Below are 57,671 nucleotides of genomic sequence, written 5' to 3' on the forward strand. Positions count from 1 at the left end.
CTCGTCGTCGAGCGGGAGCGGGAGCGGATCGCGTTCCGCTCGGCCTCGTACTGGGACCTGATCGGCACCTTCTCGACCGGACGCGCCGCCGCGGACGCCGCCAACCCGGAGAGCTTCGGGGCCCGGCTGTCGGCCGTCGACGGCAGGCGGATCGCGACCGGCCGCGACTTCGGCGCCGACGGTCAGCTGAAGACCGCCAACACGCTGCACCTCGACGAGCAGGCCGCCCGCGCGCTGGCCGCCGGCCTGGCGCAGACGTCGTTCGCGGTGCGGAGCGTCGAGTCGAAGCCGTACCGCCGCTCGCCGTACGCGCCGTTCCGCACCACCACGCTCCAGCAGGAGGCCAGTCGCAAGCTGGGCTTCGGCGCGAAGCGCACCATGCAGGTGGCGCAGAAGCTGTACGAGAACGGCTTCATCACCTACATGCGAACCGACTCCACGACGCTGTCGGAGACGGCCGTCACGGCGGCCCGCACGCAGGTCACGCAGCTCTACGGTGCCGACTACCTGCCCGACGCGCCGCGGGTCTACGCGAGCAAGGTCAAGAACGCGCAGGAGGCGCACGAGGCGATCCGCCCGTCGGGCGACCGCTTCCGCACCCCCGCCGAGACCGGCCTGGCGGGTGACGACTTCCGGCTGTACGAGCTGATCTGGATGCGCACCGTCGCTTCCCAGATGAAGGACGCCGTCGGTCAGTCGGTGACCGTCAAGGTCGGCGGCCGGTCGGCCGACGGCCGGGACGCCGAGTTCTCCGCCTCCGGCAAGATCATCACCTTCCACGGCTTCCTCAAGGCCTACGTCGAGGGCGCCGACGACCCGAACGCCGAGCTCGACGACCGCGAGCGCCGGCTGCCGCAGGTCTCCCAGGGCGACCCGCTGGCCGCCGAGCGGCTGAACCCGGAGGGCCACGCCACCAAGCCGCCGGCCCGTTACACCGAGGCGTCGCTCGTCAAGGAGCTGGAGGAGCGCGAGATCGGCCGCCCCTCCACCTACGCGTCGATCATCGACACGATCATCGCGCGCAAGTACGTCTTCAAGAAGGGCACGGCGCTCGTCCCGTCGTTCCTCTCCTTCGCGGTGGTCAACCTCCTGGAGAAGCACTTCGGCCGACTGGTCGACTACGACTTCACCGCCAAGATGGAGGACGACCTCGACCGGATCGCGGCCGGCCAGGCCGAGTCCGTGCCGTGGCTGAAGCGCTTCTACTTCGGTGCGGGCGAGGGCGCGGCCGTCGCCGGCAGCGCCGCCGAGGCCGGCAACGGCGACGGCGACCACCTCGGCGGCCTCAAGGAGCTCGTCACCGACCTCGGCGCGATCGATGCCCGCGAGATCAGCTCCTTCCCGCTCAGCGAGGACATCACGCTGCGCGTCGGCCGCTACGGCCCGTACGTCGAGAAGGCCTCGGTCGCCGAGGGAGAGCCGGGCCGGCGCGCCGACGTCCCCGACGACCTGCCGCCGGACGAGCTCACCGTCGAGCTGGCGGAGGAGCTCCTCGCCAAGCCCAGCGGCGAGATCGCCCTCGGCACCGACCCGGAGAGCGGCAACCCGCTGATCGCCAAGGACGGCCGCTACGGCCCGTACGTCACCGAGGTGCTCCCGGAGGGCACCCCGAAGACCGGCAAGAACGCGGTCAAGCCGCGCACGGCGTCGCTCTTCAAGACGATGACGATCGACACCGTCACCCTGGAGGACGCGCTGCGGCTCCTCTCGCTGCCCCGCGTCGTCGGCAACGACGCCGAGGGGGCCGAGATCACCGCGCAGAACGGCCGCTACGGCCCGTACCTCAAGCGCGGCACCGACTCGCGGTCGCTCACCAGCGAGGACCAGCTGCTCACCATCACCCTCGACGAGGCGCTGGCCATCTACGCCCAGCCCAAGCAGCGCGGCCGCGCCGCTGCCGCCGCCCCGCTCAAGGAGCTCGGCAACGACCCGGTCAGCGAGCGTCCCGTCGTCGTCAAGGACGGCCGCTTCGGGCCGTACGTGACCGACGGCGAGACCAACGCGACGCTCCGCAAGGACGACGAGGTCGAGACCATCACCCCGGAGCGCGGCTACGAGCTGCTCGCCGAGAAGCGCGCCCGCGGGCCGGTGAAGAAGACGGCCAAGAAGGCGCCCGCGAAGAAGGCGCCGGCCAAGACGGCCGCGGCCAAGAAGACGGTGGCGAAGAAGACGGTCGCCAAGAAGACGGCGACGGCCAAGACCGCCACCACCGCGACGGCGGCGAAGAAGACCACCGCGCGGAAGACCACCGCGGGCAGGACCGCCGCGTCCTCGCCCGAGGAGGGCTGAGACGGACACCCGTCGCGGGCCCGTTCCCCCCGGGGTGCGGGCCCGCGGTGCGTCACAACCCTGTCATGACGGGCTTCCGGAACCCCACTCGTCCCTTTGGGCGTAGCGCCCGACCGCTACGCTGACCGTATGACGAGTGAGGAGCAGCCCACCGGCACGAGCACCGCCCCGTCCGAGCGCCCGGAGGTGCCGCCGGCCGGGACACCGGGTGAGCGGGCCCGGACACTGCTCGGCCTGCGACCCTACCGACGGCTGTGGACGGCGCAACTCGTCGGCGGCACCGCGGACCGCCTGGCGCTGCTGGTGCTCGTCCCGCTGACGGTGGTCGCCGCAGTACTGGGCCGCCAGTTCGGCGAGGGCTACCGCGCCCTGGCCTTCGCCGTCGCCGCGGTCTTCGCGGCCCGGCTGCTCGCCACCGTGATCTTCGGCGCCGCGCTGCTCGGGCCCGTCCACGCCCTGGTCGGCGGCCGTCTCGACCGCCGCTGGACCATGATCGGCGCGGACGTGCTGCGCGCGGCGCTGATCGCCGCCGCCCCCTGGTGGACCACCTGGACCGCCGACGCGGCCACCTGGGCCCTCCTCGGCACGGTCTTCCTGGCCGGCGCCGCCGAGCGGGTCTGGACGGTGGCCAAGGCCGCGGCCGTCCCCGCGCTGCTGCCGGCCGCCGACCCCTACGCCCCCGCCGAGAAGCGCCGGCCGGCCCCCGCGAGCCTGGACGCCGTCCGCACCCTCGACGCCCGTACGGGCTGGGGCACGGTGCCCCTCGCCGCGACCGCCCTCGTCGCCTTCACCCTGGTCAACAACGTCGTCGCCGCCGTCGGCTCCGACTGGCTGCGCAGCCACCAGGTGACCACGGCCGCCGTCGGCTCCGGCCTGCTGTTCGCCGCCTCCGCGGTCCTCCTCTTCCTCCAGGAGCTCCCCGCCGGCACCGCGACCGCGCCGCACTCCCCGCTGCAGGGCCTGCGCGCGCCGGTCGACGCCACACCCGGCCCCGCGCTGACGAAGGGCCGCACCGGCTCCGCCCCGTACTTCACCTTCGCGGTGGCCGCCGCCTACGCCGCCATGGCCGGGGTGGCCTCCCTCGGCCTGCTCACGGCCGTCGAGCACCGGGCCGGCCCGATCGGCTACGGCACGATCGTCCTTGCCGCCGCACTCGCGCCCGCCGCGGGCATCCGGCTCACCCGGGCGACCCTGCCGGCCTTCCCGCGGCGCAGGCTCCTGGCCCTCGCCCTCCTCGTGCAGGGCGTGGCGCTGATCCTGGCCGGGCTCGTCCTGGACTTCGTCCTCGTGCTGCTGCTCACCGTGCTGGCCGGCCTCGCCGCCGGACTCACGATCTCGGTGGGCCGCGCCCTCCTCGCCCAGGAGGTCGAGGAGGCGCGGCTGCCCAAGGTCACCGAGCACCTGTACGCCGTGCTCCGGGCCGTGGTCGGCGCCGCCCTGATCGGGGTGCCGCTGATCGCCGCCGCGTACGGCGAGGTCGAGCTCGGCGAGGTCGGGCCCGGCAGCTTCACCTTCATCCACGGCGGTGCGGCGCTCGCCGTCTCCACCGCCGGCCTGCTGACCCTGGTGCTGGCCGCCGTCGTCCTGCTGCGCACGGACGACCGGCGGGGTGTCGCGCCGTTCGGCAAGGAGCTCTACCAGGCCCTCCGGGCCGGTGCGGAGCCCGCGCCGCACCGCACCGGCACCGGCTGGTTCATCGCCCTGGAGGGCGGCGACGGCGCCGGGAAGTCGACCCAGGCCCAGGCCCTCGCCGAGTGGATCCGCTCCAAGGGCCACGAGGTGGTGCTCACCCGCGAGCCCGGCGGCAGCCCCGTCGGCCAGCGGCTGCGGGGCCTCGTGCTCGACGTCGGCAACACCGGCCTGTCGCACCGCGCCGAGGCGCTGATCTACGCCGCCGACCGCGCCGAGCACGTCGAGAACGTCATCCGTCCCGCGCTGGCCCGCGGCGCCGTGGTGATCACCGACCGCTACATGGACTCCTCGATCGCCTACCAGGGCGCCGGCCGCGACCTCGCCGCCACCGAGATCGCCCGGATCTCCCGCTGGGCGACCGGCGGCCTCGTCCCCGACCTGACCGTTGTGCTGGACGTCGACCCGGCCGCGGCCCGCGAGCGCTTCACCGAGGCGCTCGACCGGCTGGAGTCCGAGCCCACCGAGTTCCACGTCCGGGTGCGTTCCGGATTCCTGGCGCTCGCCGCCGCCGATCCGGCCCGGTACCTCGTGGTCGACGCCGCCCGGCAGCCCGAGCAGGTCACCACGGCGATCCGCCACCGCCTCGACCGCGAGCTGCCGCTCTCCACGCAGGAGAGGACCGCCCAGGCCGAGCAGGAGCGCCTCGCCCGCGAGGCCGCCGAGCGCCGCGTCGCCGAGGAGGCCCGGAAGGCCGCCGAGGCCGCCGAGGCCGACCGCAAGCGGCAGGCGCTCCTGGAGGAGCTGCGCGCCGAGCAGGCCGAGAAGGACCGCCTCGCACGGCTGGAGGCCGAACGGGCCGCTGCCGAGGAGGCGCGGAAGGCCGCCGAGGAGGCGCGGCTCCGGGCCGAGGCCGAGGCTGCCCGCCGGGCCGAGGAGGAGGCCGCCCGCAGCCGGGCGGAGGAGGCCCGGCTGCGCGCCGAGGCCGTCGCGCGGGAGCGCCTGGAGGCGGAGAACGCCGCCCAGGCCGAGCTCCAGCGCCAGCGTGAACTCCAGCGGGCCGAGCAGCGGCGCCGGGCGGAGGAGGCGCTCCAGCGGGCGGAGGAGGCGCGGCTGCAGGCCGAGTCGGAGGCCGCCGCTGCCGCTGCTTCTGCCGCTTCTGCCGCCGCTGCGGCTGCGGCCCACGCACCGACCGCGGAGCTTCCGCAGGTGCCGGACGAGGAGACCACGCAGGAGATCTCCGCACGGGAGCGCCGGGAGGCCGTTCGCACGGCCGAGACCGCGGTGCTGCCGGCCGTGCCGGCCGTCGACGAGACCGCGGTGCTGCCGGCCGTGCCCGCCGTCGACGAGACGGCGGTGCTGCCGAAGGCGGAGCCCGCGCCCAGGAAGGCCGCGGCCCGGCCGGACGAGACGGCGGTGCTGCCCACCGTCGACGAGACCGCGGTGCTGCCGCCGGTCGCCCCCGCCCCGGGTGACCGGGTGCCGCCGCGCCTGTGGCGGGAGGAGCCGCCCGCGGACACCACCCGCGAGCTGACGCCCGTCGACCGGCCGCGCCCCGCCTGGGCGGAGGAGACGCCGATGGACGACCTGCCGAGCCTGACCGACAGCCTGCTCGGATCCCGCGACGAGTGGGCCAGCTGGGAGTCGGCCGAGGACGAGGGCGAGGGCGAGGCCGGCGCCGTGGACGATGCGCAGCGGGGTCAGCGCGGCTGGGGACGCAAGCGCCGACGCGACTGACGTACCCCGCCGGGCGCCTTGCGGCGCAGGGGTCGTTCGTCTGCTGACGGGAAGTCGCCCGACGGGCCGTCAGATCGGGTGGCGCATGCCGGAGCGATGGGCGGGCACCGTGGTCTGAGAGACTGCGGTGCCCGTCCGCCGTCCGCCAGCCTGCCCGAGGGAAGCCCGCACCCGTGACCGTCGTCGCCACCGCCCCGCCCGTCGCCGCCCCGCCGGCCGCCCGTGCCCCCGGTGGCCGGCTGCCGGTGCTGGACGGGCTGCGCTTCGTCGCGGTGCTGCTGGTCGTCGTCTACCACTACGTGGCGTTCGGCTCCGACTGGGGCCGGCCGCGCGGGGAGATATTCCCGGTGCTGTACCGGCCGGCCGCCTACGGCTGGATGGGCGTGCAGCTGTTCTTCCTGATCAGCGGCTTCGTCATCTGCCTGAGCTGCTGGGGCCGCTCCACGTCGGACTTCCTCAGCTCGCGCGTGGTGCGGCTGTTCCCCGCGTACTGGTTCGGGGTGCTCGCCACGACGGCGGTGGTCGCCGCCGTCCCCGGGGGCACCGAGCCGCGGGCGATGCGGGACGTCCTGACCAACCTCACGATGATGGAGTACCCGCTCGGGGCGCCGTACGTCGACGGCGTCTACTGGAGCCTCTGGGTCGAGGGCCGGTTCTACCTGATCTTCGCGGTGGTCGTCGCCCTCGGCCTGACCTACCACCGGGTGCTCGCCTTCTGCCTGCTGTGGGCGGCGGCCGGCGTGCTCGCCGAGGCGGCGCCGGGCGAGCAGCTGCTGCAGGTGCTGGCGATGCCCGAGTACTGCTGGTTCTTCATCGGCGGCCTGGCGTACTACCTGATGCGCCGCTTCGGCCCCAACCTGATGCTCTGGCTGCTGGTCGGGCTCACCTTCCTGGCGGGCTGCCGGGCCGTGCTGCCGACGTACCGCTTCGTCGCCGCGCAGGCCGGCTACCCGGTGCCGGAGTGGGGCCTGGTGGTCGTCCTCGCCGTGTTCTACCTGCTGATGGCGGGCGTCGCCCTCGACTGGTTCCGCGGCGTGAACTGGCGCTGGCTCACCACCGCCGGAGCCGTCACCTACCCGCTGTACCTCCTGCACGAGTACATCGGCTGGGAGATGATCACCCGCTTCGGACACCGGGTCGACCCCTGGCTGCTGGCGGGCGGCCTGCTCGTCGCCATGACCGGCGCCTCCTGGCTGGTCCACCGGTACGTGGAGCGGCCGGCCGCCCGGTGGATGAAGCCCCGGCTGGCGGCCTCGTTCGCCGAGGTCCGGCTGCACCTGCCGGCCCCGCGGAACGGCGCCGCCCCTGCCGGCGCCGTCCGCAACGGCGCAGACCGCAACAGTGCCGACCGCAACGGCGCCGACCGCAACGGCGCAGACCGGGGGAGCGTGAACCCCGACGACCGGGCCGGTGCGGGCCGCAGCCCCGATGGCCAGGGCGCCGCGGACCGGGGCGGACCCGTTCGCGAGCCGGTGTCCGGCCACGGTGTCGGCGTGGGGCGTTAGGCTCGACGACGGACCCGGCGCACGGCCCGGGCCCGGACGCGGGCCCGCACGGGCAGGGCAGGGAGTACGGCGTGAGCGTGTGGGACGACATGGTCGGCCAGGACCGCGTGGTCGAGCAGCTGTCCGCGGCCGCCCGCGCCGCCCACGCCATCGCCGCCGCAGGCCGCGAGGGAGCGGCCGCCCCCGGCGGCAACGCCTCGCTGATGACCCACGCCTGGCTGTTCACCGGCCCGCCCGGCGCCGGCCAGACCACCGCCGCCCGCTCCTTCGCCGCCGCCCTGCAGTGCACCAGCCCCGACCTGGCGATGGGCGGCACCCCCGGCTGCGGCTTCTGCGACGGCTGCCACACCGTGCTCTCCGGCAGCCACGCCGACGTGAAGTACGTCCGCACCGACGGCCTCTCCATCGGCGTCGGCGACATGCGCGCCCTGGTGCTGCGCGCCGCCAGCTACCCCACCGGCGGCCGCTGGTCGGTCATCCTCGTCGATGCCGCGCACCGGCTCACCGAATCCGCGGCCAACGCGCTGCTCAAGGGCGTCGAGGAGCCGTCGCCGCGCACCGTGTGGCTGCTCTGCGCGCCCTCCGTGCAGGACGTGCTGCCCACCATCCGCTCCCGCTGCCGGCTGCTGGTGCTGCGGACGCCCTCCGCCGAGGCCGTCGCCGACATGCTGGTGCGCCGCGACGGCGTCGAACCCGCCGCCGCCCACCTCGCCGCCCTGGCCGGGCAGGGCGACATCGGGCGCGCCCGGCGCCTCGCCGTCGACGAGGAGGCCCGCACCCGCCGCGCCGACGTGCTGCGCATCCCGCTGGAGGTCGCCGACGTGGGCGGCTGCCTGGCCGCCGCCCAGCGGCTCGTCGACACGGCCAAGGCCGACGCCGATGCGCTCGCCGAGACCCAGGACGCCAAGGAGACCGACGACCTCAGGGCCGCCTACGGCGCCTCGGAGGGCACCCGCGCCCCGCGCGGCATGGCCGGTGCGGTCAAGGAACTCGAGAAGCGCCAGAAGAGCCGCGCCACCCGCACCCGCCGCGAGACCCTGAACGTCGCCCTGCTCGACCTCCTCGGCTTCTACCGCGACGTGCTCGCCCTGCAACTCGGCTCCGCCGGCCGCCTCGCCAACCAGGACCAGCGCCCCGCCCTCGAACGGATCGCCGCCGCCGGGCCCGCCGAGTCGACCCTGCGCCGCATCGAGGCCGTGCTGGCCTGCCGCGAGGCGCTGGACCGCAACGTCGACCCGCTGCTCGCCGTCGAGGCCATGACCCTCGCGCTCCGGGCCGGCTGACCCCGCGTCACCTCGCTCGTTCGAGTGAACGTCGGACCGCGCCCGCCCGGCCCGCGTCACCCCGCACGGCCCGTTGTGCACCCTGTGGACGGTCGGTCCGAACGCCGTGGTCCGGCGACCGTACTCCTCCCGAGGTGGTGCGCCCATGCCCCGTCCGCTCCTCGTCGTACCCCTGCTGACGGCCGCTGCGGCCGGGCTCTGGCTCGGCCGCTCCGCGCTCACCCGCTGGCGCGACGTGCGCTCCGCCCGCACCTACGAGCTCGCCGTGCCCCACCGGCCGGTCCTGGTCAGGGCGGGGGCCTCCGTGCTCTGCCTCGCCCTCGCCGCCGCCCTGGCCGCCGCCCTCGGAGCGGCGACCCTGCCGTACCGGCACGCGGTCGACCGGGTGCTCGGCGCCCGCCCCGCCGGGTCTGCCGTCGACACGGCGCCGCCGCCGTCCGCGCCCGCCACCGTCCCGCAGGCCGCACCCGAGACCTCGACCTCGCCCTCACCGACAGGCGCCCGGGCCCTGCCGCCCGTCGTCACCGCCTTCACCTCCATCGGCCACCCCGCCGACGGCGACCTCCTGGAGGCACAGGTGGCCGGCCCCGACGGCCGCCCGCGCACCGTCCGGGTCTGGCTGCCCGCGCAGTACCGCACCGACCGGCAGGCCAGGTTCCCCGTGATCGTGCTGCACTCCGGCACCCCCCGGAAGACCGCCGACGCCGAACTGCCCGACGTCTTCGACGGCGTGGCCTCCGCCGTCGCCCTCGGCCGGGCCCGCCCGTTCGTCGTGGTCGCCCCCGAGGCGCCCAGCGGCACCGAACGCCCCTGCGAGCTGGTCGCCGCCGCCCCGCAGGCCGTCGCCGACGACGGCGCGCTGCGCACCGCCGTCGAGGCCGCCTTCCGCACCCTGCCCGCAGGCCCCGGCGGCTGGGGCGTGCTCGGCATCGAGGCCGGCGCGCCGTGCGCCGCCGCCGCGGGCCTCGCCCGGCCCGACCTGTACGGTGCCGCCGCCGCCGTCTCCGGACGCTACGATGCGCCCACCCTCGCCGAGACCGGCGCCGAGGCGCCCGCCGACGCCACCACCCGCCTGCTGCTCGCCGCCGCCAAGGCCGACGGCGCCGGCGTCACCGCCGCCAAGGGCCTCCGGGCGGCCCTGCACGACGGCAAGGGCCCCGCGGCCCGGGCCGACGTCCGGATCTCCGACATCGTGCAGGACTACACGCACGAGCGGGAGCGACTGCGGCTCGTCCGGGTGGCCGTCCAGTACCTCGCCGAGAGCCTCGGCCCGGCTCCGGCCCCGGCCCCGGCCAAGGCCGGCTGAGGGCCGCCGGCGTTCCGCCGTTGCTGTTCCGCCGTCGCTGTTCCGCCGTCGGGCGGGTGTCGCCGGGCCGGTCACCGGGGCGGTGCCGGATACGCTGGGAACGCCCGAGCGATCACCGCCGGGCCCCGGACAGCCGCACCGCCACCGTGCACGACCGCCGTCCGTACCGTGCAGCACCGTGCAGCGTCCGAGGGAGACCCACACCATGCGAGCCACCCGGCGGACCCGCCCCACCACCGCCGTGCTGGCCGCCACCGCAGCGGCCGCCGTGCTCCTGGCGGGCTGCACCTCCGGCAGCTCCCCGGCACCGGGCCCGCAGGCCTCCACCCCCTCCGCGGACGGCACCCTCCCCGTCTCGAACGCCGCCCCGCTGGAGCCACTGCCCACCGGTGTCCCGGCCGCGCTCGCCCCGTACTACGCGCAGAAACTCGACTGGAAGACCTGCGACGGCGAGTTCCAGTGCGCCGAGTTCACGGTGCCGCTCGACTACGAGCACCCCGGCGACGGCGACATCACCCTGACCGCCGCCCGCCAGACCGCCACCCCCGGCGGCAAGCGGCTCGGCTCGCTGCTGCTCAACCCCGGCGGCCCCGGCGGATCCGCCGTCGACTACCTGGAGGGCGTGGCCCGCACCTACGACCCCCAGGTCCGCGCCGCCTACGACCTCGTGGGCCTCGACCCGCGCGGCGTCGGCCGCTCCACCCCCGTCCGCTGCCTGAGCGGCCCCCGCATGGACGCCTACGCCGCCGCCGACATCACCCCCGACGACCAGGCCGAGGTCGACGCGCTCGTCGCCGTCGACAAGGAGTTCGCGGCCGCCTGCAAGGACGGGTCCGGCGGGGTGCTCGCCCACGTCTCCACCGTCGAGGCCGCCCGCGACATGGACGTGCTCCGGGCCCTCCTCGGCGACGACCGGCTGCACTACCTCGGCAAGTCGTACGGCACGTTCCTCGGCGCCACCTACGCCGGCCTCTACCCGGACAAGGTCGGCCGCATGGTCCTCGACGGCGCGATGGACCCCTCGCTCGACGCCCGCGCCGGCAACCGCACCCAGGCCGGCGGCTTCGAGACCGCCTGGGCCGCCTTCGCCAAGGACTGCGCCGGCCGTGACGGCTGCCCCCTCGGCAGCACCGAGCAGGAGGTCGGCCGCCGCCTCACCGAGCTCTTCGCGTCGATCGACGCCAAGCCCCTCCCGACCGACTCCGGCCGTCCGCTCACCGAGGCGCAGGCCACCACCGGTGTCATCCAGGCGATGTACGCCGAATTCCTGTGGCCGCAGCTGCGCAGCGCCCTCACCGACGCCGTCGCCGGTGACGGCACCGCGCTCCTCGCCCTCTCCGACGAGTACTACGAGCGCGCCGCGGACGGCAGCTACCCGAACCTCATCGCCGCCAACATGGCCGTCAACTGCCTCGACCTGCCCGCGCCGTTCACCGGTCCCGAGGGCGCCCGCGCCGCCGAGCAGGACTTCGCCCAGGCCTCCCCGCACTTCGGCCGCGACATGGCCTGGATGGCGCTCTCCTGCACCTACTGGTCGCACCCGCCGACCGGCGAACCCCACACCGTCCCCGCGGCCGGCGCCGCCCCGATCGTCGTCGTCGGCACCACCCGCGACCCCGCCACCCCGTACGCCTGGGCGCAGTCGCTGGCCGCCCAGCTGGAGTCCGGCCGGCTGGTCACGTACGACGGCGACGGCCACACCGCGTACGGGCGGCGCAACACCTGCGTGGACGGCGCGGTCAACCGCTACCTCCTCGGCGGCGAAGCCCCGGAGGACGGGACGCACTGCGCCAAGTAATCCCCGTCGAAGGAGGACGCTGCTGGCGGCTAGCATGAGTCGCCCCCCGTGTCCGCCCGTCCCGACAGGAGCGCCCCCGTGCTCGGAGTCAACGACCTGGCGACGTACGTCCTCGGCGCCCTGCTGATCGTCGTGCTGCCCGGCCCGAACTCGCTCTACGTCCTCTCCGTCGCCGCCCGCAAGGGCGTCCGCACCGGCTACCGCGCCGCCGCCGGCGTCTTCGTCGGCGACTTCACCCTCATCAGCCTCACCTCGCTCGGCGCCTCCTCCCTGCTGGAGGCCAACCCCGCGGTCTTCGCCGTGGTGAAGTTCGGCGGCGCCGCGTACCTGCTGTGGATCGGCTTCGGCATGCTCCGGTCCGCCCGGCAGCTGTGGAGCGAACGCCGCGCGGCCGCCGGGCCCGCCGCCCCCGACACGGCAGCACCCCCCGAGAGCACCGAGCGGCCCTTCCGCCGGGCCCTCGTGATCAGCCTCCTCAACCCGAAGGCGATCCTCTTCCTGCTCTCCTTCTTCACCCAGTTCGTCGACCCGGCCTACGGGCAGCCGGTCTTCTCCTTCGCCCTCCTCGGCGGCATCCTGCAGTGCTTCAGCGTGCTGTACCTCTCCGTCCTGATCATGGCCGGTACGACGCTCGCCACGGCCTTCCGCCGCCGCAAGCGCCTCTCCGCAGGCCTCACCAGCAGCGTCGCCCTGCTCTTCGCCGGCTTCGCCGCCAAGCTCGCCGTCTCCTCCGCCTGACCCGCACCGGGCCGGTACGGAGCACCCCCGGAAACTGTGTAGACTTGCCCGCGTTGCCGATGCGATCCTCGACCTCACGGTCGGGCTCCACCCGGCAACGGTGCCGCCTTAGCTCAGCTGGCCAGAGCAACGCACTCGTAATGCGTAGGTCGCGGGTTCGAATCCCGCAGGCGGCTCTGCGAAACCCCAGGACTCACTCGCCGTGACCTGGGGTTTTGTGCTTCCCGGCGCGCGACGGACGTGGGCGGGTGCCGGTGGCGCGACCGCACCGGCTGGTCGGCGGAGACAGCCGTGAGGGGGCCGGCGGTGCCAGCCCCCTCCATGCTGTGCGGTGCGGGTCAGTCGCGGGTGCCGGCCATCTCGATGGCGCGGCCGCGGGTGGTGTTCCAGGCGGAGAGGACGGCGGCGACCACGGCGGTGGCGGCGCAGAGGGCGACGGCCTGCCAGGTGGAGCCCCACGGGACGATGACCGGGACGCCGTCGATCAGTTCGGTGAGCGACAGCCGCTGGGTGGCGATCACGGCGGCCCCGGCGACGGCGGCGAGGATGGTGCCGATGACGGTGGCGAGGAGTGCCTCGGCGGCGATGACGCGCAGGGTCTGGGCGCGGGTGGCGCCGGCGAGGTTGAGGGCGGCGAGTTCGCGGCGCCGGCCTGCCGCGGCCATCACCAGGGTGTTGGCGACGGAGATCAGCGAGTAGCCGACGGAGATGCCGAGGATGACCGTCGCGGCGGTCTTGGTGTCCTCCTTGAGCTTGGACGTGAGGGTGTCGAAGTAGACGGGCACGGGGGCGACGCGGACGGCCTGGTCCTTGAGGGCGGCGGCCACGCCGTCGGGGGTGGTGCCGGCGTCGAAGCGGAGCCAGGCCCGGGTGGGCAGGGCGCCGGACGCCCGGTCGGCGGAGAGGTAGGTGTCGTCGCCGGCCAGGCCGGTCTGGACGATCGCGGCGATCTTCAGCTTGGTGGAGGTGTTGTCGGGCATCCAGACGGTGAGGGTCTGGCCGAGCGTCAGGTCGTTGCCCTCGGCGGTCTTCCGGTCGATGACGATGAAGTCGTCGCCGAGGTGGTCCACCGAGCCTTCGAGCACCCGGGGCCTGAGCACGCCGGCGGAGCCGAGGGCGGTGGGGGCGACGGCCTGGCCGTTGAGCGAGTCGACGACCTTGCCGTCCTCGGTGCCGATGTAGACGTGGGCGGAGCCGACGACGTCGGCGCGGACGCCGGGCAGGGCGGCGAGTGCCGCGGTGGCGGACCGGTCGAGGGTCTTCCCGCCGGCGGGCAGCACCAGGTAGTCGGCCCTGGTCTGCTGGCGGACCTGGTCGACCTTGGTGTGGTCGCCGGCGGCCTGCATGCAGATCATGGCGGCGGTCAGGCCGACCGCGACCACGATCGGGGTGACGGTGGCGGCGGTGCGGCGGCGTCCGTTCAGGGTGTTCTGGCGGACGATCAGCGGGCCCGCGCCGAACCGGGACAGCGGCCAGGTGGCGATCCGGGCGACGGGCTGCAGCAGGACCGGGGCGAGCAGGGCGAGGCCGCCGACGTACAGCAGCGGGACCATGCCGTACTTGCGGGGGTTGACCGCGTACGTGGGGCTGTCGCCGGCGATGCTCCAGCCGGTGACGACGGCGCCGGCCAGCAGGCCGATGCCGAGGATCCAGCGGATCGGGGTCATGACCTTCGTCGAGGCCGCGGAGTCGCGGAGGGCGGTGACCGGGCGGACCCGGGAGGCGCGCAGGGCGACGGCGGCCGCGCCGAGCAGGGCGGAGCCGACACCCATGAGGAAGGCGATGACGAGCGGGATCGGGTTGAGGCCGATGTGGAACCAGCTCGGCGCGACGCCGTTGTCGACCATCCAGGTGTTGAGCCGCCCGGCGCCGACCGGGCCGAGGACGCAGCCGACGAGGGCGGCGGCCACGCCGATGAGGGTGGCCTCGGCGATCACCATCCGCCGGACCTGCTGCGGGGTGGCGCCGACGAGCCGGAGCAGGGCCAGCTCGCGGCTGCGCTGCTCGACCACGAAGGCGAAGGTCGCGATCACGATGAACACCGCGACGGAGACCGCGATGCCGCCGGTGGTGGCCGCCATCGACTGGGCGTTGATCAGGGCGTCCGCGCCGCCGGACGGGTCCGGGTCGGCCTGGCTGCGGTCGTCGCCGGACAGCACGAGCTGCCCGGTGCCGACGGCTGCCCGGACGGCGGCGGCGTCGCCCTGCACGGCGAGGGCGTTCACGGCGGGGGAGAGCCGGGCGGCCTCGGTGTCGGTGAAGAAGACGGCGTCCTCGAACCAGGTGGCCGGGGTGACGCCGCTGACGGTGTAGGGCCGGGGCCCGGCCGGGGTGGCGACGAGGACCTCGGTGCCCACCCGGTCGGCGGCGGCACCGGTCAGCACCACCTCGCCGTCGGCGGAGGGCGCCCGGCCCGCGGTCAGGGTGTACGGGGTCAGGGCGGCGGCCGACCAGCCGTGGCCGACGGCCTCGGACGGGCCGTCCTTCCACGGTGCGTCGAAGGTGCGGTCCTCGGTGACGGTGCCGGCGGTGGCGGCCCTGGCGACGGCCGCGGCGGGGACGGCGGCCGGCAGCTCCATCGGGTCGCCGCGCGGATCGGCGGGGACGACGACGGTGCGGGCCTGCGCGAACCGCTGCGGGCCTTCGTGGGGGGTGCCGATGGTGGCGGTCAGGGCGAGCGCCATCATCGCGATCATGCCGGTGCCCAGCGCCAGGGCGATGAAGGCACCGACGAAGCTGACCCAGCGGGTGCGGACGGTGGCGAGGGCGATGCTCAGCACGGTGCGCCCTCCGGCGTCTTCGCGGCCTGCTCGTCGCCGCCGGCCGCGTCGGCGTCGTCGGGCTCCAGGTGGGCCATCCGGCGGGCGACCGCGTCCACGGTGGGGTCGGTGATCCGGTCGACCACCCGGCCGTCGGCGAGGAAGACGACGCGGCCCGCGTAGGAGGCGGCGACCGGGTCGTGGGTGACCATGATGATGGTCTGCCCGTTCTCGGCGACGATCCGGCGCAGCAGGGCCAGCACGTCGCGGGAGGTCTTGGTGTCGAGGGCGCCGGTCGGCTCGTCGGCGAAGAGCACCTCGGGCCGGGTCACCAGGGCGCGGGCGATCGCCACGCGCTGCTGCTGGCCGCCGGAGAGCTCGCTGGGCAGGTGTCCGGCGCGTCCGGTGAGGTTGACGCCGGCCAGCACCTGGTCCACTTCGGCCGGATCGGGCCGCCGGCCGGCCAGCTTGAGCGGCAGTTCGACGTTCTGCCGCGCGGTGAGCGAGGGCAGCAGGTTGAAGGACTGGAAGATGAAGCCGATCCGGTCGCGGCGGAGCCGGGTGAGCGCGGTCTCGGACATCCGGGACGGGTCGGCCCCGGCCAGTGACACGTGGCCCGAGTCGACGCGGTCCAGGCCGGCCGCGCACTGCAGCAGGGTGGACTTGCCGGAGCCGGACGGCCCCATGATCGCGGTGAAGGTGCCCGCCGGGAAGTCCAGGGTGACGTCGTCGAGCGCGACGACCTGGCTGTCGCCGCTGCCGTAGCTCTTGCACGCCGCGGCCAGGCTGACGACGGCGGAGCCGGTCACCGGTGCGCCGGGTCCACTCTTCTTCTTGTCGAACACATTCCCGCCTTCGATAGAGGTGCGTCAGCCCGCTGGTCGGTCCGGGCCGGCGTACCCCGGACCAGGCCGACAGCACGCGGTCTTTACTTCTACGGCATGCCCCTATATCGCGCCGATAGATCCGGCCAGTTCGAACGGCCCCGGGCCGATGGGCGCTTGATAGCGGTCGTATAGCACGCCCCCCCAGGCTGAACGCTGTTCGAACCGGCTGCGAGACCGGTGGGCCGCCGAGGCGCCGCACTCGCTGGACAGGGGTGAGGAAGTGAGCCAACAGCGTTTCCCCGACGGGGCCGTGGACGTCTGGCTGGGGGTGCCGGAGGAGGCCGACGAGCGTGCCCTGGCCGTCCTGTCGGGTGCCGAGCGGAACCGCGTCCACCTGCTGCGGGGCCGGGCCGCCGCCTCGTACGCGGCCGCGCACGTCGGACTCCGCCGGATCCTGGCGGGCTATCTCGACGTCGAGGCCGACCAGTTGAAGCTCGGCCGCACGCTGTGCCCGGAGTGCGCGGACCCCGCGCACGGGCCGCCCGCCGTCGTGTGGCCCCCCACCGCGCTGACCTTCAACCTCTCGCGCGCGGACGGCTTCTGGCTGCTCGGCGTGGGCGAGGGCCGCCCGCTCGGCGTGGACCTGGAGGCCGAGCCGCGGATCGACCCCGAGCTGACCGCCCCGCTGGCCTTCACCGAACGGGAACTGGCGCACCTGCGCGCCCTGCCCGCCGCGGACCAGCGGGCCGTCTTCCTGCGGTGCTGGACGCGCAAGGAGGCGGTGGTGAAGGCGGTCGGCATCGGGCTGGCCGCCGACCTGTGCCGGATCGAGGTGCACCCGGACCGCCCCGGACCGGTGACCGTCCGGTACGGCGTGGACCCCGGACCCACCGCCTGGACGCTGCAGGAACCGGACTTCGGGCCGGACCTGCACGCCGCGCTCGCCCGGGTGGAGGGCTCCACCGGCCCCGTCCGCACCTTCCGCTACGGCGGCGACCCGCTGCCGGCGGCCGCCGAACGGGCCGCCGCCTCCGCCTGACAGGGCGGGTGCAGGCCGAATATGGCCCGCCCGGACAGGATTCCGAACGGGCCAGGAATTGCCGACGTCCCAACCCGCGAAGCGACTTCAGGAGATCCCGATGAGCGAGCAGAACACCGACACCCGCACCTTCCTCGTCGTCCTCAACGACGAGGAGCAGTACTCGATCTGGGCCGCCGGCCGGGAGATCCCGGCGGGCTGGCACGCGGAGGGCACCGAGGGCACCCGCGAGGAGTGCCTCGCCCACATCGACCAGGTGTGGACCGACATGCGCCCGCGCAGCCTGCGCGAGCGGATTGCCGCCAGCGGGGTCTGACCCCCGCCCCGCCGGACGCGTCACCTCCCCGACCCGCCCCACCACCGGACCGACCCCCCGCGGCACCGCCCGCCGGGGGGTCGACGACCCGCCGAGCACGACCTCTCCACGGACCAGGAGCTCCCTGAGATGAATTCCGAGTCGCAGCCGGGTGCGCCGAAAGACGAGCCCGACCTCATCAGTTCGCTCGTCGCGCGCCAGGCGTCGCTGACTCCGGATGCGGTGGCCGTCGTCGACGGCGACCGTGCGGTCACGTACGCGCAGCTGGACGCCCGAGCCAACCAGCTCGCCCACCACCTGATCGGCCTCGGGGTCGGCCCCGACACCCCGGTCGGCGTCTGCCTCTACCGCGGGGCGGACCTCGTGACCGCCCTGCTCGGCGTGTGGCGCGCCGGAGGCGCGTACGTGCCGCTCACCCCCGACCTGCCGCCGCGCCGGCTCGCCCAGCTGCTCTCCGGCAGCGGCGCGCGGCTCGTGCTGACCGAGACCGAGACGGCCGGCACGGTGCGCGGCGCCGGTGCGCGGCCCGTCATCGTGGACGCCGTCCGGGAGGACCTGGACCGGCTGCCGACCGCACCGCCGGCGTCGCCCGCCCGGCCCGACGGCGCGGCGTACGTGATCTACACCTCCGGCTCGACCGGCGAGCCCAAGGGCGTCGTGGTCAGCCACGCGGGCATCGCCAACCGGGTGGCCTGGGCCGTCGACACCTGCGGCCTGGGCGCCGCCGACCGCGTGCTGCAGAAGACCACGGTCACCTTCGACGCCCACTGCTGGGAGGTCTTCGCCCCGCTGACCTGCGGCGGCGTGGTCGTGCTCGCACCGGTCGGCGCGGAGAGCGACCCCGCCGCGATGCTCCGGGCGGTCCGCGAGCACCGGGTGACGGTGCTGCAACTCGTCCCGTCGGTGCTGCGCCTGCTCACCGAGGAGGACGGCCTCGCCGGGTGCGACGCCCTGCGGCTGGTCTTCTCCGCGGGCGAGCCGCTCCACCACGAGCTGGTGGCCCGGCTGCTCGAACGGCTCGGCCGGCCGGTCGAGGTGTGGAACACCTACGGTCCCACCGAGTGCTCGATCGACATCACGGCGCACCGCGTCGACACCGGCCGGACGACCGGCCCGGTGCCGATCGGCCGCCCCGTCACCGGCATGCGGGTGCTCGTCGTCGACCGCAACGGCACGCCGGTCGGCCCCGGCACCCCCGGCGAGCTGCTGGCCGGCGGCGTCGGCGTGGCCCGCGGCTACCTCGGCCGGCCCGGCCAGACCGCGGCGGCCTTCGTGCCCGACCCGTTCGGCCCGGCCGGTGCACGGCTGTACCGCACCGGCGACCGGGTGCGCTGGCGCCGCGACGGCGTGCTGGAGTACCTCGGCCGCATCGACGACCAGGTCAAGGTGAACGGCGTCCGGATCGAGCCCGCCGAGATCGAGCACGTGCTGCTCTCCCACCCGCAGGTGGCCGGCGCGGCCGTCGCCGCCTACGAGGCCCCGGACGGCGGCAAGCGGCTCGCCGCCTACCTGGTCGCCCGCGAGGAGCTCGACCTCACCGAACTGCGCGGACACCTCGCCCAGCGCCTCGCCGGCCCGCAGGTGCCCGGCGCGTTCGTGCTGCTGGAGAAGCTGCCGCTCGGCCCGACCGGCAAGGTCGACCGCCGTGCGCTGCCCGCCCCCGGATCCCTCGACGCGGCCGGACGCCCGGTGCACCGGGCGCCGGTGACCGCCGCCGAGCAGGCCGTCGCCGCCGTCTGGTGCGAGGTGCTGAAGCTCGACCGGGTCGGCCTCGACGACGACTTCTTCCAGCTGGGGGGCACCTCCCTCCAGCTGACCCGGCTCGTCTCGCGGCTGCGCGCCGCCACCGGCTCCGCCGTGCAGCTGCGCGGCTTCTTCACCGCCACCAGCCTCGCCGCGCAGGCCGAGCTGCTCTCCGTCAGCCTGCCGCCCGGCCCGCGCCCCGTCTCCCGCGGCGGCACGCTGCCCCTCTCCTTCGGCCAGCGCCGGCTCTGGTTCTCCGACCGGATGAACCCCGGCGGGCCCGAGTGGGTCGCCGCCGTCGTGCTCCGCCCGGAGGACGGTGCCACCGCCGCCGAGGTGCAGGGCGCCCTCGACGCCCTCGTCGAGCGGCACGAGGCCCTGCGGACCCGCTTCCCCGTGGTCGACGGCGAGCCCGTCCAGCTGATCGACCCGCCGGCCCCGGTCGAACTGCGCACGGCCGACGCGGCGGACCGCGAGGAGGCGACGGCCGTGTTCCACCGGCTCCTCGGCGAGGAGCAGAGCCGCGGCTTCGACCTCGCGGAGGGCCCGCTGCTGCGCGCCGTCCTGGTGCGCCGCGCGGACGGCGGCCCGCTGCTCGGCATCGCCCTGCACCACATCGCCACCGACGGGTGGTCCACCACCGTGCTGGAGCGCGAGTTCCACGTGCTGCTGGCCGCCGCCCGGACGGGCTCGGCCGCGGCACTGCCGCCGCTGCCGGTGCAGTACGCCGACTACGCCGTCTGGCAGCTGGAGCAGCTCTCCGACGAGGTCCTGGACCGCGAACTCACCCACTGGCGGGGCGAGCTGGCCGGCCTGGAGCCGGTCGAGCCGCCCGTCGACCGGCCGCGCCCCGCGGTCCGCGACGGCCGCGGGTCGGTCGTGCCGTTCGCCGTCCCCGCCGAGGTCGCCGGCCCGCTCCTGGAGCTGGGCCGCCGCAGCGGCGCCACGCCGTTCATGACGCTGCTCACCGCGTACGCCACGGTGCTCGCCCGGCACACCGGCCGCTGGGACCTGCCCGTGGGCACCCCGGTCTCCGGCCGGGACTGCCCCGAGGTGGAGCAGGTGGTGGGCTTCTTCCTCAACAGCCTGGTGCTGCGCTGCACCCTGGACGCCGGGCGCTCGTTCGAGGAGGCGCTCGCCGCGGTGCGCCGCACCGCGACCACCGCGTTCGCGCACCAGCAGCTGCCCTTCGACCGGCTGGTGGAGGAGCTCGCCCCCGAGCGCGACCTGTCCCGTACGCCGCTGTTCCAGGTGGCCTTCGACCTGCACGACGGCGAGTTCAACGGCCTGATCGGCGCCGACGACGACCTCGACCTGCTGAAGCGCATGTGGCAGGCCACCCACACCGACCTGACGCTGGTGCTGCGGGTGCAGCCCGACGGCTCCCTGGCCGGCGGCCTGGAGTACGACACGGCCCTCTTCGAGGAGGCCACGGTCGTCCGGCTGGCCGCCCACTTCCGCCAGGTGCTGGCCGCGGCCGTCGCCGCGCCGCACGCCGCGCTGGCCGACCTGGAGCTGCTGAGCCCAGGGGAGGCCGCCGACCTGACGGCCTGGAGCACCGCCCCCGGCGAGCAGCCCGCCGGCTCGGTGCTCGACGCGTTCGAGCGGTGCGCCGCCGCCACGCCGGACGCGGTCGCCGTCGCCGGCCCGGGCTTCGGCCTCACCTACGGCGAGCTCGACGCGCGGGCCAACCGGCTCGCCCACCACCTCGCCGCCTGCGGCGCCGGACCGGAGCGCCTCGTCGGCGTGCTGCTCGACCGCGGGCCGGACCTCTTCACCGCCCTCCTGGCGGTCTGGAAGACCGGCGGCGCCTACCTGCCCCTCGACCCGTCCTTCCCCGCCGAGCGGATCGGCCGCATGCTCGCCGAGGGCGCTGCCGCCGTCGTCGTCACCGGCCACGGGCACGCCGCGGCCGTCGCCGCGGCGGGCGGGCCCGGCACGCCGCACCCGGTCGACCTCGACCGGGACTCCGCCGCCGTCGCCGCCCGTCCCGCCACCGCCCCCGCCGTGCCGCGCGACCTGGACGGCCTCGCCTACACGATCTTCACCTCCGGCTCCACCGGCCGCCCCAAGGGCGTCGCCGTCACCCACCGCGGCCTGGCCAACCACGTCGGCTGGGCGGCGGAGGCGCTCGCCGGGGCGGGGCAGGGCGGCAGCGCGCTCTTCTCCTCGCACGCCTTCGACCTCGTGGTGCCCAACCTGTGGGCGCCGCTCACCGTCGGGCAGCGCGTCTGGGTGCTCCCGCAGGACCAGGACGGCACCCGGCTCGGCGCCGACCTGCTCGCCGCGGGCCCGTTCAGCTTCCTCAAGCTGACCCCCGGACACCTGGACATCCTCACCGACCAGATGACGGACCGGCAGGCCGCCGGTCTCGCCGGCGTCGTCGTGGTGGCCGGCGAGGCACTCTCCGGGGCGCTCGCCGACCGCTGGGCCACCAGGCTCGGCGCCGGCCGGCTGGTCAACGAGTACGGCCCCACCGAGGCCTCCGTCGGCACCAGCATCCTGCCGGTGACCGCCCCGGTCGCCGTCGCGACCGTGCCGATCGGCCGCCCGCTGCCCGGCATGGTGATGCGCGTCCTGGACGCGTCCCTGCGCCCCGTGCCCGTCGGGGTCCGCGGCGAGCTGTACGTCGGCGGCACCGGTGTCGCCCGCGGCTACGTCGGCCGGCCCGGCCTGACCGCCGAACGCTTCCTCCCCGACCCGTACGGGCCGCCCGGCGCCCGCCTCTACCGCACCGGCGACCTCGTCCGGGTGCTGGACGGCGGCGTGGTCGACTTCCGCGGCCGCAGCGACGACCAGGTGAAGATCCGCGGCTACCGGGTCGAGCCGGGCGAGGTCCGCGCCGTCCTGCTCGACCACCCCGGCGTGCGCGACGCCTTCGTGCTGCCGGTCGCCCGGCCCACCGGCGACACGGCGCTCGCCGCCTACGTCGTCGGCACCGCCGACGGCCTGGCCGCGCACTGCGCCCGCCGGCTGCCCGACTACATGGTGCCCGGCACGTTCACCGTCCTCGACGCCCTGCCGCTGAACGCCAACGGCAAGGTCGACAAGGGCCGGCTGCCCGAGCCGGGCCGGGACGGCACCGACGGGCCGGTCGCCCCGCGCGACGAGGTCGAGGAGGCCGTCGCCGGCCTGTGGGCCGAACTCCTCGGCACCGACCGGACCGACCTGATCGGCGTCCACGACAACTTCTTCCACATCGGCGGCAACTCGATCCTCGCGATCCGCCTCGTCGCCCAGCTGCAGGACCTCTTCCAGCTCGACCTCCCCGTCCGCGCGCTCTTCGAGGCGCCGACCGTCGCGGGCCTCGCCCGCGAGATCGAGACCCGCGTCCGCGCCGAGATCGACCGGCTCTCCGACGCAGACCTGGCCGCCGCCACCGCCTCCCTCCCGAAGGAGCACCACGCATGACCGCCGACGCCCTGCGCGAGCAGCTGCTCCGTGAGCGGCTGGCCGGCCGCCGCACCCGCCGCCCCGCCGCCGACGCCGTCGGCCGTGCCGACCGGACCGCCCCCCTGCCGCTCGCCCACGGCCAGCAGCAGATGTGGTTCCTCCACCGGATGGAGCCGGAGAGCAACGAGTACCTCGTGCCGTTCGCCCTGCGGCTGCACGGCCCGCTGGACCGCACCGCCCTGCGGGACGCCTGGCAGCACACCCTCGACCGGCACGAGATCCTCCGCACCCGCTACGCGGAGACCGGCCGCGAGCCCGTCCAGGTCGTCGACGCGCCCGCACCGGTCGAGCTGGAGCTGGTCGACCTCTCCCGGCTGCCCGTCGACCGCCGCGAGGCCGAGGCGTACGCCCAGGCCGCCGAGGCGCTCGCCGCCCCGTTCGACCTGGCCGAGCAGTGGCCCGTCCGGGGACGCCTGCTGCGGCTCTCCGAGCAGGAGCACGTGCTCGCCGTGGTCTTCCACCACATCGCCTGCGACGCCTGGTCGACCGGTGTGTTCGGCGCCGACCTGAGCGAGTTCTACTCCGCCGCGGTCGAGGGCCGTGCGGCCCGGCCGGAGCCGGTCGCCGTCCAGTACGCCGACTACGCCGCATGGCAGCGCGGACACCTCACCGGTGCCGAACTCGACCGCCAGGTCGGCTACTGGCGGGAACGGCTCGCCGGCACCGCCCCGACCGACCTGCCCACCGACCGGCCCCGTCCGGCGATCCGCAGCCACGCCGGCGGCGAGCACACGTTCCCGCTGGACCCCGCCCTCACCGGCCCGCTGCGCTCCCTCGCCGCCGCGCACGGCACCACCCCGTACGCGGTGCTGCTCACGGCGTTCCAGGCGCTGGTCGCCCGCTGGACGGGCGTTCAGGACGTGCCGGTCGGCACCGTCGTGTCCGGCCGGCACCGCGCCGAGCTCCAGCACCTGATCGGCTACTGCATCAACAACGTGGTCGTGCGCGGCCGGTGGAGCGGCGACCCGGCCTTCGCCGACCTGCTGGACGGCACCCGGACGGCACTGCTGGAGGCCTTCGACCACCAGCAGGTGCCGTTCGCGCAGCTGGTCGCGGAGCTCGCCCCCGAGCGCGACCTCTCCCGCACGCCGCTGCACCAGGTCGCGTTCACGATGCACGAGGAGCGCCTCGGCGCGTTTACCTTCAGCGGCCTGCGGGCCGAGCGGTTCGGCGAGGGCGACGGCGTCGCGAAGGTCGACCTCACCCTGCAGGTGCTGACCGGCGCCGACGGCTCGCTCAGCGGCCAGTTCCTCTACGCCACCTCGCTGTTCGACCACGCGACGGTCGAGCGGTTCGCCGGCCACTTCGGCCGCCTGCTGGCCTCCGCGCTGGCCGGCCCGCACCGCCGCCTCTCCGAACTCGCCCTGCTCGGCGAGGCGGAGCTCGCCCTCGCCGCCGAACGGCCGACCGCCGCGCACGACGTACGGGAGACCGCGCACGCGCTGTTCGAGCGCTGGGCCGCCGAGACCCCGGACGCGCCCGCCGTCACCGCCGGCGGCACCACCCTCAGCTACCGCGAGCTCAACGAGCGGGCCAACCGGATCGCGCACTTCCTGCGGGACGCGGGCGCCCGGCCGGACCAGCTCGTCGGCGTCTGCCTGGAGCGCGGTGCCGACCTGCTGCCCGCCCTGCTGGGTGTCCTCAAGTCCGGCGCCGGCTACCTGCCGCTGGACCCGGCCGCCCCCGCGGACCGCCTCGCGTACGTGCTCGCCGACGCCCGCGCCGAGCTCCTGCTCACCGGCGCCGGCCTGGCGGGCCGGTTCGACGGCTTCGCCGGCCGCGTGGTGGCCGTCGACGGGCCCGGCGCGTTCGCCGGCCGGCCGGTCACCGACCCGGAGCCGGCCGCCGTGCCGGACAACCTGATCTACACCATCTACACCTCCGGCTCCACCGGCCGCCCGAAGGGCGTCGCGCTCTCGCACGCCAACGTGGTGCGGCTGATGGCCACGGCCGCCGGGCACTACGGCTTCGGCCCGGGCGACGTCTCCTCGATGACCCACTCCTACGCCTTCGACGTCTCCGTCTTCGAGATGTGGGCGGCGCTGGCCTTCGGCGGCACCCTGGTCGTCGTCCCGACCGAGGTGACGCGCTCCCCGGAGGACCTGCTGGACCTCCTCGTCGCCGAGCGGGTCACCGTGCTGTCGCAGACCCCCACCGCGTTCCGCGGGCTCGTCGCGGCCGCGGCCGGCGGCGACCCGCGGATCGACGCGCTCGCCGTGCGCACCGTCGTCTTCGCCGGCGAGAAGCTGGAGATCCCGGAGCTCGCGCCCTGGGCCGAGCGGGTCGGCCTCGACCGCGCCGTGCTGGTCAACATGTACGGCATCACCGAGACCACCGTGCACACCACCTACCACCGGATCGGCGCCGCCGACGTGGCCGGTGCCGCGGGCAACGCGATCGGCCGCCCGCTCGCCGACCTGGCGGTGCGGCTGCTCGACCGGGACGGCAACCTCGTGCCGGTCGGCGTCCCCGGCGAGATCCACGTGGCCGGCCCCGGCGTGGCCCGCGGCTACGTCAACCGGCCCGGCCTGACCGCGGAGCGCTTCGTGCCGGACCCGTACGGGCCCGCCGGCTCCCGGATGTACCGCTCCGGCGACCTCGCGCGCCGCACCCCCGACGGATCCCTGGAGTTCCTCGGCCGGATCGACGACCAGGTGAAGATCCGCGGCTACCGGATCGAGCTCGGCGAGATCCAGGCCGTGCTGGCCGCCCACCCGGCCGTCCGGCAGGCCGCCGTCCTGGTCCGGGAGGACCGGCCCGGTGACCGCCGGCTGGTCGGCTACCTGGTGGCCGCGGACGGGCACCGCCCGGAGCCCGCGGAGCTGGCCGCGCACGCCGCGCTCGCCCTGCCCGGCTACATGGTCCCGTCGGCGTACGTGCTGCTGGAGTCGCTGCCGCTGACCGTCAACGGCAAGCTCGACAAGCGGGCCCTGCCCGAGCCCGGCCGGGCCGCCCTGGGCGGGCGCCGCGGGTACACCGCGCCGCGCACCCTCGCCGAGCAGCGGATGGCCGCCGTCTGGCAGGGCGTCCTCGGGCTGGAGCGGGTCGGCGTCGACGACGGCTTCTTCGACCTCGGCGGCGACTCGATCCGCGCGGTCGCCCTGGTCGGCGCCCTGCGCGCCGAGGGCTTCGACGTGGCCGTCCGCGACGTCTTCCTGCACCGCACGGTCGCGGCGCTGAGCGGCTGGGCGGCGGGCCGCGCGGTGCTCGGGGAGGAGCACGGCGTCGAGCCGTTCGCGCTGCTGCGGCCCGCGGACCGGGCGGCCCTGCCGGACGGCGTGACCGACGCCTACCCGCTGTCGCAGAACCAGATCGGCATGCTCGTCGAGATGCTGGCCGACGACGGCCGCAACCTCTACCACAACGTCACCACGTTCCGGATCAACGACCCCGCGCCGTTCGACGCCGACGCGTTCCGCGCGGCCGGGGCGACCGTGGTGGGCCGGCACGAGATCCTCCGCACCGGGATCCACCTCACCGGCTACTCCGAGCCGCTCCAGCTCGTCCACGCCGACGCGGTGCTGCCGTTCGGCAGCCGCCGGCTGACCGGCCTCGACGCCGCCGGACTCGCCGCCGACCTGCAGCGGTTCACCGCGGAGCAGCGCGCCGAGCTGTTCGACCTCGCGACGCCGTCGCTGATGCGCTTCTTCGTCCACGACACCGCCGACGGCGGCTACTGGATCTCGGTGACCGAGTGTCACCCCATCCTGGAGGGCTGGAGCCACCACTCGCTCCTGATGGAACTGCTCGGCGTGTACGCGCAGCTCCGCGAGGGCACCCCGCTCGACCCGTACGTGCCGGCGCCGGTCCGCTTCGCCGACTTCGTCGCGGCCGAGCGCCGCTCGCTGGAGTCCGAGGAGGACCGGGCGTACTGGCGGCAGGTCGTCGAGGGCGCCGACCGCTTCGAGATCCCCGCCGGCTGGGGCGACCCGGCGGCCGGGGACGACGCGCCGAAGATCCGGACCGAGGTCTCCTGGGCCGACCTGGAGGACGGCCTGCGCGCCCTCGCCGGCACGGCCGACGCCTCGCTGAAGAGCGTGCTCGTCGCCGCGTACGGCGCGGTGATGAGCCGGCTCACGGACTCCGCGCAGGTGTACGTCGGCCTGGTCTGCGACGCCCGCCCCGAGGCGCTGGGCGCCGACCGGGTGTACGGCATGTACCTCAACACCGTGCCGTTCACCGTCGACCGGGCCGCCGGCAGCTGGCTCGACCTGGTGCGCCGCACCTTCGACCGCGAGGTCGCGATGTGGCCGCACCGCCGCCACCCGATGCCCGCCATCACCCGTGCGGCGGGCGGCGGCCGCCGCCTGGTCGACGTCTTCTTCAACTACCAGGACTTCCACCAGCTGGACTCCGGCCTGATCGGCCTGGAGGGCAGCGACGACAGCCCGACCGAGTTCCCGCTGACCATCTCCTCCCGGGCCGGCCACGTCATCCTCACCGCCGACCCGCGGGTGCTGTCCGCCGCCGCCTGCGGGCGGATCGCCGGGATGTTCCGCGAGGTGCTCGCCGCGATGGCCGCCGACCCGTACGGCGACGCGCAGGCCGCCTGCCTGCCCGCCGCGGACCTGGCCCTGCTGGAGTCGGTCGCCGTCACGCCCGGCCGCCCGGCCGCGCGCTCCGCGCTCGCCGCCGTCGAGGCCGCGCTCGCCGCGGACCCCGCCGCCGTCGCCGTGCGGCTGCACGGGCCGGACGCCCGCGACCTGACCAACGCCGAACTCGGCGCCCGCGCCGACCGGCTGGCCCGCCGGCTGCGCGCCGCCGGCGCCGGGCCGGAGAGCGTCGTCGCGGTGCAGCTGCCGCGCGGCGTCGACCTGCCGGTCGCGCTGCTCGCCGTCTGGAAGGCCGGCGCCGCCTACCTGCCGATCGACCCGCAGACGCCCGCCGCCCGGGTCGCCCGGCTGCTGGCGGACGCCGGGGCGGTCGCCCTGGTCGCCGCCGCGGCGACCGGCCACGCCGTGCCGACCGTGACGGTGCCCGTCGACGGCGCGGACGGCGCCGGGCTGCCCGCCCTGCCGCCGCTGCCCGAGGACGGGGACCGGCTGGCGTACGTCATCTACACCTCCGGCTCCACCGGGCGCCCCAAGGGCGTGCAGATCGGCCACCGGGCGCTCGCCGGATACCTGGAGTTCGCCGCCGCCGAGTACCTGGACACCACCGGGGGCGGTGCGGCGCTGTTCTCGTCGGTCGCCTTCGACCTCGTCGTCCCCACCCTGTGGGTGCCGCTCGCGCACGGCCGCCCGGTGCACCTGCTGCCCGAGGACCTCGACCTCGCCGACCTCGGCCGGGCCCTGGCGGACGCCGGTCCGTTCGACTTCCTCAAGCTGACCCCCGGCCACCTGGAGATGCTGGAGCGGCAGTTCGAGCAGCTCGCGCCGGGCACCGGCCCGGTCACCCGCACCCTGGTGGTCGGCGGCGAGGCGCTCTCCGCCCGCACCGCCGCCCGCTGGTGCGAACTCCTCGGCGGCGCCCGGGTCGTGAACGAGTACGGCCCGACCGAGGCCACCGTCGGCAACGCCGTGCACACCGTCACCGGCCCCCTCGCGGCGGAGACCGTGCCGATCGGCCGGCCGATCCCCGGCACCTCGATGCACGTGCTGGACGCACACCTGCAGCGCGTCCCCGCCGGCGTCGCCGGCGAGCTGTACATCGGCGGCGGCCACCTGGCCCGCGGCTACCTCGGCCGGCCCGGCCTGACCGCCGGATCCTTCCTGCCCGACCCGTACGGCCCGCCCGGGGCCCGCCTCTACCGCACCGGCGACCTGGTGCGGATCCTGCCCGACGGCGAGGCCGACTTCCTCGGCCGCCGCGACGACCAGGTGAAGATCCGCGGCCACCGGGTGGAACTCGCCGAGGTCGAGGCCGTGCTGGCGGGCCACCCCGGTGTCGCCGAGGCCCGGGTCGTGGTGGCCGACGGCGCGCTCGTCGCGTACGTGGTCGGCGACGGCACCGGCCTGGCCGGCCACGCGGCGCGCCTGCTGCCCGCCTACATGGTGCCCGGCGCGTTCGTGGAGCTCGACCGCATGCCGCTCACCGCCAACGGCAAGCTCGACCGGGCCGCGCTGCCCGCGGCCTCCACCGCGGCCACGGCCGCCGGCCGCACGGTCACGGCGCCGCGCACGGCGCTGGAGCGGCGGATCGCCGAGCTCTGGCAGAGCGTCCTCGGCACCGCGGAGACCGGCGTCGACGACAGCTTCTTCGAGCACGGCGGCGACTCGATCCGCGCGGTGTCGCTGGTCGGCGCGCTGCGCGCCGACGGCCTCGACGCCTCCGTCCGCGACGTCTTCGCGCACCGCACGGTGGCCGGCCTGGCCGCGGTGCTGGAGAGCCGCGGCGCCGTCGTGGCCGACCGCCTGGTGGAGCCGTTCCGGCTGGTCGGCGCCGACGACCTGGCCCGGCTCCCCGAGGGGCTCGCCGACGCCTACCCGCTCTCCCAGAACCAGCTCGGCATGCTCGTCGAGACGCTGGCCTCGGACGGCGGGAACACCTACCTCGACGTCGCGTCGTTCCTGATCGGAGACGACCGCCCGTTCGTCATGGACGCCTTCCGTGCCGCCGTCCGGACGGTCGGCGCCCGGCACGACATCCTGCGCACCTCGTTCGACCTGTCCGGCCTGTCCGTCCCCATGCAGCTGGTGCACGCCGAGGCCGACATCGAGACCGGGCTCTCCGACATCAGCGACCTCCCGGAGGACCTCCAGAAGATCGAACTGGAGTGCTTCGTCGCCGACGAGCAGAACCGGGTGTTCGACGTCTCCGCACCGCGGCCGATGCTCCGCATCTTCGTCCACGTGCACGGCGACGACGCGTGGCGCTGCACCTTCACCAAGAGCCACGCCACCCTCGACGGCTGGAGCTACCACCTCTTCCTGCGCGAACTCGTCGCCGTCTACCGGCAACTGCGCGACGGCGTGCCCGTCACCGGCGGCGAGCCGGGCGGCGCCCGCTTCGCCGACGCGATCGCCGCCGAACTCGCGGCCCTCGCCTCCGGGGAGACCCGCGCCTACTGGCAGCGCGTCGTGGACGGCAACGCCCGCCTGGAGCTCCCCGCCGCCTGGCGCGGCGACCCCGCCGAGCCGGCCCGCCGGGTCCGTTCCGGCCTGCGCTTCGCCGACCTCACCGACGGCCTGCGGGCCGCCGCCGCGGCGGCCGGCGTCTCCCTGAAGAGCGTGCTGCTCACCGCGCACCTGAAGGTGCTCGGCCAGCTCACCCACGAGACGCCGTTCCAGACCGGCGTGGTCTGCCACACCCGGCCCGAGGCGCCGGGCGGCGAGCGCCTGCTCGGCATGCTGCTCAACACCGTCCCGTTCGCCTTCCGGCCGGGCGCCGCCACCTGGCGCGAGCTCGTCCGCGAGGTGTACGAGGCGGAGTCGGAGATGTGGGCGCACCGGCACTTCCCGATGCCCGCGATCCAGGCCGACCTGGCCCAGGGCAGCCGGCTCCTCGACGCCTTCTTCTCCTACCTGGACTTCGGCGACCTGGAGGCCGAGGAGATCACCTCCGGCACCACCGGCCTCAACGCCAGCTCCACCGAGTTCGGCCTCGGCGTCACGACGCTGGACGACATCCTCACCATCCGCACCGACACCCGCACCATGACCCAGGCGAACGCGGACCGGCTGGCGGGGATGTACCGGGCGGTGCTCGCGGCGATCGCCACGGACGTGGACGGTGACGCGCGGGCGGTGTACCTGCCGGAGGGCGAGCGGGTCTGGCTGGACGCGCAGGCGCCGGGGCGGGCCGCGGAGTTCGGCGTCCTGACGGTGCCGGAGCGGATCGTGCTGCAGGCGGCGGCGACGCCGGATGCGGTGGCGGTGGTGTCGGGTGGTGCGGAGGTGTCGTACGCGGAGCTGGTGGCGCGTGCGGACGTGGTCGCGGAGCGGCTGCGGGCGGTGGGTGCGGGTGCGGGGTCCGTGGTGGGTGTGGTGCTGGACCGCGGGGTGGACCTGCTGGCGGGTCTGCTGGGTGTGTGGCGGGCGGGTGCGGCGTACCTGCCGCTCGACCCGGCCTACCCGAAGCGCCGGCTGGTGCAGACCCTGACCGACGCCTCGGCCGTCGCCCTGCTGACCGAGAGCCCCTACGACACCGTGCTGGGAGAGCTGTTCGATGGTCCTGTCGTACCTGCGGCGGCGGACGCTGCTGCTCTGGACGCGTCGGCCGCAGCGCCGGCCCCTCTCGACCCGGCCCCTGTCGACCCGGACGCTCTCGCCTATGTGATCTACACGTCGGGGTCGACGGGTCGGCCGAAGGGTGTGGAGGTGACGCATGCGGGTCTGGTGAATCATCTGGCGTGGGCGGCTGAGGAGTTGTGTGTGTCGCCGGGTGGTTCGGCGGTGTTCTCGTCGGTGGCGTTCGATCTGGTGGTGCCGAACGTGTGGGCGCCGTTGCTGGTGGGTGGGCGGGTGCGGATGCTGCCGCAGTCGTTGGAGCTGGACCGGTTGGGTGCGGAGTTGCTGGCGGGTGCGCCGTATTCGTTCCTGAAGCTGACGCCGGGTCATCTGGAGGTGTTGTCGCACCAGGTGTCGGCGGTGGAGGCGTCGTCGTTGGCGGGTGTGGTGGTGGTGGCCGGTGAGGCGTTGCCGTCGGTGCTGGCGCGTCGTTGGGTGGGCTGGCTGGGGGAGGGCCGGCTGGTGAACGAGTACGGGCCGACGGAGGCGTCGGTGGGTACGTGTGTGAATCCGTTGTCCTTGCCGGTGGGTGAGGGGGTGGTGCCGATCGGTCGGGCTCTGCCGAACATGTCGATGCGGGTGCTGGATGCGTGGTTGCAGCCGGTGCCGGTGGGTGTGGCGGGGGAGTTGTTCGTGGGTGGGGCGGGGGTGGCGCGTGGGTACGGTGGTCGGCCGGGGTTGACGGCGGAGCGTTTCGTGCCGGATCCGTTCGGTCCGGTGGGTGCGCGTCTGTATCGGACGGGTGATCTGGCGCGGGTGCTGGCGGACGGGTCGGTGGACTTCCTGGGGCGTCTGGATCACCAGGTGAAGATCCGGGGTCACCGGATCGAGCTGGGTGAGGTGCAGGCGGTCCTCGCGGCCCACCCGCAGATCCGCGAAGCCGCCGTGCTGGCGCACGGTGACGACACCGACCGGCACCTGGTCGCCTACGTCGTGCCGGCCGGGGTCCTCGACACCGCCGCGCTCCGCGCCGACCTCCAGCGGCACCTGCCGGACCACCTGGTGCCGGCCGTCTGGATCACGCTGGACGCGCTGCCGCTGAACGCCAACGGCAAGCTCGACACCCGCGCCCTCCCGGACCCGGACGCCCGCCCCGAGCAGCCCTTCCTGGCGCCGCGCACCGCGACGGAGGAGCGGCTGGCCGCCATCTGGCGCCAGGTGCTCGGCCTGGAGCAGGTCGGCGTGGACCGCAGCTTCTTCGAGCTCGGCGGCCACTCCATCCTGATCATCCAGGTGGTCTCGGAGGCACTGAAGGCCGGCCTGCCGGTCTCGCTGATGATGCTCTACAAGAACGAGACCGTCGCCGACCTGGCCGCCGCCGTGGACGCCGTCCTCGCGGCCCAGCAGGACACCGCCGGGCAGGAGGCCGCCCGCGAGGAGACCGCCCGGCAGGAGGCCGCCGCCCAGGAGCAGGCCCGCAAGGACGCCAAGCGCTCGGTCAAGCAGGCGATCAAGCAGGGCGTGCTGAAGGGCGGCGCCCGCCGCTCCGAGGTGGCCCCGGCGGACGTCCTCCGGATGCTCGCCGCGCACCGGATCCCCGGTGCGAGCGTGGCGGTGCTGCGCGACGGCGAGCTGGTCTCCGCCGACGGCTACGGCCTCGTGCACGCCGACCGCGCCGAGCCGGTCACGGCCCGCACGGTCTTCCCGGTGGGCTCGGTCTCCAAGCACCTGACCGCGCTGACCGTCCTGCGGCTCGCCGAGGAGGGCGTGGTCTCGCTCGACCGCGACGTCGACGACCACCTGACTGGCTGGCGGATACCGGGCGGGGGCGCGGGCATCACCCTCGCCCACCTGCTCGGCCACCTCTCCGGCCTGACGGTCGTGCCGAGCGGCCGGTACCCGCGCGGCAGCCGGCTGCCCTCCCTCGCCGGGCTGCTCGCCGGCACGGCCGAGGGCCACCCGGCGGTCACCCGGGAGCTCGCGCCCGGCACGGCCTTCCGCAAGGCCAACGTCCACTACTCGGTGGTGGAGCAGGTGCTGGCCGACGCCACCGGCGAGGACTTCGCGGCGCTCGCCCAGCGGCTGGTGATCGATCCGCTCGGCCTGCGCGACACCGGCTTCCGGCAGTCGTTCCCGGAGGACCCGGGCCGGGTGCCGGCGCTCGGCCACGGCGCGGACGGCCGGCCGCTGGCGGGCGGCTGGGACGTCCGGGTGGACGTCGCCGCCGCGGGCCTGTGGTCCACCGCCGCCGACCTCGCCACGGTCGCCCTGGAGGTGCGCCGCTCCGCACTGGGCCGCCCCCGGGCGCTGCTCGGCGAGGAGAGCGCCCGCCGCCTGCTCGCCCCGCACCCGGCCTCGTTCTACGGCCTGGGCACGGTGGTCGACGCGACCGGTGACGGTCCGTGGTTCGGCCACGGCGGCGAGCTCGACGGCCACCGGGCGCTGACCCTGTGCCGGCTGGACCGGGGCACCGGCTTCGTGGTGCTGGCCAACGGCGGTGGCGCCGACCACCTGCTGGGCCTGTTCACCGAGGCGGCCGGGCTCCCCGACGCGCCGCACTGACACTCCCCGGACGGGGCCGGGCGATCCCCGGCCCCGTCCTCCCCCGCAGTCCCGATCCGGCCACCCGTGCCCAGGAGTCCCCATGACCGCACGCCATCTGATCTCCCTGGACGACCTCACCGACGACGACCTGCACTGGATCACCGCCCGCGGCGCGTCCTTCTCCGCGGGGCTGATCCCGCAGGAGCGCCCGCTCGACTCCGCCGTCGTCGGCGTGTACTTCCGCAAGACCTCCACCCGCACGCGGACCGCCTTCTCGGCCGGCGCGCAGCGGCTCGGCGGCCAGATCGTCTCCTTCGGGCCGGACGACCTGCAGCTCAACACGGGCGAGACCTCGGAGGACACCGGCGAGGTGTTCTCCCGGATGCTCGACGTGCTGGTGGCCCGCACCAGCGGCGACCCGGCCGAACTGCGCGGCTGGGCCGGCCAGGACCGGATGGCGGTGGTCAACGCGATGAGCGCGGACGAGCACCCGACCCAGGCCCTCGCCGACCTCACCACCCTGCTGCGGCAGTTCGGCCGGATCGAGGGCCTGCGGGTGCTGTACGTCGGGGAGGGCAACAACACCGCCGCCGCGCTCGCGCTCGCGCTGTCGCGCTTCCCCGGCACGGTGCTGGAGCTGCGCACCCCGCCCGGCTACGGGCTGGCGCCGGAGGTGCGGGAGCGGGTGGCCGCGGCGGCCGCGCGGACCGGCGCCCGGGTGACCGAACTGCACCACATGGACGGGCAGCAGGGCGGCTTCGACGCCGTCTACACCTCGCGCTGGCAGACCACCGGCACCAGCAAGCCCGACCCGGACTGGCGGGAGGTGTTCCGTCCGTTCACGGTGACGGCCGGGCTGTGGGAGCACAGCCCGGACGCGGTGTTCATGCACGACCTGCCCGCGCACCGGGGTGAGGAGGTGGAGCCGGAGGTGCTGGACGGTCCGCGCTCCATCGCCTTCGACCAGGCGGCCAACAAGATGTACAGCGCGATGGCGGTGCTCGAGTGGTGCCGCCGCGACGCGGCGGACGACGACACGGTGACCGGCACGGCAGGGAAGGCGGCGGCACGATGAGCATGCTGAAGGAGACCGCGGCGACGACCGCGGCACAGACCGGCGCCGGGACCGAGCCGGCCCCGGTGCCGCCGCTGAAGCGCAACCGGGACTTCCGGCTGCTGTGGCTGGGCGCCGGCGTCTCGCAGTTCGGCGGACGGCTCAGCGCGGTCGCCTACCCGATGCTGATGGTCTGGCACGGGCACTCGGTCACCCAGGCCGGGATGGTCGCCTTCGCGGCGCAGCTGCCCAACCTGCTGGTGCAGCTGCCGGCCGGGGTGCTGGTCGACCGCTTCGACCGGCGCCGGCTGATGATCCTGTGCGACCTCGCGGCGCTGCTGGCGATGGGCGCCCTGGTGACCTCGCTGCTGCTGGGCGTCGTGTGGGTGCCGCTGGTGATGGCGGCGGCGTTCGTGGAGGGCAGTGCGGCGATCTTCTACCGGCTGGCCGAGCGGGCGGCCGTCCGCAACGTCGTGCACAAGGACCACCTGTCGAGCGCGCTCTCGCAGAACGAGTCGCGCGGGCACGCCGCCGGGCTGCTCGGCAACCCGGTCTCCAGCGCGCTGTTCACCGTGCTGCCGTGGCTGCCGTTCGCGCTGTCCGGGCTGGGCCGGATCGCCGCGTACCTGGGCCTGGTGGCGATCCGCACCGAGTTCCAGCAGCCGCGCCGGCCGGACCGCCGGCGCGACCTGCGGGCCGAGGTCGCGGAGGGCTTCCACTGGCTGTGGGGGCAGCGCTTCATGCGGGCCGCGGTGGCGCTGGTGGCCGGCACCAACGTGCTGTTCCAGATCATGGGCCTGACGCTGGTGGTGACGGTCGAGCGGGCCGGCGGTTCCCCGGCGGTGCTCGGCGGCATCGGCATCGTCTCCGGCATCGGCGGCATCCTCGGTGCGCTGTCCGGCTCGTGGTGGATGAAGCGCTTCTCGCCGGCCGCCATCATGACCGCGGCCTTCGCGCTGTGGGCGGTGCTGATGACGTCCGTCGCGTTCACCGCGAACCCGTTCGCGCTGGCCGCGCTGTACGCCGGGATGAGCGGGGTGGGTGCGGCGATGAACGTCACCGCGGGCGTCTACCAGGCCCGGATCTGCCCGGACGAACTCCAGGGCCGGGCGGCGAGTTTCGCCGTCCTGGCGTCCTCCGGCGCGAACTCCCTCGGCGCCCTGTCGGCGGGCTTCCTGCTGGCGGCCCTCGGCCCCGCGCACACCGCGCTGGGTGCGGGCGCGGTGATGGCGCTGATCGTGGTGGTCGCGCTCGCCAGCCCGGCGGTCCGCAGCGGCCGGGAGGTCATCGGCTAGGGGCCGCCCGGCAGCCGTCCCACCGGGCCCGTACGGGCGCCGGCCGCATTCCGCGGCCGGCGCCCGTTCGCATGCCCAGGATCCTTCGTGCAGCAGGGATACCGGGAAAAAATAGGCGGCTCCGGGAGGGTCGGAGGTGCACGGCCCCTACTGGAGAGAGAAAACGGATGAACGCGGATCTGAACTGGCGGCCGCTGGAGATCGGACCGTCCGACATCGGCGCCGACGCCACCGCCGCCGGCCTGGCCGACCACCTGCACCGGCACGGCGACCTGGAGAGCCTGCTCGTCCAGGAGAAGGCCGTGGTCTTCCGCGGCTTCGGCGTGGCCCCCGGCGAACTCGACGGCGTCCTCGACCTGCTGCTGCCCAACCGCCTGGCGTACGTGCACGGCAACTCGCCGCGCACCAAGGTCGGCAAGAACGTCTACACCTCGACCGAGTACCCGCAGGAGTACACCATCTCGATGCACAACGAGATGTCGTACGCCCACCAGTGGCCCGCCCGCCTGGCGTTCTACTGCGAGATCGCGGCCGCGACCGGCGGGGCCACGCCCGTCGTCGACGGCGTGCGCTGGCTGGAGGCGCTCGACGACGAGGTCCGCGAGGCCTTCGCGGGCGGCGTCCGCTACACCCAGAACCTGCACGACGGGTACGGCCTCGGCAAGAGCTGGCAGCAGACCTTCGAGACCGACGACCGCGGCGCCGTCGAGGACTTCCTCGCGGGCGCCGAGGCCGGCTGGGAGTGGAAGAACGACGGCACGCTGCGCGTCACCCAGCTGCGCCGCGCCACCACCCGGCACCCGGTCGACGGCACGGAGGTCTGGTTCAACCAGGCCGACCAGTGGCACGCGGCCGGCCTGGGCGACGAGACCGCCGCCACGCTGGCCCGCATCCTGCCCGCCGAGGACCTGCCGCAGTCCGTCACCTTCGCCGACGGCTCGCCGATCCCCGCCGAGTACGTGCTGCAGATCCGCGACCGCGGCCTCGACGCGGCCGTCGACGTCGACTGGCGCACCGGCGACCTGCTGCTGATCGACAACGTCATGGTCGGCCACGGCCGCCGCCCGTTCACCGGCAGCCGCCGCGTCCTCGTGGCGATGAGCAACAGCGCCGCCGACGCGGCCCGCGCCGCCGAGCTGCGGACGGCGGTGAGCGCGGCATGACGACCACGGCCGAGGCGCCGGCCCGGACGCTGCTGCCGCACCTGGTGGAGTACGTCCCGGGCGGTCCGGACCTGCTCGGGCTGATCGCCGACCGCCGAGCCGAGCTCCGCCGGCAGCTGCTGGCCGACGGCGCGCTGCTGCTGCGCGGCTTCCCGGTGGGCGGCGTCGCGGGCTTCGAGGCCGCCGTGCGGGCGCTCTCCGGCGAGCCGCTGAAGTACGCGGAGCGCTCGTCACCGCGCTCCACCATCGCCGGCAACGTCTACACCTCCACCGACTACCCGTCGGACGAGGAGATCTTCCTCCACAACGAGAACTCCTACCAGGCCAGCTGGCCCCGGCTGCTGTACTTCTACTGCGACGTGCCCGCCGAGACGCTCGGCGCCACCCCGCTCGCCGACGTCCGCGAGGTGCACCGGCTGATCGACCCGGCGGTCCGCGAGGAGTTCGAGCGGCGCGGCTGGCAGGCCGTCCGCACCTTCCACCCGCAGTTCGGCGTGCCGTGGCGCTCGGTGTTCAACACCGACGACCGGGCGGCCGTCGACGCGTACTGCGCCGAGCGCGGCATCCGCACCGAGTGGACCGGCGAGGACGGGCTGCGCACCGTCGCCCGCCGCGAGGCCGTCCACACCCACCCGGAGACCGGCGAACGGGTCTGGTTCAACCACATCACGTTCTTCCACCACTCCACGCTGGCCGACGACGTGGCCGAGGGCCTGCTGGAGCTGTTCGGCGAGGAGCACCTGCCGAGCAACACCTACTACGGCGACGGCGCACCGATCCCGCGCGAGGTCACCGACCACCTGCGGGACTGCTACCGCCGGGCGTCCCGGCGCTTCGACTACCGGCAGGACGACATCCTGGTGGTCGACAACATGCTGGCCGCCCACGGCCGCGAGCCGTTCACCGGCCCGCGCCGCATCGCCGTCGCGATGACCGACCTGTACGACCCGGCCGCCGCCCCCGGCGCCCCGGGCGACTGAGGAGCCGGACCCCATGCTGTCGCCGAGGCCCGCCCCGGGCCGTTCCCCCTGGCTGCGCACCTTCGTGCCCCGGCCGGCCGCCGCGGTGCGGCTGGTGTGCTTCCCGCACGCCGGTGGTGCCGCCAGCTCCTTCCGCGAGCTCGCCGCACGGCTGCCCGACGGGATCGAGCTGACGGCCGTCCAGTACCCGGGCCGGCAGGACCGGTACCTGGCGCCGTTCGTCACCGACATGGCGGCGCTCGCCGCGGAGATCCACCAGGAGGTGGCCCCGCGGATCGACCGGCCCACCGCGTTCTTCGGCCACAGCATGGGGGCCACCGTCGCGTACGAGACCGCCCGGCTGCTCCGGCCGCGCTTCCCGTCGCCGCTGCTCGCCCTCTTCGCCTCCGCCCGCCGCGCCCCCGACGCCTGCCGCCCCACCGGCCTGGACTTCGCCGGCGACGACGAGGCGGTGCGCACCTTCATCCAGGAGCTCGGCGGTGCCGGCGCCGACCGGCTCGGCGAGGAGGAGCTGTGGCAGCTCACCCTCCCGATGCTGCGCAACGACTTCCTGCTCGCCGACGCGTACCGGTACGCGCCGGGCCCGCCGCTCGGCTGCCCGGTGATCGCGGTCGGCGGCGACCGCGACACCCGCTTCACCCCGGACGACGCCCGCCGCTGGTCCGGGCACACCGTCGGCGCCTTCGAGCAGCACGTGCTGCCCGGCGGCCACTTCTACACCGAGGAGTGCCCCGAACGCCTCGCGGCCCTGCTCACCGACGCCCTCGCCCGGCACGGCGCACCGATCGCCGCGCCCGCCGACCGACTTCCCGTGGAGAGCTGAGATGTCCCACCCGAACCCGCTGCGCCTGCCGCTCACCGCGGCCCAGGCGGGCGTCTGGGCCGCGCACCGACTCGACCCCACCGGGCGCCGGTTCACCATCGGCGAGTACGTGGAGATCCCCGAGCGGATCGACCCGGAGGTGCTCGGCCGGGCGTGGCGCACGGTCGTCGGCGAGTGCGAGGCGCTCCAGGTGCACGCCGTCGGCGAGGACGCCGCGGGCCGGTGGCAGACGGTCGACCCGGCCTCCGCGCCGCCCGTCGCGTTCCTCGACCTCAGCGGGCACGACGACCCGGAGGGCGCCGCCCGCGCCCGGCTGCACGCGGACCTCGACCACCCGGTCGACCTGGCCCGCGGGCCGCTCTCCTCGGCCGTCCTGCTGAAGATCGCCGACGAGCGGTACTGGTTCGCCCACCGGTACCACCACATCGTCGCCGACGGCATCGGCTACTCCCTCGTCCTCGGCCGGCTCGCCGCCGTCCACCGGGCCCTGCGCGCCGGGCGGCCCGTCGGCCCCTCGCCGTTCAGCCCGCTGTCGGTGCTGGTCGAGGAGGACGCCGACTACCGCACCTCCGACCGGTACGAGGAGGACCGCCGCTACTGGACCGAGCGCCTCGCCGACCGTCCGATGCCCGCCCGGCTCACCCGCCGTGCCGTCCGGACGGCCCCGCCCGCCGGACTGGCCGGCTGGGAGCAGGCGCAGCGGATCCGCACCGAGGCCACCCTCGACCCCGCCGCCATGCGCGCCGTCCGGGCCGCCGCCCGGGCCGGCCGCACCAGCTGGCTCACCGTCGTGATCGCCCTCACCGCCGCCTACCTGCGCCGGACGACCGGGCAGTCGGACATCGTGCTGGCCCTGCCGGTCGCCGCCCGCACCACGGCCGCCGCCCGCCGCACCCCCGCCATGGTCACCAACACCGTCACCCTGCGGCTGGACGTGCCCGCCGGGCAGACCCTCACCGGGCTGCTCCCCGCCGTCGACGCCGAGGTGCGCGCCGCGCTCGCCCACCAGCGCTTCCGCCACGAGGACATCCTCGCCGAGCTCGGCCTCTCCGGCAGCGACGTCGGGTTCCTCGGCAGCATGGTCAACCTGATGTCGCACGACCCGGCGCTCAGCTTCGGCGACCGGCCCGTGGTGCCGCACAACCTGTCCTCCGGTCCCGCGCCCGACCTGACGATCTCCGTCCAGGACCGGGCCGACGGCGGCGACGGCGCCCGCCTCGCCTTCGACGCCCACCCCGGCTTCTTCGACGCCGGCGAGCTCGCCGCCCACCGCGACCGCTTCCTGCGGCTGGCCCGCGCCGCCCTCGCCGCGGCCGACACCCCCCTCGGCGACCTCGACCTCCTCGGCGCGGACGAACGGCAGCAGCTCCTCACCGGCTGGAACGACACCGACCGCCTGCTGCCCGCGGTCTGCCTGCCCGAGCTCTTCGCCCGCCAGGCGGCCGCCACCCCGGACGCCGTCGCCGTCTCCCAGGACGGCCACCACCTGACCTACCGGCAGCTCGACGCCGACTCGCTGGCCCTCGCCCGGCAGCTCGCCGCGCGCGGCGCCGGACCGGAGACGTACGTCGCCGTCGCCGTGCCGCGCTCCCCGCTCTCCGTCACCGCGCTCCTCGCCGCCGTCCGGGCCGGCGCGGCGTACCTGCCGCTGGACACCGGCTACCCCGCCGACCGGATCGCCCACATGCTGGCCGACGCCGCGCCCGTCCTCGTCCTCACCACGGCGGAGGCCGCCGACCGACTCCCCGAGGGGGCCCCGCGCCTGCTGCTGCCCGCCGCGCCCGACCCGGAGCCCGCCGGCACGGCCCTCCCGGAGCCCGACCCGGCCAACCCCGCCTACCTCATCTACACCTCCGGCTCCACCGGCCGCCCCAAGGGCGTCGTCGTGCCGCACACCGGGGTGGTCAACCTCGTCCTCGACCACCTCGACCGCCTGGCCCTGGGCCCCGGCAGCCGGGTCACCCAGCTGCTCTCGCCGGGCTTCGACGCGTCCGTGCAGGAGATCTGGCCGTGCCTGCTCTCCGGCGCCGAACTCGTCCTCCCGCCCGCCGACGGCCTGCCCCTCGGCGCGGACCTCGTCGCGTTCCTCGCCGACCGCCGCGCCACCCACATGACCCTCCCCCCGGTGCTGCTGAACGCCCTGCCGGAGGCCGAACTCCCCGACCTGCGCTCCGTGGTGGTCGGCGGCGACACCCTCGAACCCGAGCTCGTCCGCCGCTGGTCGGCCGGCCGCAGCCTGCGCAACCACTACGGGCCGACCGAGATGTCCTGCACCGTCTCCGGCAGCGACCCGCTCACCGGCGACGAGACCCCGCCGATCGGCCGCCCCATCGCCAACACCCGGCTGCACGTCCTCGACGACGCGCTGGGCCTCGTCCCGGCCGGCGTCACCGGCGAGCTGTACGCCACCGGCGCCGGCACCGCCCGCGGCTACCTCGGCCGCCCCGGACGGACCGCCGAACGCTTCCTGCCCTGCCCGTACGGCCCGCCCGGCGCCCGGATGTACCGCACCGGCGACCTCGTGCGCCGCCGCGCCGACGGCCGGCTCGACTTCCTCGGCCGCGCCGACGGCCAGGTCAAGGTCCGCGGCTACCGCATCGAACTCGGCGAGATCGAGGCCGTCCTGGGCGCCGCCGACGGCGTCGCCGAGGTCGTCGTGACCGCGCACGGCGACCGCCCGCAGGACCGCCGGCTCGTCGCCTACGCCGTCGCCGGGCCCGGCACCGCCCTCGACCCCGTCGCCCTGCGCGCCCGGGCCGCCCGCCTCCTGCCCGACTTCATGGTGCCCGCCTCGGTGGTGCTGCTCGCCGCCCTGCCCGTCACCCCGCACGGCAAGCTCGACCGGGCCGCCCTGCCCGCCCCCGACTTCGACTCCCGGACCTCCGCCCGGGCCCCCCGCACCCCCGCCGAGCAGCAGCTCTGCACGCTCTTCGCCGAGGTCCTCGGCGTGGCCTCGGTCGGCGCCGACGAGTCGTTCTTCGACCGCGGCGGCGACTCCATCCTGGCCATCCAGCTCGTCGCCCGCGCCCGGCAGGAAGGGCTGCGGCTGAGCGCCGGCGAGGTGCTCAGGCACCGCACGCCCGAGGAACTCGCCGTGGTCGCCCGGACCGACCGGGAGGCCGCCGCCGAACCCGCCGACGCGGGCACCGGCCCCGTCAGGCCGACCCCGATCGTGCGCTGGCTCGCCGGCCTGGCCGGACCCGACGGCACCGCGCGCGTCGCCGGGTTCAACCAGTCCGTCCTGCTGCGCACCCCCGCCGACGCCGACACCGACACCCTCACCGCCGCCCTCCAGGCGCTCACCGACCACCACGACGCGCTGCGCATCAGCCTCGGCGCCGACTGGTCGCTCACCGTCCGCCCGGCCGGCTCGGTGCCCGTCCGGGTCCGCACCGCCACCGGCGACCCGGCCGCCGAGGCCGCCGCCGCCCGCGACCGCCTCGACCCCGCGGGCGGATCCGTGCTGGAGGCCGTCCGGTTCGCCGACCGCCGCGAACTCCTCCTCGTCGTGCACCACCTGGCCGTCGACGGGGTGTCCTGGCGGATCCTGCTGCCCGACCTCGCCACCGCCTGGGAGGCCGCCCGGGCCGGCACCGCGCCCGTCCTGCCGCCGGTGCCCACCTCGCTGCGCACCTGGGCCCGCCGCCTCGGCGCCACCGCCACCGGCCGCCGCACCGAACTCCCCGCCTGGCAGGAGATCCAGGCCACCCCCGACCCCGGCTCAGGCCCGCTGCCCGCAGGACCGCAGCGGCAGCTGCGCCTCACGCTCGACCCGGCGCTCACCGACCGGCTGCTCACCTCGCTGCCCGCCGCCCTGCGGGCCGGCGTCGACGAACTCCTGCTCACCGCCCTCGCCGTGGCCGTCCGCCGCTGGCGGCGCGAACGCGGGCAGGACGGCGACGCGGTGCTGCTCGACCTGGAGGCGCACGGCCGCCGGGAGAGCGCCGTCGGCACGCCCGCCGCCGACCTCTCCCGGACGGTCGGCTGGTTCACCGCCCTCCACCCGGTCGCGCTGCGGCCGGGCCCGGACGGCGATCCGGCCCGCTCGGTCAAGCTCGTCAAGGACCAGCTCCGCTCGCTGCCCGGCGACGGCCTGGGCCACGGCCTGCTGCGCCACCTCGACGGCGCCGACGGCCTCGGCACCACCCCCGAGCTCGCCTTCAACTACCTCGGCCGGCTGCCCGGCGACCGCGGCGCAGACTGGGACCTCCTGCCCGGCGACGGCCCGCTCGTCGACGGGTTCGACCCCCGGATGCCCGCCGCGCACGCCCTGGAGATCACCGCGGTCGCGTACGACGGCGCCCGCGGCCCCGAGCTGCACGCGGCCCTCGCCTGGCCCGGGGGCCGCTTCACGGAGGCGGAGACCGCGCGGCTCGCCGAACTGTGGCAGCAGGAGCTGGCCGCCCTGCCCGCCGCCGCCGGACGACCCGGCGCGGACGGCCTCGTCCCGAGCGACGTGCCGCTCGTCGACGTCGACCAGGACCGCCTCGACGCCCTGGCGCACGACCACCCCGGCCTGACCGACGTCCTGCCGCTCACCCCGCTGCAGGAGGGCTTCCTCTTCCACACCCTCATCGACGGCCGGGAGAGCGACGCCTACCTGACCCAGCTCGTCGTCGACCTCGAAGGCCCGCTCGACGCCGCCCGGCTGCGGGCCGCCGCGCAGCAGCTGCTCGCCCGCCACCCCGCCCTGCGGGCCGGCTTCTCGCACGAGGGCCTGGCCGAGCCCGTCCAGCTCGTCCGCGACGGCCTCGACCTGCCGTGGGACGAGGCCGACCTCGCCGGACTGCCCGAGGACCGCCGGGCCGCCGAGTCCGAGCGGCTCACCGCCGCCGAGAAGGACCGGCCGTTCGACCTGGCCCGCCCGCCGCTGCTGCGCCTCCTGCTGCTGCGGCTCGGCGCCGGGCGGCACCGGCTGGTCGTCACCAACCACCACATCCTGTGGGACGGCTGGTCCACGCCCGTGCTGCTGGGCGAGCTCTTCGCGCTGCTCGCCGACGGCGCCGTGCTGCCGCCGGCCCGCCCGGTGGGGGAGTACCTCGGCTGGCTCGCCCGGCAGGACACGGCCGCCGCGGAGGAGGCGTGGGCGGGTGCGCTCGCCGGCCTCGACGGCCCGACGCACCTGGTGCCGGAGGCCGCCGGGAGCGAGCCCGTGCCGCAGCTCCAGCTGCGCACGGAACTCCCCGAGGACCTCACGGCCCGCCTCACCGAGCGGCTGCGCGGCCTCGGGGTGACCGTCAACACCCTGGTGTCGGCGGCCTGGGGCATCTTCCTCGCCCGGACGACCGGCACCGAGGACGTGGTCTTCGGCACCTCCGTCTCCGGGCGTGACGCCGAACTCGCCGGTGTGGAAACGATGGTGGGCATGCTCACCAACACGCTGCCGGTGCGGGTGACGCTCCGCGACGACGAGACGCTGGGCGCGCTGCTGGTCCGCCTCCAGGAGGAGCAGAACCGGCTCGCCGCCCACCACCACCTCGGCCTGTCGGCGATCCAGCGCCTCGCCGGCGTCGGACCGCTCTTCGACACCACCACCGTCTGCCTCAACTACCCGCTGGACCTCGACGCGTTCGACGCGCTGCCCGGCGGCCTCCGGACGACCGGCCTGGACGCCAGGGACGGCACCCACTACCCGCTGCGGATGGCGGTCGTCCCCGGCCCCCGGCTCCGGCTCTGGCTCGGCCACCGGCCCGACTGCTACGGCCCCGAGGAGGCCGGGGAGCTGATGGCGAGGTTCCGCCGGCTGCTGGAACGGGCGGCCGACGACCCCGGCACGGCCGTCGGCGACATCGACATCCTCACGGCCGAGGAGCGGACGAACCTGCTCGTCGCCTGGGGCGGCTACGGCACCTGACGGACGACCGCCCGTACCCACACCACCGAGAGAGACGGCCATGACCACCGACTTCTTCGGCCACCGCAACATCGGCGAGGCCCTCGCCGCGCGGGTGGCCGCGCATCCCGACCGGATCGCGCTGACCATCGACCAGGGCACCACCGGGCCCGAACCCGAGTCGCTGACCTTCGCCGAGCTCGACCGGCGGGCCCGGCTGCGGGCCGCCGAGCTGGGCGGGCGGCTCGCACCGGGGGAGCGGGTCCTGCTCGCCCTGCCGACGTCCACCGCGTTCGTCGAGGTCTACCTGGGCTGCCTGCTGGCCGGACTCGTCGCCGTCCCGGTGCCCGTGCCCGGCGGCTCGGCCCACGCCACCGCCCGGGTCGCCGCGATCGTCCGCGACTGCACCCCCGGCCTCGTCCTCACCACCCCGCGCGACCAGCTGGAGCTGTGCGAGTGGTTCTTCACCCAGGACCTCGCCGTGCCGGTCGAGGCGGTCGCCCCCGTCGCCGCCGGCACCGCGCCCGGCGGCGCGCTCCCGGAGACCGGCCGGGAGACCCTCGGGGTGCTCCAGTACAGTTCCGGCTCCACCGGCACCCCCAAGGGCGTCATGCTCACCCAGGGCAACATCCTGGCCAACGCCCGGGCGTACGCCACCGACTGCGGCCTCGGCCCGGACGACCGCTTCGGCAACTGGATCCCGCTCCACCACGACATGGGCCTGTTCACCCAGCTCTCCACCGCCCTGCTGCTCGGCGCCTCCAGCGTCCTCATGCCGCCCGCCGAGTTCGTCAAGCGGCCCGTCGAGTGGCTGCGCCTGATGGACCGCCACCGGACGACCGTCACCGCCGCGCCGAACTTCGCCTTCGACCTGTGCCTGCGCCTCGTCACCGACCAGCACCTCGCCGGCCTCGACCTGTCCGCGCTGAAGTTCCTCGCCAACGGCTCCGAGCCGATCCACGGACCCACCCTCACCGCCTTCGCCGACCGCTTCGCCGCGGCGGGCCTGGCCCGGACCGCCGTCTCCCCGGGCTACGGACTCGCCGAGGCCACCGTCTTCGTCTGCGCGAAGACCCCGGGCCCGGAGCCGACCGTGCTCACGGTCGACCCGGCGGCGGCCGAACGGGGCGAGATCCGGCCCGCCGCGCAGGGCCGCCAGCTGGTCGGGCTCGGCACCCCCGGCGGGTTCGAGGCGCGCATCGTCGACCCGGAGAGCCGCCGCCCCGTGCCCGACGGCACGGTCGGCGAGCTGTGGCTGCACGGCGACAGCGTCGGCGCCGGCTACTGGAACCGGCCCGAACTCACCGGGCCCGTCTTCCACGCCCGCATCGACGGCTCCGGCGACGACCGCGGCTGGCTGCGCACCGGAGACCTCGGCTCCCTCGTCGGCGGCGAACTGTTCCTCACCGGACGGCTCAAGGAGATGCTGGTCGTCCGCGGCCGCAACCTCTTCCCGCAGGACCTCGAACAGGAGGCCCGCGCCGCGCACCCCGCACTGGTCGGCTTCTTCGGTGCGGCGTTCTCGGTGCCGGCCCCCGACGAGCGGATCGTGCTGGTGCACGAGGTCAGCCCGCGCGTCCGCGACGCCGAACTGCCCGCCGTGGCCTCCACCGTGAAGCAGGCGCTGACCGCCGGCCCCGGCGCCCCGCTGCGCAACGTGGTGCTCGTCCGCCGCGGCTCGGTCCGCCGGACGACCAGCGGCAAGGTGCAGCGCACCGCCATGCGCGAGGAGTTCCTCGCCGGGTCGCTCTCCGTCGTCCACGCCGAACTGGAGCCCGCCGTACGGCTGCTCGTCGCCGCCGCCGAGCCGGTGGAGCTGGGAGGCGCCGCATGACCGGCCGGCCCGCCGCCACCGTCCGCCCCGCCGTGGCCCTCGACGCCCGGCTCGCCCGCACCCTCCCCACCGGGCTGCTCGCCGCCCTCGACCGCGAGGAGGAGTTCCCCGCGGGGCCGCTCGCCCTGCTCGACGACGCCGGCCTGCCCGCCCACTACGTGCCGGCCGAGTACGGCGGCCTGCTCGACGACCACGAGGAACTGCTCACCCTCTGGCGGACCCTCGCCCGCCGCGACCTCACCCTGACCGTCGCCCACGGCAAGACCTACCTCGGCGCGGCCCCGGTCTGGATCGCCGGCGACGAGCAGCAGTGCCGCGCCCTCGCCGCCCGCATCCTCGGCGGCGCCCGGGTCGCCTGGGCGCTCTCCGAGCCCGGCCACGGCGCCGACCTGCTGGAGGGCGACACGACCGCCGTCCGCGAGGAGGACGGCTGGCGCCTGGACGGCGTCAAGTGGCCCGTCAACAACGCCACCCGCGGCAGCCACCTGACCGTCCTCGCCCGGACCGGACGGCCCGGCCACCCGCGGGGCCACAGCCTGCTGCTCGTCGACAAGGACGCGCTCGCGCCGGACAGCCACCGCCCGCTGCCCAAGGCACGGACGCACGGCATCCGCGGCGTCGACATCTCGGGCATCGAGTTCCGCGGGGCCCGCGTGCCCGCCGACGCCCTGCTCGGCCCGGAAGGCGGCGGCACGGAGACCGTCCTGCGCGCCCTCCAGCTGACCCGCACCCTGTGCGCCGCGCTGTCGCTCGGCGCCGGCGAGCAGGCGCTGCGGCTCACCGCCCGCTTCGCCGCCGAGCGGATCATCCAGGAGAAGCCGCTCGCCGCCCGGCCCCACGTGCGGGCGGTGCTGGCCCGCTGCGCCGCCCTGCTCGCCGCCACCGAGGCCGCCGCGATCACCGGTGTCCGCTCGGCGCACGCCCTCACCGGCGAGCTCAGCGTGGTCTCCGCCGTGGTCAAGAGCCTCGCCCCGACCCTCGTCGACGGCGTGATCGGCGAGCTCGCCGAGGTGCTCGGCTCGCGGTCCTTCCTCACCGAGGAGTACGCGGGCGGCGCCTTCCAGAAGATCTGGCGCGACCACCAGATCGTCGCCATCTTCGACGGCTCCACCCCGGTCAACCGGAACGCGCTGGCGCTGCAGTTCCCCCGGCTGGTCCGCGGGTTCGCGGCCGGCACCGCCGACCCCGACGGGCTCGCCGAGACCGCCGCCGCCGGCACCGCGCCGCGCCCGCTCGACCGCTCCGCGCTCGCCCTGCTCTCCCGGTCCGGCTGCTCCACCGTGCAGTCGCTGCCCGCACTGGCCCAGGAACTGGAGGCGTCCCGGGCGCCCGCCGCGCTGCTCGCGCAGGTGCAGGCCCTGGTCACCACCGCCGACCAGCTGCACTGGCGGCTCGCCGAGGTCGGCCCGGCCGCGCACCCGGCCGCGGAGGCGTACGAGCTGGCCGCCGCGTACGAGCTGCTCTACGCGGCGGCGGCCGCCCTGCGGCTGTGGCACGCCAACAGCGCCCGGCACGCCGGCGAACCGCTCTGGCAGGACGCCCTGTGGATCCGCGCCGTGCTGCGGGAGCTGCTCGTCCGGCTGGCCGTCCGGCTCGACCGGGAGCCGCCGGCCGCCGCCGGGGACGACGACCTGATCACCGACCGGCTGGTGGAGGCGGTCGTCCGCGCCGCGGGCGACGGCACGCCGGTCACACCGTTCGGCACGCCCCTTGCGACGGAGGACCAGACGTGACCACCGCGACCGCCACGGCGACCCCGGCCGACCTGCTGGACACCGCGCTCGGCGACCCGTGGGACGCCGCCAACCCGGTCGGGTTCACCGGCATCCTCGCCGCCGACGAGCAGCAGGAGATGTTCGCCGAGGGGGAGCGCCGCCTGGACGCGTTCCGGCTGAACGCCGAGTTCGTGCCCGCCCGGCACGGCGGCCGGCTCACCCGGGTCGACCGGCTCGCCGCCGTGCTGCGCACCCTGTGGCGCCGCGACCCCTGCCTCGGCCTGGGCTACGGCTTCAGCTCCTTCATCGCCTCGGTCAACCTCTGGAGCGCCGGCGACGCGGAGCAGCAGCGCACCGCCGCCGGGCTGCTCCTCGACAACCGCAAGATCGCCTCGGTCTACCACGAGCTCGCGCACGGCAACGACTTCGCGCACGCAGAGTTCTCCGCCCGCCCGGCGGAGGGCGGCGGCTGGGTGCTGAACGGCACCAAGGAGGTCGTCACGAACTTCCGGCGGGCCGACGCCCTGGTGGTCTTCGCCCGGACCGACGACGCCCGGGGCAGCCGCAGCCACAGCCAGTTCTTCGTCCGCAAGGAGGGTCTGCCCGAGGGCTCGCTGACCCACCTGGAGCGCTTCCCCAGCTCGGGGATGCGCGGGGTGCAGCTCGGCGGCGGACGGTTCACCGACTGCCCGGTGCCGGCGGACGCCCTGCTCGGCGCCCCCGGCCGGGGCATCGAGACCGCCCTGAAGTCCTTCCAGCTCACCCGCAGTGTCATCCCCTCGATGTGCGTCGGCCCGCTCGACACCGCGCTGCGCGCCGCCGTCTCCTTCGCCCTGGAACGCCGGCTGTACGGCGGCACGGCGGCCGACCTGCCCTACGTCCGGACGGTGCTGGCCCGCGCGTTCGCCGACCTGCTGGCGGTCGACGCCTTCACCACGGTCGTGGTCCGGGCCCTGCAGGTGCTGCCGGAGGAGACCGCCGTCCTCGCCTCGGCGTCCAAGTACCTGGCGTCCCGGATGCTGCTCGACACCCTGGAGGAGCTGCGCACCGTGCTCGGCGCGCAGTCGTACCTGCGGGAGGGCCCGTACGGGATCTTCCAGAAGATGGCCCGCGACGTCGCCCCGGCGACGTTCGGGCACGCCTCCCGGTCGGCCTGCCTGGTCACCGTCCTGCCGCAGCTGCCGCGGCTGGCCCGGCGCTCGTGGTTCACCTCCCCGGCGGCGCCGGCCGCGCTCTTCGACCTCGACGGCGACCTGCCGGAGCTGGACCTCGACCGGCTCGCCGCCGGCTCGCCGCGCAGCGACGGCCTGGCCGCCACCCTGGTCGCGCTCGCGGAGGAGTGCCGCGGCCCCGGCCCCGTCGGCCGGCTGGCCGCGCGGTTCCGCGACGAACTGGCCGTGCTCCGCGAGGAGTGCCTGGCCCTGGCCCCGCGCGACATCACCATCGACGCGTCGCCGCACGCCCACGCCGTCGCGGGCCGCTACACCGTGGTGCTGGCCGCGGCCGCCGTGCTCGGCGTCTGGTGGCACGGCCGGCGCGGGCCGCGTCCCGAACTCCACGACGACGCCGCCCTGGTGGCGGCGCTCGACCGGCTCGACCGGCGGCTGCCCGGCCGCGCGGTGCTCACCCCCGCCGAACGCGCCGACGTGGAGCGGCAGCTGTTCGACCAGGCCGTCGCCCGTTTCGGGCAGCGCCGGCTGTTCGACTTGACGGCCCGGCACGTCCCCGGCTAGGGAACGCCCGCCCGTCACCCGTACCCGCCATCCGTCCCGGACCCCAGGAGACCCGCATGTCCGCACCCGCCGCCGTCCAGTCCCCCGAGCAGATCCGCGTCTGGCTCGCCGATCGCGTCGGCTACTACCTGCAGCGCCCCGCCGAGGAGATCGACCACGCGGTGCCGCTCACCGAGTACGGCCTCGACTCGGTCTACGCCTTCGCCCTCTGCGGTGACATCGAGGACACCCTCCAGCTGTCGGTCGACCCGACGCTGGTCTGGGACGTCAACACCGTCGACGCCCTGGCCGGCCACCTCTCCGGCCTCGCGCAGGGTGTCTGACCCGCAGGTATAGCCCGTCCACCAGACGTCGTACAGGCCCCGCCGCGAGGCTGGACCCACCGACGGAACGCGGCGCACCGCCGTGAACCTCCCGAGGAGCACCCACCGCATGCCCACCCTGACCGCCCCCGCCCGCCTCGTGATCGACAAGGAGTTCCTGGCCGGCTTCCTGCCCCGGCTGGCCCGGCCCGCGGAGGAGCTGGACGCCGCCTACCCCGACCCGGCCGAGCTGCTGGAGGCCGTCGCCGACCTCGGCCGCCGCGCCCTGGACGACCCGGACGCGTTCTTCACCCAGCAGGACCTGCTGTACCGGATCTACGGGGTGCACACCAAGCTCCCCACCGGACCCACCGCCGAGACGTCCACCGTCCTGCACGCCGTCACCCGCCGGCTGGAGCAGGACACGGCCGCCGCCGAGGACGCCTGGATCGACCCGGCGCTGTACGACGGCATCCCCGACGACCCGGCGGCGTTCATCGGCTGGCTCAAGGGCGTCGCCCGCGAGCACTCCGTCTTCAAGCACCCCTACTACCACCGCTTCCTGCGCAACGAGGCCACCCCGGAGGACCTGCGCAGGTTCGTGCTCCAGGAGTCCTCCGTCGACTCCCGCTTCGACGACCTGCTGGCCACCATGCAGGTCGGCACCGACGGCGTCACCAAGATGGAGATCGCCAAGAACTTCTGGGACGAGATGGGCAACGGCAACCCGGCCGAGGTGCACACCGTGCTCTTCGACCGGATCGTCCGCCACTTCGGCATCACCGACGAGGAGCTCACCGGGCACCTCTCCGCGGAGGCCCTGCTCGGCGGCAACCTCGCCGTGCTGATCTGCCGCTACCGCGGCCTGTTCGCCGAGGCCGTCGGCCACCTGGCGATCGCCGAGTGGCTCGCCCCGGACCGCTTCTCCCAGGTGCTGCACGCCTGGCAGCGGCTCGACCTGCCGCCGGACGGCATCACCTACCACAAGCTGCACATCGGCATCGACGCCCACCACGCGAGCGCCTGGTTCGCCCACGTGGTCAAGCCGATGGCCCACAGCCCCGAGGCCAGGCGCGCCATCACCCGCGGCGCCCTCTGGCGGCTCAACTCCTCCGGTCGCTACCTCGACCGCATCCTGAAGCTCGCCTGATGCCGGGGCGGTCCACCGCGGCCCCGCCGCGCGGCCGGATCGCGCTCGCGCTGCTCGCCGTGTGGGTGCTCTGGGGGTCGACCTTCCTGGGCATCCGCGTGGTGGTCCAGGCGGTGCCGCCGCTGCTCGCCGCCGGCGTGCGCTTCACCCTCGCCGGGGCGCTGCTGCTGGCGGTGCTCACCTGGCGGTGGCACGTCCGGGGCGAGCCGGGCCCGTGGGTCCGGATGCGCGGCCGGACGCGCCGCACGGCCCTGCTGGGCGTGCTGCACTTCCTCTGCTCGAACGGTCTGGTGAGCATCGCCTCCGAACGGCTGCCGTCCGCCGCCGCCGGGACGTACTTCGCCACCGTGCCGCTCTGGGTGCTGGCCGTCGGCGCCGTCTCCGGCCGCCGCGGCACCCGCGCCGACCTGTACGCCGCCCTGCTCGGCCTGGTCGGGGTGGCCACCCTGCTGGGCTTCGAGCCCGGCGCCCTGCTCCCGTCGCTGCTGGTCCTGCTCGCCGCCCTCACCTGGGCGGTCGCGGGCCGGCTGGCGGCCCCGCCCCCGGCGGGCGGCGGGGCCGACCCGGCCCCCGCCCCCGGTGCCGCGCTCACCAGCGCGGTGCAGATGCTCACCGGCGGCCTCGCCCTGCTGGTGGCCTCCGCCGCCGCCGGCGAGTGGCCGCGGCTGCGGCCGCAGGCGCTCGGCGCCGCGGTGTGGCTGGCCGAGGCGCACCTGGTGCTGCTCGGCTCGCTCGTCGGGTTCCTCGCCTACACGTGGCTGACCGCCAGGGTCGACCAGCGCCTCACCAGCACCTACTCGTACGTCAACCCGCTCGTCGCGGTGGGGCTGGGCGTGGCCGTCCTCGGCGAGCGGATCGGCCCGGCGACCGTCGCCGGCACCGCCTTCCTCACCGTCGCGGTGGGCTGGACCGTCCTCGGTTCCGCCCGCCGCACCCGGGCCGCCGCCCCGGCGCCCGCCGCGCCGCAGCCCACCCCGCCCGTCCCGTCCCCCTCCCTTCCGCAGCGCCTACCGCCACTGCCGCTACCCGTCAGGAGCCCTTGATGAGCGTCCGTACCGCCGAGTCCGTCCGCGACCGCCTGGCCGACACGCTGAGCCTGATCAAGAAGCGCGACGTCTCCGCCGAGCTGGACCAGGACGACAACTTCATGCGGGTCCTCAACCTGGACTCGCTGGACGCCGTCGAGCTCACCGTCCGCCTCGGCAGCGACTTCGGCATCGAGTTCGGTGCCGAGCCGGACGACCTGGACGCGCTGGAGAGCCTGACCGCGCTGGTCGCCCTCGTCGAGCGGCGGGCCGCCCGATGACCGCTCCGGCGGAGGCCGTCACGCACAGCCTGACGGCCGCCCTCGGCCGGCACGACCCGTCCAGGCCGGCCCTCGTCGGCCCGGACGGCGCCCTCGGCTACGGCGAACTCCACGACGGCGCACGGGCGGTGGCGGCCGGCCTGCAGGCCCGCGGCCTCCGCCCCGGCACCCGGGTCGCCGTCCACGGCGAGAAGAGCGTCGCCACCGTCACCGCGATGCTCGGGGTGCTGATGGCGGGCGCCGCGTACGTGCCGCTCGACCCGTCCGCCCCCGAGGACCGCCGCCGCATGCTGCTCGCCGACGCCGGCAGCCCCTGGCTGCTGGCCCGGGAGGTCCGCGCCGACCGCCTCGCCGCGCAGCGGCTGCCCGTGCCGGTGCTCACCGTCGACGAACTGCTCGCCACCCCGGCCCCGGACGGCTGGCAGCCGGTGCGGCCCGCGCCGGCCGACCTCGCGTACGTGCTGTACACCTCCGGCTCGACCGGCCGGCCCAAGGGCGTGCAGATCCACCACCGCGCCCTGGAGGCGTTCTTCGAGGCCGTCGACCCGGTGCTCGGCATCGGCCCGGACGCCGTCTGCCTCAACACCACCGCCCTGCACTTCGACGGCTCGGTGGCCGACCTGCTGCTGCCGCTGCTGCGCGGCGCCGTCGTCCACCTCAGCCCGTCCGTGCTGCTGCCGCCCGCGGTGCTCGGACTGATCGCCCGCGAGCGGATCACCCACCTGACCGCCGTCGGCTCCACGCTGACCCTGCTCGCCCAGCACGGCACCGGCCTCGCCGGCCACGACCTGGGCGCCCTGCGGCGGATCCTCACCGGCGCCGAGGTGCTCAACCCGGCCACCGTGCAGGCCTGGCTGCACGCCGCCCCCGAGCTGGTGGTCGTCAACGGCTACGGCCCGACCGAGACCACCTGCGGCGTCGCCTTCCAGCCGATCGCCGAACGCGAGCCCGGCCGCACCGAGCCCTACCCGATCGGCCCGGCGCTGCCCGGCGTGCGGATCTCCTTCCTCACCGAGGACGGTGCGCTGAGCGCCGACGGGCCCGGCGAGATCCTCGTCGCCGGCGAACAGGTGATGACCGGCTACCTCAACCGCCCCGAGGAGGAGGCCGCCGCGTTCCTGCACCGGGACGGCGTCCGCCACTACCGCACCGGCGACATCGGCGCCCGCCGCCCGGACGGCGTGCTCGTCTTCCGCGGCCGCCGCGACGACGAGGTGAAGATCCGCGGCTACCGGATCAACCTCAACGAGGTCCGCCGGGTGCTGGAGACCCACCCGTCGGTCGGCCGGGCCTTCGTCGCGGCCGTCCCCGACCCCCGCGACGGCCTCACCCTGGCCTGCGCCGTCCTGCCGCCGGACACCCCCGCCGGCCCCGCCGAGCTCGGCCCGCTCCCCGAGGAGCCGACCGCCGCCCTGGTCGCGCACGGCTCCGCCGCCCTGCCCCGCTACATGGTGCCCCGGCACTTCCGCCGGCTCTCCGCCTTCCCCGCGCTCTCCAACGGCAAGCCCGACGTCAAGCGCGTCCGCGCGCTGCTGCACGAGGCGGTGGCCGGATGAGCCTCGCCACCGCCGCCCGCACCGGCTGGTTCACCCCGGCCGAGGACGACCTGCGCGCCCGCCTCACCGCCCACCTCGCGGAGGCCGTCGCGCCCCGCGTCGACGACTGGGAGCAGCACGGCGCCGTACCGCTGCGCGAGGTGCTCCGCGGCCTGGCCGGGCACGGCTTCCTCGGCATGCGCTTCCCGGCCGCCGTCGGCGGCGGGGGCGGCACCGCCTGGGACCACGTGGTGCTCGCCGAGTGCCTGGGCGCACTGCCCTCCGACAGCGTCGGCATGTCGGTCACCGTGCACAACGACATGGTCGCGCCGATGATCGCCGAGGCGGGTTCGCCGGAGGCCGTCGACCGCTTCCTGCGGCCCGCACTGGCCGGCGAGTGCCTGCTCGGCCACGCCGTCTCCGAGCCCGGCGCGGGCTCGGACGTCGCCGCGGTCGCCACCACGGCCCGGCCGGTGCCCGGCGGCTACCGGGTGAGCGGCGTCAAGCGCTGGGTCGTCGCGGGGCTGTACGCCGACGCGTTCGCCGTGCTCGCCCGGCTGCCCGACGCCCGTGCACCGTTCGGCCACGTGCTGCTCATGGTGCCCGCCGAGGCCGACGGGCTCGCCGTGACCCCCGGCGGCCCCACCCTCGGCCTGCGCGCCGCCGGCGTCGCCGGGGAGGTCCTGCTCGACGACGTGTTCGTGCCCGCCGGGCACCGGCTCGGCGGGCACGGCCTCGGACTGGTCACCCAGATGCGGCAGTTCGAGCCGGAGCGGATCGTCTCCGCCTGCCGCGCCCTCGCCGTCGCCGACACCCTGCTGCTGCGCACCGCCGAACGGCTCCGCGACCGCGTCACCTTCGGCGCGCCCGTCGCGACCCGCCCGGACGTCGCCGGCCGCCTGGCCGCCCTGCGCGCCGAGGTCGAGGCGGTCCGCCAGCTCGCCTACACCGGCATCGACCGCTGGGTGACGGGCGGCGACCACCGGGCGCTCTCCGCGGCGGTGAAGCTCCGCTCCAGCCGCCTCGTCCGCACCGTCGCCCGCACCTGCCTGCACCTGCACGGCGCCCACGGCCAGCTCGTCGACGCACCCGTCAACCGGGCGTTCCGCGACACCCGGCTGTTCTCCATCTCCACCGGATCGGACGAAATGATGCTCACCACCCTCGCCCGCCTCCAGGGGTGGCCCGGTGCATGACCCGACGACGACCGTCCGGGCCGCCGGGGGTGCGCTCACGGGGCCCGCCCCCCGCAGCCCCGGGCAGGCCGCCGACCCCGGCTTCCGGGCCCGGCTCGACGGCTTCCTCACCGCGCAGCGGGCCCTGCTCGACGACGCCCGCTGGGAGCACGGCACGCCGCCCGTCACCGACCTGCTGGCCGCCGCGGGCAGCGCCGGACTCTTCCGCGACGCCTGGGCCGCCACCCCCGCCGACCGCCCCCGGGCCCTGTGGCACGCGGCCGAACTGCACGCGGCCCTCGCCCGGGTGGGCAACGGCGCCCCCGGCGCCGCCGTCCTCACCCACCTGGACGTCGCCACCCGCCTGCTCGGCGCCCTCCCCGCCGCCGACCCCGCCCTGGTCGCCGACGCCCTGGCCGGCCGCACCACCAGCGCCCTCGCCGCCACGGAACCCGAGCACGGCAGCGACCTGGCCCGCCTCACCACCCGCGTCGACCGGGCGGGCGACCGGCTCACCGTCACCGGCGGCAAGTGGTTCATCAGCAACGCCCCCTTCGCCGACCACCTGCTCGTCCTCGCCGACGACCCCGGCGCGGCCACCGGCCGCCCCGGCCCCGCGCTGCTGCTCGTGCCGGCCCGCGCCCCCGGCGTCCGGACCACCCCCCTGGACGGCCTCGGCCACCACGGGCTGACCGGCAGGGTGGACCTCGACGCCGCGCCCGTCACGACCGTGCTCGTGCCCGGCGGCCACGGCCTGCTGGTGCTCATGCGCCACTGGCTGCACGAACGCGTGATGCTCGCCGTGCGGATGGGCGAACTGGCGGCGGCCGTCCTCGACCACGCCGTGGCCGACGCCACCGCACGGCACACCTTCGGCACCCCGCTCATCACCAACCAGCACGTCCGCTTCACCCTCGCCCGGCTCACCGCCGAGACCGAGGAGGTCCGGGCCGCGGCCCGGCAGGGCGTCCGGCTACTCGCCGCCGGCAGCTGCCCGGCCGCGTACGCCGCCGCCTGCAAGCACCGCGCCGCCGCCGTGCTCCGCGAGGTCGCCGACGAGGCCCTGCAGCTCGCCGGCGGCGACGGCTACCGCACCGGCCACCCGGCCGGCCGCGCCCTGCGTGACGCCCTCGGCCTGGCACTGGCCGGCGGCACCGACGAACTGATGCTCCAGCAGATCGACCGAGGGTGAACCCGATGACCGAGACCACCGCCGGCCCCGCCTGGGACGCCGACCGCTACGACCGCCAGTTCGGCTACGTCTCCTCGCTCGCGAAGGGCGTCGTCGACCTCCTCGGCCCCGTCCCCGGCGAGCACGTCCTCGACCTCGGCTGCGGCACCGGTGAACTCGCCGCCGAGATCGCCGCCCGCGGCGCGCACGTCACCGGCGCCGACAGCGACCCCGCCATGGTCGCCGCCGCCTCCCGCCGCCTGGGCACCGAGGTGCTGCTCGCCGACGGCCACGACGTACGGCTGCCGCAGCCCGTCGACGCCGTCTTCTCCAACGCCGCGCTGCACTGGATGACCCGGCCCGGGGAGGTCGTGCGCTCGGTGCACCGCGCGCTGCGCCCCGGCGGCCGCTTCGTCGCCGAGCTCGGCGGTGCCCGCAACGTCGCCGGCATCCTCGCGGCCGTCCGCACCGCGCTCGCCGAGCACGGCCTGGCCGAGGGCATGCGGATGCCCTGGTACTTCCCGAGCCCCGCCGAGTACGCCGCCCTCCTGGAGGCCAACGGCTTCCTCGTCGCCCGCACCGAGTACTTCGCCCGGCCCACCGAACTCGCCGACTGCCCCGGCGGCGTCGCCGACTGGGTCGCGATGTTCGGCTCCACCCTGATCGACCACGTGCCCGCCGACCTGCTGCCCGCCGTGCTGGCCCGCGTCAACGAGCTGGCCGCGCCCGCCCTGTACCGCGACGGCCGCTGGTACGCCGACTACCAGCGGCTGCGGTTCGTCGCGATCGCCGAGGAGCGCACCCCGTGACCACCGCCGTGACCACCGCCGTCCTGCCCGACGCCGCCGCCGGATTCGGCACCGCCGCCTTCCTCCGCGACCCGTACCCCGTGTACGCGGCGCTGCGCGCCGCCGGCCCGCTCGTCCGGTCCGAGACCCACCGCACCTGGTTCGCCACCACCCACGAGGCGGTCGGCGCCGTCCTGCGCGACCGGCGGGCGAGCGTGGAGAGCCCGTTCCGCGCCACCCGCGTGCTGTTCGGCCGCACCGTCACCGACGTCGAGGGCGACGAGCACGTGAAGCTGCGCTCGCTCACCAACCGCAGCTTCTCCGCCGCCGCGATCCCCGGGCACCTGGAGGAGCTGGTGCCGGCCGCCGTGCACCAGGTCGTCGACGCGCTCGGCGACAGCGGCACCGCGGACTTCGTGCCCGCGTTCGCCAACGCCGTGCCGATCCGCGTGATGTCCCGCATCATCGGCCTGCACCCGGACGACGTACCGGAGTTCCAGCGGTGCAGCGACGCGGTCATCGCGTTCATCGACTCCGCCGCCCCGCCCGCCCGCCGCGCCGCCCTCACCGCCTGGCAGCGCATGCAGGTGCTGCTGCACGCCAGGATCGCCGAGCTGCGGCCCGCGCCGGACGCCTCCGTCATCGGGCAGCTGCTCACCGCCGCGGCCGAGGGCGCCGACGTCGACGACGCGGAGATCGTCCGCCAGATCGGCCTGCTGATCCCGGCGGCCATCGACACC

31 protein-coding genes and 1 tRNA gene (2 of these 32 only partly in view) are annotated in these 57,671 nt (G+C 75.7%); 30 read left to right on the top strand and 2 right to left on the bottom strand.

All coding sequences use genetic code 11. The annotated features are described in order from the left end of the window. The 8 genes from topA to SNE206_RS05300 all read left to right on the top strand — a co-directional run. On the top strand, positions 1-2,289 hold the 3' portion of the coding sequence (gene topA / locus SNE206_RS05265) for a type I DNA topoisomerase (RefSeq protein WP_407912160.1). It extends 579 nt beyond the left edge of the window; 2,289 of the gene's 2,868 nt are visible here — the last part of the coding sequence; its start codon lies beyond the left edge, outside the window; the stop codon is at positions 2,287-2,289. Positions 2,290-2,418: 129 nt separating this feature from the next. Continuing rightward, positions 2,419-5,655 (top strand): dTMP kinase, encoded by a 3,237-nt coding sequence (gene tmk / locus SNE206_RS05270; protein WP_407912161.1) that lies wholly within the window; start codon positions 2,419-2,421, stop codon positions 5,653-5,655. Positions 5,656-5,828: 173 nt separating this feature from the next. Continuing rightward, complete coding sequence (locus SNE206_RS05275) at positions 5,829-7,160, top strand: acyltransferase family protein (protein WP_407912162.1); 1,332 nt, start codon at positions 5,829-5,831, stop codon at positions 7,158-7,160. A gap of 71 nt (positions 7,161-7,231) precedes the next feature. Further along, positions 7,232-8,443: a DNA polymerase III subunit delta' gene (locus SNE206_RS05280; RefSeq protein ID WP_407912163.1), complete on the top strand. Its 1,212-nt coding sequence runs from the start codon at positions 7,232-7,234 to the stop codon at positions 8,441-8,443. A 145-nt stretch (positions 8,444-8,588) separates the two neighbouring features. Then, positions 8,589-9,749 carry a hypothetical protein gene (locus SNE206_RS05285; protein ID WP_407912164.1) on the top strand — a complete coding sequence of 387 codons (1,161 nt, stop codon included), beginning with the start codon at positions 8,589-8,591 and terminating at the stop codon, positions 9,747-9,749. Between the two features lie 205 nt (positions 9,750-9,954). Beyond that, positions 9,955-11,547 carry an alpha/beta hydrolase gene (locus tag SNE206_RS05290; protein WP_407912165.1) on the top strand — a complete coding sequence of 531 codons (1,593 nt, stop codon included), beginning with the start codon at positions 9,955-9,957 and terminating at the stop codon, positions 11,545-11,547. 78 nt (positions 11,548-11,625) lie between these two features. Next, on the top strand, positions 11,626-12,285 hold the full coding sequence (gene leuE / locus SNE206_RS05295; RefSeq protein WP_407912166.1) for a leucine efflux protein LeuE: 660 nt from the start codon (positions 11,626-11,628) through the stop codon (positions 12,283-12,285). 102 nt (positions 12,286-12,387) lie between these two features. Then, positions 12,388-12,461: transfer RNA gene (locus SNE206_RS05300), tRNA-Thr, on the top strand. Positions 12,462-12,623: 162 nt separating this feature from the next. On the opposite strand, the gene SNE206_RS05305 is transcribed toward SNE206_RS05300, so the two are convergent. Together SNE206_RS05305 and SNE206_RS05310 are read right to left on the bottom strand one after the other, a co-directional pair. Continuing rightward, complete coding sequence (locus tag SNE206_RS05305) at positions 12,624-15,065, bottom strand: ABC transporter permease (RefSeq protein ID WP_407912167.1); 2,442 nt, start codon at positions 15,063-15,065, stop codon at positions 12,624-12,626. After that, on the bottom strand, positions 15,059-15,889 hold the full coding sequence (locus SNE206_RS05310) for an ABC transporter ATP-binding protein (RefSeq protein ID WP_407912168.1): 831 nt from the start codon (positions 15,887-15,889) through the stop codon (positions 15,059-15,061). The genes SNE206_RS05305 and SNE206_RS05310 overlap by 7 nt, the downstream gene beginning before the upstream one ends. 262 nt (positions 15,890-16,151) lie before the next feature. On the opposite strand from SNE206_RS05310, the gene SNE206_RS05315 reads away from it, so the two are divergent. The 22 genes from SNE206_RS05315 to SNE206_RS05420 all read left to right on the top strand — a co-directional run. Beyond that, on the top strand, positions 16,152-16,910 hold the full coding sequence (locus SNE206_RS05315) for a 4'-phosphopantetheinyl transferase family protein (RefSeq protein WP_407912169.1): 759 nt from the start codon (positions 16,152-16,154) through the stop codon (positions 16,908-16,910). 100 nt (positions 16,911-17,010) lie between these two features. Continuing rightward, positions 17,011-17,226, top strand: coding sequence for an MbtH family protein (locus SNE206_RS05320; protein ID WP_407912170.1), 216 nt, complete (start codon positions 17,011-17,013; stop codon positions 17,224-17,226). A gap of 129 nt (positions 17,227-17,355) precedes the next feature. Next, positions 17,356-22,380 carry an amino acid adenylation domain-containing protein gene (locus SNE206_RS05325; protein ID WP_407912171.1) on the top strand — a complete coding sequence of 1,675 codons (5,025 nt, stop codon included), beginning with the start codon at positions 17,356-17,358 and terminating at the stop codon, positions 22,378-22,380. After that, positions 22,377-33,092, top strand: coding sequence for an amino acid adenylation domain-containing protein (locus SNE206_RS05330; protein ID WP_407912172.1), 10,716 nt, complete (start codon positions 22,377-22,379; stop codon positions 33,090-33,092). The genes SNE206_RS05325 and SNE206_RS05330 overlap by 4 nt, the downstream gene beginning before the upstream one ends. Positions 33,093-33,174: 82 nt before the next feature. Then, positions 33,175-34,149 carry an ornithine carbamoyltransferase gene (locus SNE206_RS05335; RefSeq protein ID WP_407912173.1) on the top strand — a complete coding sequence of 325 codons (975 nt, stop codon included), beginning with the start codon at positions 33,175-33,177 and terminating at the stop codon, positions 34,147-34,149. Continuing rightward, positions 34,146-35,423: an MFS transporter gene (locus SNE206_RS05340; RefSeq protein ID WP_407912174.1), complete on the top strand. Its 1,278-nt coding sequence runs from the start codon at positions 34,146-34,148 to the stop codon at positions 35,421-35,423. Before SNE206_RS05335 ends, SNE206_RS05340 begins: the two co-directional genes overlap by 4 nt. A gap of 167 nt (positions 35,424-35,590) precedes the next feature. Further along, positions 35,591-36,586 carry a TauD/TfdA family dioxygenase gene (locus SNE206_RS05345; protein ID WP_407912175.1) on the top strand — a complete coding sequence of 332 codons (996 nt, stop codon included), beginning with the start codon at positions 35,591-35,593 and terminating at the stop codon, positions 36,584-36,586. Then, positions 36,583-37,566 (top strand): TauD/TfdA family dioxygenase, encoded by a 984-nt coding sequence (locus tag SNE206_RS05350; RefSeq protein ID WP_407912176.1) that lies wholly within the window; start codon positions 36,583-36,585, stop codon positions 37,564-37,566. The genes SNE206_RS05345 and SNE206_RS05350 overlap by 4 nt, the downstream gene beginning before the upstream one ends. 13 nt (positions 37,567-37,579) lie before the next feature. Next, complete coding sequence (locus SNE206_RS05355; RefSeq protein WP_407912177.1) at positions 37,580-38,389, top strand: thioesterase II family protein; 810 nt, start codon at positions 37,580-37,582, stop codon at positions 38,387-38,389. A 1-nt stretch (position 38,390) separates the two neighbouring features. Then, positions 38,391-44,243, top strand: a complete 5,853-nt coding sequence (locus SNE206_RS05360; RefSeq protein ID WP_407912178.1) for an amino acid adenylation domain-containing protein — start codon at positions 38,391-38,393, stop codon at positions 44,241-44,243. Between the two features lie 40 nt (positions 44,244-44,283). Beyond that, on the top strand, positions 44,284-46,056 hold the full coding sequence (locus SNE206_RS05365) for a fatty acyl-AMP ligase (protein WP_407912179.1): 1,773 nt from the start codon (positions 44,284-44,286) through the stop codon (positions 46,054-46,056). Then, positions 46,053-47,789: an acyl-CoA dehydrogenase family protein gene (locus tag SNE206_RS05370; protein ID WP_407912180.1), complete on the top strand. Its 1,737-nt coding sequence runs from the start codon at positions 46,053-46,055 to the stop codon at positions 47,787-47,789. Before SNE206_RS05365 ends, SNE206_RS05370 begins: the two co-directional genes overlap by 4 nt. Continuing rightward, positions 47,786-49,504 carry an acyl-CoA dehydrogenase gene (locus SNE206_RS05375; RefSeq protein WP_407912181.1) on the top strand — a complete coding sequence of 573 codons (1,719 nt, stop codon included), beginning with the start codon at positions 47,786-47,788 and terminating at the stop codon, positions 49,502-49,504. Before SNE206_RS05370 ends, SNE206_RS05375 begins: the two co-directional genes overlap by 4 nt. Positions 49,505-49,560: 56 nt before the next feature. Beyond that, positions 49,561-49,827 (top strand): acyl carrier protein, encoded by a 267-nt coding sequence (locus SNE206_RS05380; protein ID WP_407912182.1) that lies wholly within the window; start codon positions 49,561-49,563, stop codon positions 49,825-49,827. A gap of 109 nt (positions 49,828-49,936) precedes the next feature. Further along, positions 49,937-50,956, top strand: coding sequence for an iron-containing redox enzyme family protein (locus tag SNE206_RS05385; protein WP_407912183.1), 1,020 nt, complete (start codon positions 49,937-49,939; stop codon positions 50,954-50,956). Further along, a complete protein-coding gene (locus SNE206_RS05390; RefSeq protein ID WP_407912184.1) occupies positions 50,956-51,999 on the top strand; it encodes an EamA family transporter in 1,044 nt (347 codons plus the stop codon). Before SNE206_RS05385 ends, SNE206_RS05390 begins: the two co-directional genes overlap by 1 nt. Beyond that, positions 51,999-52,262, top strand: a complete 264-nt coding sequence (locus SNE206_RS05395; RefSeq protein WP_407912185.1) for an acyl carrier protein — start codon at positions 51,999-52,001, stop codon at positions 52,260-52,262. Before SNE206_RS05390 ends, SNE206_RS05395 begins: the two co-directional genes overlap by 1 nt. Continuing rightward, positions 52,259-53,818 carry an amino acid adenylation domain-containing protein gene (locus tag SNE206_RS05400; RefSeq protein ID WP_407912186.1) on the top strand — a complete coding sequence of 520 codons (1,560 nt, stop codon included), beginning with the start codon at positions 52,259-52,261 and terminating at the stop codon, positions 53,816-53,818. Before SNE206_RS05395 ends, SNE206_RS05400 begins: the two co-directional genes overlap by 4 nt. Further along, entirely contained in the window at positions 53,815-54,993 is a 1,179-nt protein-coding gene (locus tag SNE206_RS05405; protein WP_407912187.1) for an acyl-CoA dehydrogenase family protein, read from the top strand. Before SNE206_RS05400 ends, SNE206_RS05405 begins: the two co-directional genes overlap by 4 nt. Then, positions 54,986-56,164 (top strand): acyl-CoA dehydrogenase family protein, encoded by a 1,179-nt coding sequence (locus SNE206_RS05410; RefSeq protein ID WP_407912188.1) that lies wholly within the window; start codon positions 54,986-54,988, stop codon positions 56,162-56,164. Before SNE206_RS05405 ends, SNE206_RS05410 begins: the two co-directional genes overlap by 8 nt. A 5-nt stretch (positions 56,165-56,169) precedes the next feature. Beyond that, positions 56,170-56,952, top strand: a complete 783-nt coding sequence (locus tag SNE206_RS05415) for a class I SAM-dependent methyltransferase (RefSeq protein ID WP_407912189.1) — start codon at positions 56,170-56,172, stop codon at positions 56,950-56,952. Continuing rightward, positions 56,949-57,671, top strand: partial view of a cytochrome P450 gene (locus SNE206_RS05420; RefSeq protein ID WP_407912190.1) — the 5' portion only. 480 nt of this gene lie beyond the right edge of the window; the window shows 723 of its 1,203 coding nt (coding positions 1-723); its start codon is at positions 56,949-56,951; its stop codon lies off the right edge, out of view. Before SNE206_RS05415 ends, SNE206_RS05420 begins: the two co-directional genes overlap by 4 nt.

It is taken from the genome of Kitasatospora sp. NE20-6 (genome assembly GCF_045862635.1).

Coding starts and splice junctions, on each gene's coding strand:
- tmk (WP_407912161.1), top strand. CDS start 2,419: ATGACGAGTGAGGAGCAGCCCACCGGCACGAGCACCGCCCCGTCCGAG.
- SNE206_RS05285 (WP_407912164.1), top strand. CDS start 8,589: ATGCCCCGTCCGCTCCTCGTCGTACCCCTGCTGACGGCCGCTGCGGCC.
- SNE206_RS05290 (WP_407912165.1), top strand. CDS start 9,955: ATGCGAGCCACCCGGCGGACCCGCCCCACCACCGCCGTGCTGGCCGCC.
- SNE206_RS05320 (WP_407912170.1), top strand. CDS start 17,011: ATGAGCGAGCAGAACACCGACACCCGCACCTTCCTCGTCGTCCTCAAC.
- SNE206_RS05325 (WP_407912171.1), top strand. CDS start 17,356: ATGAATTCCGAGTCGCAGCCGGGTGCGCCGAAAGACGAGCCCGACCTC.
- SNE206_RS05330 (WP_407912172.1), top strand. CDS start 22,377: ATGACCGCCGACGCCCTGCGCGAGCAGCTGCTCCGTGAGCGGCTGGCC.
- SNE206_RS05335 (WP_407912173.1), top strand. CDS start 33,175: ATGACCGCACGCCATCTGATCTCCCTGGACGACCTCACCGACGACGAC.
- SNE206_RS05340 (WP_407912174.1), top strand. CDS start 34,146: ATGAGCATGCTGAAGGAGACCGCGGCGACGACCGCGGCACAGACCGGC.
- SNE206_RS05345 (WP_407912175.1), top strand. CDS start 35,591: ATGAACGCGGATCTGAACTGGCGGCCGCTGGAGATCGGACCGTCCGAC.
- SNE206_RS05350 (WP_407912176.1), top strand. CDS start 36,583: ATGACGACCACGGCCGAGGCGCCGGCCCGGACGCTGCTGCCGCACCTG.
- SNE206_RS05355 (WP_407912177.1), top strand. CDS start 37,580: ATGCTGTCGCCGAGGCCCGCCCCGGGCCGTTCCCCCTGGCTGCGCACC.
- SNE206_RS05360 (WP_407912178.1), top strand. CDS start 38,391: ATGTCCCACCCGAACCCGCTGCGCCTGCCGCTCACCGCGGCCCAGGCG.
- SNE206_RS05365 (WP_407912179.1), top strand. CDS start 44,284: ATGACCACCGACTTCTTCGGCCACCGCAACATCGGCGAGGCCCTCGCC.
- SNE206_RS05370 (WP_407912180.1), top strand. CDS start 46,053: ATGACCGGCCGGCCCGCCGCCACCGTCCGCCCCGCCGTGGCCCTCGAC.
- SNE206_RS05380 (WP_407912182.1), top strand. CDS start 49,561: ATGTCCGCACCCGCCGCCGTCCAGTCCCCCGAGCAGATCCGCGTCTGG.
- SNE206_RS05385 (WP_407912183.1), top strand. CDS start 49,937: ATGCCCACCCTGACCGCCCCCGCCCGCCTCGTGATCGACAAGGAGTTC.
- SNE206_RS05390 (WP_407912184.1), top strand. CDS start 50,956: ATGCCGGGGCGGTCCACCGCGGCCCCGCCGCGCGGCCGGATCGCGCTC.
- SNE206_RS05395 (WP_407912185.1), top strand. CDS start 51,999: ATGAGCGTCCGTACCGCCGAGTCCGTCCGCGACCGCCTGGCCGACACG.
- SNE206_RS05400 (WP_407912186.1), top strand. CDS start 52,259: ATGACCGCTCCGGCGGAGGCCGTCACGCACAGCCTGACGGCCGCCCTC.
- SNE206_RS05405 (WP_407912187.1), top strand. CDS start 53,815: ATGAGCCTCGCCACCGCCGCCCGCACCGGCTGGTTCACCCCGGCCGAG.
- SNE206_RS05415 (WP_407912189.1), top strand. CDS start 56,170: ATGACCGAGACCACCGCCGGCCCCGCCTGGGACGCCGACCGCTACGAC.